This is a genomic window from Pseudomonas sp. KH_024_B2, from assembly GCF_057839965.1.
In genome coordinates this window covers 170,804-228,474 of the sequence record NZ_JBYQPS010000002.1, presented here as the reverse complement: position 1 = coordinate 228,474, position 57,671 = coordinate 170,804, and the positions used below count along the sequence as shown (strand labels likewise).

The following is a 57,671-nucleotide window of genomic DNA, read 5'->3' as shown; positions in this document are numbered from 1 at the left end:
TAGGTTTTTAGTGAGGTAGCTAAGAGAGAACACAGTGATTACGTAAAAGCATGCGGTCGGGGCACACCAGATAACCAATAGTCGCAGGATAGTCCTAGGGTACTGTTTGAAGACATCAAGCCCTGAAACCTTCTCTGTCACTCCTTGGGATTGAGCCTTCTTGAATGCCGGTGTTTCAGTCACGCGCATCCGAATATAGACCCCGACAATTACTAGCAGGAAACTCATCCAGAATGGAATACGCCATCCCCAGCTCTCGAACTCAACGATGCCCATGACAGCGATAAGCCCGAACATCATGCCGTTCGCACAGGCGGAGCTGAACGAAGAACCGATATTGATGAACGATCCATACAGGCCTCGCTTACCTTTCGGGGCGTGCTCCATTGTCATCAACTGCGCACCAGTTGCTTCACCTCCAAGAGCAAAGCCTTGAAGAAAACGCAACGCGACTAAGAAAATAGGCGCGGCAATGCCTATCGTCTGATACGTCGGTAGGCACCCAATCAAAAAGGACGCACCACCCATTAAACAAAGGGTATAGAGCAGAATGTTCTTGCGGCCGATGCGGTCACCCAACATACCAAAACAGATTCCACCCAGCGGTCTAGCGAAGAAGCCAATTCCGAAAGTGATGAAAGCTGCCAAGATCCCCATATTGGGATCCATAGCCGAGAAAAACAATTTAGGGAACACGGTGGCCGCAACGGCTCCGTATGCAGCAAAGTCAATCCACTCCAGGGCCGCTCCAACAGAACTGGCTACCGTAGCGCGAATTGCCATCGACTCCTTTGGCTTTGTTTCAACATGATCCAGCGTCGCTTCCGTCATATTAGACCTCTTATATTTATTGTCGTCCCGATATATCTGCGTATCTCTATAACTGTCTTCGGCTTCCCTGCTTTGTGTTTCCTGTGCCAACTCAACCGATCACTTAGTTTATTTTTAACTCCTCTGTTTTTAGTGAGATCTCCAACAAGGCGCGCCTTGTTAACCAAGGTGACGGTCGGTAACGAGGATCACCTGAGCTCTGGTGAATATTCTTCAAAATTTTCAAGATGATTTTCGCGCCAATATGATCGCCAAGTTCAAAAGGGCCCATTGGATATGCCAAACCTAATTTCACAGCTAAATCGATATCAGCTGGGGTTGCGATCTCTTGTTGGGCGATGTCGCATCCCGTATTAACAATCATGGCGACAATGCGTTGGGCAACGAAACCGGTGGAATCTCTGATGATGGTGACGGGCGATCCGCTAGACCCGAACAATGCGTGCGCCTGTGATCTCGTCGACTCGCGAGTGACAGGAGTCGTCATCAACGTTACTCGTTTGCCAGTCGAGAAGGAGAACAGCGCGTCTATTGCGATAACCCGGGTCGCGTCCAGCCCCTCCTCTACTGCTGCGGTGGTTGCATCAGTGCCGAAGGGAGTGAGAAGGATCAACGACTCGTCATCTGGCTGGTCAGTATCATCAATCATTACACTGGTCTGCTTGATGAGCTCCAATACTCTCTGCGCTGCAGACGGGTGCCGCTTACTTATCCAGACTTTTGCTGGAAGAGCACCGAGCTTCGAGATCTCATTCGAGGTGCTCTGCTTTCCATCGACGTATGTGTAAAAACCATCTCCACTTTTACGCCCGAGTAAACCCCCGGCAAGTCTCGCCTTGGCAATTGGCGATGGACGAAAACGCGGCTCTTCGTAGAATTGGTGATAAATCGCCTCCATTACGGGCTGAGATACATCAAGGCCCGTTAAATCTAGTAACTCGAACGGGCCGAGCTTAAAGCCGGCCTGCTCACGCATTATCGCATCGATCTGTTGGGGCGACGCCACACCCTCACCCAGGACTTTCAAGCCTTCAGTGTTCATCGCACGTCCTGCGTGATTCACGATGAAACCTGGCATATCTTTGGTGCGCACCGGGGTATGCCCAATTTTGTGCGTGAATGAAACAAGCGCGTCCGACACTGCCGGGCTCGTCCGTATCCCTTCGATCACTTCAGCAATTTTCATCAATGGAACAGGATTGAAGAAGTGGAATCCCACAAAGCGCTCGGGATGCGTACACACCTGCGCAATCTCTGTCACTGAAAGTGAAGAGGTGTTCGTCGCTAAAATGCAGATTTCGTCTACAGTTGCCTCAAGCGCCTTGAAGATGCCTTGCTTGACGTCGATTCGCTCCACGACCGCTTCGATGACCAAATCGCAGGGGGCCATGTCCGACAGTTCTCCAACAGCCTTTAAACACCATTTGGCGTTAGCGACCTCGGCTTCTGACATCTTTCCTTTACTTTCAAGTCTGTCGAACATGGCGCAAATCTGTCCGGTGGCGGCGAGCGTTGCCTCCGCATTCGCGTCATAAAGCAGTACTTCGACGCCTGCAGCAGCGGCAATCTGGGCAATACCTCGCCCCATAGCGCCTGCGCCAACGATCCCGATTGTTTGGATTCGATCTACGTTCTGGACTGGCATCGTGTGGACTCCTTCTCTTTTGCGGCTGATCAGATCAACGGCCATGGGCAACGTGGGCCGCGCCCGAAGTGACAAGTTCATTGATGTGGTCAGCATCAAAGCCAAGCTCAGCTAAGAGAGCGTTCGTCTCCCAGCCTTTCGGCTGAGTCGGGGCCCCTGCACTTAGGTAACTGCCGTTGTACTTCACTGTTGACCTGATCCAGGCAGTCTTGCCCTCCGAGGGATGCAGTTCATGATTGATCAAACCAACGGCCTGAAGATGTGGATCTGTTGGCAGCGTTTCGAGGGTGTGACAAGGTTTGGCCGCAATATCTGCTGCCTTGAAATCCGCTAACCATTCGGCAGTGGTTTTTTGAAGCAAAGGCGCTCCACGTATTTCGAACCATTCGTGGACATACGCAGCTCGTCCCGCAACTGTCGCAAAACGCTTGTCATCAATCAGGTCGGCTTTACCCACCGCTGCTAGAAAAGCTCTGACCTGGGAATCAGTATTCACGGTGAAAGAGATCCAGCCGTCAGCGGTCTGCACGGGTTTGTTATAGGGGCTTAAAAGACGCTGATCACCGCCTGGCCCAACCGGTGGATCAAAACTCTGCTGCGCAAGATGCTCTTGCAGTACGAACGCCGACATTGTCTCGAACATTGGGATTTCGAGACTTACACCCTCACCTGTCTGTCGACGCCCATAGAGTGCAGACATGATTGCGCCAGCGGCAATTTCGCCCACGACGTGATCGCAAATCAGCATCGGAACATAGCGAGGAACACCGTCTCTTGCGAGGCTGAGCCCAGTCATCCCGGTAGCTGCCTGTATAACGCTGTCATAGGTGGGCTCCCCTGCGTAGGGGCCATCCGAGCCATACCCTGTGATGAGGCAATAGATCTTGTCGGGATATCTTTGAAGGATTGTTTCCGAATCAATATTCAACTTTTTCAATGCTAGAGGACGCATGTTGGCGATTATCACATCAGCGTTTTTCACCAATGCGTCCATCACCTCGCGGGATCCCTCTGCCTTCAGATTCAGGCAGATATTGCGCTTGCCACGGTTCAGATGCAGATAGGTACCTGAGTGCTGCCCCGTGGGAGAAATGCCTCCCAGACCCCGCATCAGGTCTCCTTCAGGGCTTTCAACCTTGATGATCTCAGCCCCATATTGAGCAAGTCTGGACGAACAGGCTGGCCCGACAACAACGCTGGTTAAGTCGAGTATCCGAATACCATTGAGAGGCTTACTGGTCATTGACATGAACCTCCATCTCTCCGGCCAGCTTTCCGATGTCGTTGAACACCTTCACCATCAGAACCCCATCATGTTCATCGCGGGCAATGGTCAGGCGGCGGCCACTAAACAACGGTGCTAGATAGCGGAGCTTTAGCTTGCTCGGTATGACTCCGAGTTCTTTGTCCAGATATTCCGTAAGGAGGAGCGTGACGAGACCGCCATTGACCACCAGATCTGGAAAGCCTTCGACATTGCGCGCGTATTCACGATCCAGATGGATCTTGTGAGAGTTGAAACCCAGCGCGGAGTACTGAAATAGGAGAGTGTCATCAGGGGTCACGACCTTCTGATGCTCCAAAGAAATTGGCTCACCTGCGCCATTTTCCGTGGGTCGCTGTGCGGCTGGAGGCATTAGAAAAAACGTCTGAAGTTCTCTAACTGCGACTTCTAAGCTTCCTTGGGGGGTTAGCTCGTGCGCTGTCGTAACGATCGCTACTTCTCCGGATCGAGTGGCTTTGCGCTCGATTCCAGCGACGAAACTTTTGCGGGTGACATTGCTACCAATCGGTATCGGTTTGTTGAAAGTCACCTCACGGCCTGACTGCAACAGCCGAGGCAAACCAAGATCTGGTAAGGCGACACCGAGCCCAGGAAAACCATCAGACCGAACACGGGATCGAGGTGTATCAGCTCCCAGCAAGATGAAGTGCCATCCCTGGGGTAATGCCATGCCCTCGCTGAACCCGTCCAGTGGGAGATCAAGCATCGACGCGACTCGCCGAACAGTGCTGAGAGAGCAAGTCTCCAGCCGATCCGAGACTTCTGCCAATTCCTCACGCATGGAGCTTCCTCCTAAACCATGTGCAAATCGAAAGATGCACAGGTGAAATTGTTATTGTGTATTCGAATCCTATCACGGGTTTTTCCGGATTGTCACCGAATACACAAATTAAAAATTTCACCAATGCACTTGCAATTTCATATGCACATCGTTTTATGATGGGCCGTCGGTTAGCCCGGCGCATTAGCAAGAATCTGTCGGGCTTTTTAATCGCCAATCGGCGCATCGAAGGCGTAGGCCCCAGGTATGAGCCCCTTATTTCCAATTACAATTCAAAGGATCAGCCATGAAATTCCATTTCCATCACATGAACCTCTGCTCTGAAAACGTCGGTCGCCTCTCTTCGTTTTACCGCTCCATTTTTGACCTCGACCGTATCGAGGACGAGGAGCACGTGCGCTGCAACACCGACACAGCGCATGGCTATAGCGCGGAAGTAGATTTCGTAACTGACGGAGCTGTTGAGTTTCACTTGGCGACCAAGGACATTGACCTCAGCTTCCGTATGAACCAAGCCATCAATCCTCTGCACAGCGGCCACTTTTGCTTTCGCACAGATGACATCGAGGGCTTCAAGAAGCGCCTCGAGGAGCTGAAAATTCCATATGCGGATTACGGGGTTTGGGCCATGGCAAACTGGTATCAGATCTTCTTGCAAGATCCGGATGGCAATATCATCGAAGTGCACCAGCCAATAGCTAAGTAACACCTCAGCGCTCAAGCACTAAAGGCCCGCCATGCCCATTTCTTCGGAGGAATCGGGGCATGGCGGGCTTTGCTGTTGAATGTATTCGAGCTTCATGGCGTAAGGACGCTGCATGAAGATGCCCCAATTACTGCGGGATAGATCAACTCAATCTGATATTGACCTTCAACATTCACGGCGACCGAGAAAGCGGGAATGGCATGAAACGGTTCGACCTGGTTACTTGAGCTTTCCTGCTTCACCCAACTCGATCAGCGTATCAATCAAACACCTCACCTTCGGTCTCAGATGCGCGGTCTTTGGCCACAGTGCATAGACGGTCAATGGCTCGGGTTCGAGCGCTTCGAGTACGCTGATCAACGCGCCTGTCTCAAGATGTTTGCTAACGACACATAGCGGCATTTGGCACAATCCTAGCCCAGCCATAGCAACGTCGATCATAGCCTGGCCGTCACCAATCTGATGGGTGGCTGGTGGTACGAAGCGTTTAACATCACCGTCTATCATCACTCGCCATCCCAGCGGCTGCCCCCGCCTATGGGTGACAATACAGGCATGATCGTTCACATCCGAGAGGGTCTGCGGCGTACCTCTGGCGCTCAAGTAAGTTGGCGCCGCACAAATGATCAGACGCTGCGAAGTCAGTGGGCGCGCAATCAGCCCCTGGTGATTGCCCGGGTCACCAAAACGAATCACGAGGTCAACGCCCTCTTCCACCGGATCAATCAGATGATCAGTGAACGTGAGCGTATAGGACAATCCTGGGAAGCGCTGACCTATATCCATCATTACCGGCAATATCAAATGTCGCCCCAGCGCGACAGGCATGTCGACCCGCAATTGTCCTGACGGCTCGTGCGCTTTGGACGTCAGGCAATTTTCCACATCCCGGATTTCATCTAACGCTCCGCTGCACGCCGCCAGATAAGCCTCACCATCCGCGGTCAGCGATAATTTGCGAGTAGTACGGTGAAAGAGCATGACCCCCAACCGTTGCTCCAAGCGAGCGATAGCTTTCCCAACTGCGGACTTGGAAACATCCAAGCGTTCAGCCGCTTCGGTAAAACTCACGGAGCGAGCGGTTGTAACGAAAGTGTGGATGCCGGCGAAATTATCACTTGATGACATGGGCGAAGCTCATTGAGGACTGAAAGGCGACAGTTTTGGGATCTAAAGCGTGTTTATCGGAAACTCGGTCTACTTTAGCATTGCCCGCCTTTCGTACCTATCCCCTCAGTTTCTAATTTGTTGAGCCCATGAAATTTATAAAAGATCGCCCAATTTCACTCGCTGTGGCGCTAACTGCCGTTGCCATCGGTTACCACCTTCTCGATATTCATACCGAAAACAAGGCCATGGCAAACGAAACCGTTGGTGTGTTGCGTCCGGAGGTGGACATCGCGTCCCCTGTTTTCGCGCATATCAACGAGTACCAAACCTATTCGGGCAAGCTTGAGGCTATCGATATCGTCAACGTGCGCCCTCTCGTATCAGGTAGCATCACCGGTGTTCATTTTAAAGATGGCGCTCATGTGAGGCGCGGTGATCCACTTTTCACCATCGACACCCGCTTGTACCAGGCTGCAGTAGACCAGGCCAAGGCTGACGTCGCTGGCGCTAGCGCACGAAATTCCTACGCTCAAATAGATGCGGCACGCGCCAAACGCTTGCTGATTCAGAACGCGATTGCCAAACGGGATCTGGACGCAGCACTGCAACTGGAGAAGACCACCTTTGCAGAGCTCAAGGCCGCCGAGGCCCGCCTAATGACCGCAAATGTGAATCTGGACTACTGCCATGTCGTCGCACCTGTGAGTGGTAAGGTTTCTCGCGCAGAATTAACTCTTGGCAATGTGGTGACCGCGGGCGCCAACTCTCCTGTGCTTACGCGTGTCGTCTCGATCTCCCCGATCTACGCGGCGTTTGAAGTTGACGAGCAAACCTACGTCCGTTTTCTTGGGCAACCTCACGATCAGCCGGTGAACGTGGCACTGGGACTTGCCAACGAAAACGTGTTCGGACGTCAAGGTGTGGTGGACTCGATTGACAACCAACTCAATGGTAAATCGGGCACGATCCGGGTGCGGGCTCGCTTCGACAATGCCAATGGTTTGCTGGTGCCGGGCATGTATGCCCACGTGAAGGTAAGTGCGGGTCAACAGCGTCAAGCTCTGTTGATCAACGAGGCCGCAGTCGGCACCGATCAGGATCGAAAATTCGTCATGGTCGTCGACATTGGAGGGCGCGTGCATTACCGCGAGGTCAAGCTGGGCGACCTCTACGATGGAATGCGTATCGTCGACAGCGGGCTTCAGGCTCAGGATCGAATTATCGTCAACGGGATGCAGCGTGTGCGTGCCGACGATGAGGTCATCCCGCGCGAAGTCGCTATGGATACCCGGCCCGGCATCTTGGCCGCGAAGCGTTAAATAACCTAGCTCTCTAACTCTATTTCGCCTCCCGATGCGCCGTTCCAGCGCGTCGCCGCTCCCCTATTGCCGAAGAAAAACCATCGATGAAGTTCTCCCGTTTTTTCATTGATCGCCCCATCTTCGCGGCCGTATTGTCGGTCGTGATTCTGCTGATGGGCATCATTGCTGCGTTCAAGTTGCCAATTGCCGAGTACCCCGAAGTGGTGCCTCCGCAAGTACTCGTCCATGCCGAGTTTCCTGGCGCCAACCCCAAGGTAATCGCAGAGACTGTTGCTGCTCCCCTTGAGGAAAAAATCAACGGCGTTGAAAAAATTCTGTACATGCAGTCGCAGGCAAACAGCGACGGACAGATGACGACCACCGTCACTTTTCAGTTGGGCATGGATCCCAACCTCGCCCAACAGTTAGTGCAGAACCGTGTCTCCCAAGCATTGCCAAGGTTGCCCGAGGCCGTGCAGAAGCTGGGTGTCACCACGATCAAAGCATCAAGCACCATGACTTTGGCTGTTACGCTGTTCTCGCCTATCGACCAGTATGACGTCGACTACCTGCACAACTACGGACTGATTCATATCCGTGATCGACTGGCCCGGATTCAGGGTGTCGGTGATGTGCAACTCAAAGGCGGTGGTGATTACTCCATGCGCGTCTGGCTTGACCCGCGCAAGCTTGCGGAACGTCAAATGTCGGCAACCGACGTAGTGAGCGCGATACAGGCCCAAAACGCTCAAGTATCCGCAGGCATGGTGGGCGCAACGCCTAGTGCCCCTGATGTGAAGATGCAACTGGACATTAACGTCAAGGGGCGTCTTCAGACACCTGAAGAGTTCGAAGCTATTGTCGTCAAAACCAACGCCGACGGCGGCGTTACTTATCTACGCGATGTAGCGCGTGTCGCACTTGGTGCAGCGGATTACACCCAGAGCACGCACCTCAATACAAAGGTTTCGATGACGATCTGGGTCTTCCAGCAGCCTGGCGCGAACGCCCTTCAGATTGCCGATGATGTACGTCGTGAGATGCTGGATATCGGCAAGGATATGCCCAAGGGTGTGAGCTACGGGTTCAACTACGATCCGACCCGATTCGTGTCCGCGAGCATTGAAGCCGTCGTCCATACCTTGCTCGAGGCTATCGCTCTGGTTGTGCTGGTCGTCATTCTGTTCCTTCAGAACTGGCGCGCTTCGCTCATCCCGTTGCTGGCAGTACCGGTCGCCATCGTCGGCACCTTTTCACTGATGCTGGCGTTTGGTTTTTCAATCAACGCGTTGTCGTTGTTCGGTATGGTTCTCGCCATCGGTATCGTCGTCGACGATGCCTGCGCATTCCACGCCATCCGGCCACCCAGTCCACCAACATCCGGCCACCCGTTCCACGCTCATCCGGCCAGGCAGTCGGAGCGCAGCGACGCAGGTTTGCATTGTTAGTCTGAAGTCCCTGTCGTCGTCAATTTCGTTGCGCGTCTGCGCATCGATTCGCCCTTCAGTTCGATCCGATAAGCGTTGTGCACCAGCCGGTCGAGGATCGCGTCGCCCAAGGTCGGATCGCCGATCAGTGCATGCCATTTGTCCACGGGCATCTGGCTGGTGACCAGCGTCGAGCGGTTGCCGTAGCGGTCGTCCAATAGCTCAAGCATGTCGCGCCGTTGCGGTGCGGTAAACGGCGCCAGGCCCCAGTCGTCCAGGATCAGCAAGTCGGTCTTGGCATAGCCCGCCATCAGTTTCGCGAATCGACCGTCTCCGTGGGCCAGGCCCAGTTCCTCCATCAGGCGCGGCAGACGCAAGTAGCGCACGCTGTAGCCGTCACGGCAGGCCTTGTGGGCCAGCGCGCAGGCGAGCCAGGTTTTGCCTACACCGGTCGGGCCGCCGATGATCAGGTTCAAGCCATCGCGCAGCCATTGGCCGCTGCCCAGTTGCAGGATCAGGGACTTGTCCAGGCCGCGTGGGCTGCGGTAATCGATGTCTTCCAGGCAAGCGTTGTGGCGCAGTCGTGCCAGTTTCAGCCGGCTGCTCAGACGCGTGTTTTCACGTTCGGTCAGCTCGCGGTCGATCATCAGGCCGAGGCGTTCGTCGAAGCTCAGATCATTGATATCGGGCGTGGCGTGTTGCTCGCTCAGCGCCTTGATCATGCCGTGCAGGCGCAGGGTTTGCAGCTTGTCGAGTGTCGGATTGGGCAGCATTTTGGTGCTCCTTTTTCAGGTCAGTGGTAGTAGCCAGGGCCGCGCAGGTTGATGTGTTCGTCGGGCAGTAGCGGCAGGTTTTGCTGGGACAGCGGTAGCTTTTCCAGCCCTTGGCGCAGGATCGATTCAAGGCTTTTGTAGCTGCACGCGCCCAGTGCCAGCGCTCGCTGGCAAGCGGCTTCCAGCCGCTCTTCGCCGTGCTGCTTGCTCAGGCGCAGGATGCCCAGGCAGGCGCGGAAGCCGTGCTGAGGATGGATTCGGCGCTCAAGGATGTAGGCGATAACGCCAGCGGTGTTAGGCCCGGTCTGCTCGGCCCAGCGGATCAGCCGTTGCGGTGTCCATTCGGCGTGCTCCCGGTGGCTCTTGGGCATGTGCTCGGTTTGGGTGGTGTGGCGGCCTTTGTGCAGCGAGCGCAGGTGACTGGCCACCCGCTGGTTGGCGTGGAAGCACTCGACGGTCTTAGCGGTTAGCCGCACTTCGAGTTGGTGCTTCACCAACTGGTACGGCACCGAGTAGTAATGGCCCTCGACCTCGACGTGGTAGTCGATGTGCACCCGCACCTTTTTCCATTCGGCGTAGATGTACGGATGTTCTGGTAGCGGTTGCAGTGCGGGTTGGTCGATGGTCTCAAAGGCCGAGCGGCGTGAGCCGGGCAGCTTCTTGAAGGGCTTTTGATTGAGGCGTTCGAGCAGCAGGCTGATTGCCGTGTTGAGTTCGCCCAGCGAGAAGAACTGGCGGTTGCGCAGCGCGGCGAGGATCCAGCGCTCGACGACTTGCACGCCGACTTCGACCTTGGCTTTGTCCTTGGGTTTGCGCGAGCGAGCAGGTAATACGGCGATGCCGTAATGCTCGGCGAGATCGCGGTAACTGGGGTTGATGTCGGGCTCGTAGCGATGCGCCTTGGTGACGCCGCTGCGCAGATTATCGGGCACCAGGATCTGCGATGTGCCACCGAAAAAAGCAAAACAGCGGGCGTGCGAGCCCAGCCAGTCAGGCAGCTTCTGCGACCAGGTGGCCTCGGCAAAGGTGTAGCTGGACGCGCCGAGAACGGCGACGAAGATCTGCGTTTGGCGGATCTCGCCGGTTCGCCGATCAATGACCGGTACGGTCTGGCCGGCGTAATCGACGAACAGCTTTTCGCCGGCACGGTGCTCCTGGCGCATGACCACGTCGACCTTGGCGGCCCAGAGGCGGTAGTGCTCGCAGAACCAGCTGTATTGGAAGCCTTGCGGGTGGGCGAGTCGGTATTCCTGCCAAAGCAGGGCCAGAGTTACGCCGGGGCGGCGTAACTCCCCGTGTACATGAGCCCAGTCTGGCACCGGCCTTTGATCGCTGGGAACGGTGGGCGGCGGCGGAAAAAGATGCCGTTGTAACTCGGCGTCAGTCAGCGCAGAGGGCCAGGTCAGGCCGCTGGCAGCAAAGCGATTGAGGTACTCACCGACGCTGGCTCGGCCTACTTGCAAGCTGCCAGCGACCTGGCGGGCAGATAGGCCGACCTCGAATTTGAGACGTAGCACTTCTCGAATTTTACGCATGGATAAACGCTCCACGACGACCTCTCTGCTTCGATAAAAGAGGTCGATGGTAGTGAATAATCCTGCGTTGCTGCCTGCCTTAAGGGTGGCCGGATGAGCGTGGAATGGGTGGCCGGATCATCGTGGAATCAGTGGCCGGATGTTTATGGAATAGGTGGCCGGATGGCCGTGGAATCCGCAATGCCATCGTGGTCGTAGAAAACGTCGAGCGAAATCTGGAACACGGGTTAAGTCCCAGAGAAGCGACGTATAAGGCAATGGATGAGGTCAGTGGCCCGATCATTGCCATCGGACTTACCCTCGTTGCTGTATTCGTGCCCTTAGCGTTCATGTCGGGTCTGACTGGTCAGTTCTATCAACAGTTCGCGATGACGATTGCAATCTCGACGATCATTTCGGCCTTCAACTCTCTAACGCTCTCGCCCGCGTTGTCCGCTCTGCTGTTGCGCAGTCCTCACGCGCCTAAAGACCGACTGACCCGAGGCATGGACTTCGTGTTCGGCCTTTTTTTCAAAGCGTTCAATCGGCTCTTTCAGCGCGGATCAGATGCCTATGGCAGCGGTGTAGCCCGTACCCTGAAGCACAAGGGCGCAATGATGTTTTTGTATGCTTTGCTGCTCGGCCTGGCTGTCATGATGGGGAACATCGTACCGGGTGGATTTGTTCCTGCGCAGGATAAACAATACCTGATCGCCGTGGCTCAACTACCGAATGGCGCTACATTGGCGCGCTCGGACGAGGTCTCTCAGGAGATGGGGCGGGTGGCGCTTACGGAACCAGGAGTAGGTTTCACAGTTGCGCATGCGGGGCTTTCGATCAACGGCTTCACCTCATCGTCCAGCTCGGTAGTACTGTTTCTGCCTCTCACCGCTTTTGAAGAGCGTTACGGCAATGGCAACGACCTCAGTGCGGATACGATCGCAAAGTCGTTGAACCAAAAGTTTGCTCAGATCAAAGACGCCAAAATTTCGGTGTTCTCACCGCCTCCAGTGCTGGGGCTTGGCACACTGGGTGGCTTCAAGCTTCAACTGGAAGACCGTGGCGCGCTGGGCTATCAGGCATTGCATGATGCCACGGAGGCATTCATTGCAGCCGCGGCCAAGGCTCCTGAGCTGGGCCCGTTGTTCAGTAGCTACGACATCAACATTCCACAGCTGGACGTAGAAGTCGACAGGGTGAAAGCCCAGCAACTGGGTGTGCCCATTGATGAGGTCTTCAGCACTCTACAGATTTATCTGGGCTCCCTGTACGTCAATGACATCAACCGTTTCGGTCGGGTCTACCAGGTACGTGTACAGGCTGACGCCCATTACCGCGCATTCTCCCAGGACATTGGCCAGTTAAAAGCCCGCAGCCGTACCGGGGAAATGGTGCCATTAGATAGTCTTCTGCGTGTCAAGCCGACCTATGGCCCAGAAATGGTCGTACGTTACAACGGCTTTACCGCCGCAGATCTGAACGGTGGCCCGGCACCCGGTTATTCCAACAACCAGGCTCAGGCTGCCATCGAGCGCATCGCCAAAGAGACCCTGCCTGCAGGAATCAAGTTCGAATGGACTGACCTCGCGTATCAGCAACAATTGGCTGGTAACGCAGCGATGATGGTTTTCCCTATCTGCGTGTTGCTAGTGTTCCTGGTGCTCGCGGCTCAATACGAGAGCCTTACATTGCCGCTGGCAGTGATCATGATTGTACCCATGAGCCTGCTGTCTGCACTTTTGGGTGTATGGCTGACCCACGGCGATAACAACATCTTCACCCAGATAGGTCTCGTGGTGCTGGTGGGGCTATCGGCCAAGAACGCCATTTTGATTGTGGAGTTTGCCCGGGAGCTTGAGATGCAAGGACGAAGCATCGCGGATGCCGCCATTGAGGCCAGCCGTTTGCGTCTGCGACCAATTCTGATGACTTCAATGGCCTTCATTATGGGTGTCGTGCCAATGGTAGTCGCCACTGGCGCCGGCTCCGAGATGCGTCATGCCATCGGTGTCAGTGTATTTTTCGGGATGTTAGGAGTCACAATTTTCGCCTTGCTACTCACCCCGCTTTTCTATGTTTTGCTGCGTAAGCTATCCGGCGGTAAGCCGCTGCGCGCCGAACATCATCAGACTGCCGATATTGAGGCCTGACCGCACATGAACTTAAACATTCCCAAGTTTTGGGCGGGCATGTCGCTAAACATCTTAGCCCTGCTCTCACTGTCAGCTTGCCAATCAATGGCACCCGACTACACAGTTCCAACCGACACGTCAGCGGCACAGTTCAAAGAGCAAAACCTGACGCCTGAGCAAGGTTGGAAAACCGCACAGCCCGCCGACCAATTCCCGCGTGGTCAGTGGTGGGAAGTCTTTGGCGACACAACGCTTAACGACCTGGAAACGCGCGCTCTCAATGCAAACCAAGGCTTGAAAGAGGCCATGGCCAGGGTTCAGGAAGCACGGGCTTATCATCAAGGAGTAGAAGCTCGTCGCCTTCCAAGCATCGACACAGGCTTTGGCCCGTCGCGGGAACGAAGCTCACGCTCTTCGACCAATGATGCGCAACCGGCAACGACCTACTGGCGGGCGCAACTAAACGCCGGCTATGAAGCCGATCTGTTTGGCCGGGTCAGCGATGCAATCAAGGCTGCCGGTGCCGAATCTGAACAAAGCGCTGCGCTATACCAATCAGTGCTGCTGGCTCTTCAAGCGGATGTGGCAGTTAATTACTACCAACTACGCAGCCTTGATGCACAGATAAAGGTCTACGAAGACACACTCAAGCTACGTCGGAGTGCGCTTGCATATGCCCGTAGTCGTGCGGAGAACGGACAGGACAGCCAACTGGATTTGATGCGCGCGCAAACTGAACTCTCCACCACCTTGGCTGATTCGTTAGCTTTAGCGCGAGCGCGGGCTGCGAGCGAGCACAGCTTGGCTGTGTTGCTGGGGCAGGCACCAGTGACGTTCAATTTCTCTGCAAACCCGATTCAACCGCTCAAGCTACAAATACCTGTCGGCGTGCCGTCGGCACTGCTGGAGCGCCGGCCAGACATCGCGGCAGCGGAGCGTGCAATGGCGGCAGCCAATGCTCGTATTGGAATCGCTAAGGCGGCATTTTTTCCTTCACTTACGATCACTGGAACGGCTGGTTTTGAGGGCAACACTCTTGGCGAGCTGTTTCAAGGCTCAAGCACGGCTTTCTTGCTTGGGCCACTCACGGGGACGATGCTGCATTTACCGATATTTGACGGAGGCAAGCGCAAGGCAGACCTCACAAACGCGCAAGCCGCCTACGAGGAACAGGTCGCCCACTATCGTCAAACTGTGCTCAATGCATTACGTGAAGTGGAGGACAACTTGGCAAGCGTTCGCCTACTGCAGCAGCAAACACGGGCGCAGATTTTAGCCACTGATTCCTCAAGGGGTGCCAGCCGTATTACCCAGGCGCAGTATCAGGAAGGCGCAAGGGACTACTTGAGCGTATTGGAGGCTGATCGCAGCACTTTGCAAGCTGAACGAAGTCTCGCCAGTCTGTATGGCGAACAGTCTATGGCCACCGTACGACTGATACGTGCGTTGGGCGGCGGCTGGGAGCATCCAGCCATCAGACCTATTACACGTTAATCCCCGGGTTGCTGTTCCAGACATAGAGCGCGTCAGTATGCGCTCTATGCAGCGTCCGTCCGCAGGCAACAGTGACCTCTGCTGGATCGCGGTTTCAGCTCCCCTCCACAGCTGATTTTTTTGGGATAAAAAAAGACCCGCGCGTGGGCGGGCCAAAAAAATCACCAAAGGGTTGATGAATTGGAGATACACCAATAAGTGCGAGAACCGCGCCTTAGGTATTCATCGCCGCCACCATACCTGCATTTTGAGTTTCTACATCATTGATTTCATTGATAATTGGAATCAGAAATAGGACTTATCCCAGTAGTGCTTTCAATAGTATTTATCGTCCCGCTGCAACGGGTGGGAACACCTAAATACATAATCACCCCTGCCAATAACCCGGATTCAACTGTGGTTATCACGACGTTTGCAGCCTCCTGCCGTCACTAAAATCAAGAACACTGCTTTTGGGAGTATCCGATGCTCAACCCTAAACAAATCGCGATCGCGTGCGCGCTGATTTCGACAAGCACACCCTATGCGTTCGCCAGCGATCAATCTGAAGCTAAAGGATTCGTTGAAGACAGCGACCTGAATCTGTTGTTGCGGAACGCCTATTTCAATCGCGATTACAAAAACCACACCAATGATGCCAAGGTATGGGGCCAAGGGTTCATTGGTACATTTCAGTCTGGATTCACCCAAGGAACCGTCGGTGTGGGTGTCGACGTATATGGCTTGTTGGGTGTCAAGCTCGACAGCGGTCGCGGTCGCAATTACACGGCTTTTTTTGATGCTGACAGCGATGGCCATCCAGTCGATGACCTTTCGGAGGCCGGCGCAGCACTGAAACTTCGTGTCTCCAATACCGTGTTGCGCTATGGCAATCAGTTCCCGTCAATGCCGGTGCTAGCGTATGACGACTCGCGACTATTGCCTCAAGCCTTTACCGGCACGCTGGTCACCAGCAAGGAAATCGAAGGTTTGGAATTGAACGCCGGACGGTTCACCGCAGATAGCCCGATGGGCGACCCGGCACGCGATCCGAATCATCTGAAAAGTATCGACGTAATTGGTGCTACCTATAGCGTGACCGACGCCTTGAGTGTGGCGGCGTACCACTCCGACGTGAAAGACACCTACAAGAAGTATTACGGCAACCTGAACTATACGGTGCCGTTGTCCGATTCCCAGGCGCTGAACCTCGACTTCAATATCTACCGTACCGACTATGCCAACGGCTCTCAGGCGGCATTGGATTTTGGTGGCGACGGTGTCAACGACACGAACACCATCTGGAGCTTGGCGGCGAAATACAGCGTCGGCTTCCACTCCTTTATCGTCGCCCATCAGCGTAACAGTGGGGATGCAGGTTATGCCTACGACTATGGCGACGGAGGTAGCGCCATTTATGTCGCCAACTCCTACTACTCCGACTTCAACCTGAAAGACGAAGAGTCTTGGCAACTCAGCTACGAGCTGGATTTTGCAGGTTTCGGTGTGCCCGGGCTCACCTACAAAACCGCCTATGTGCGCGGTAGCAACATCGATGCAGGAGGTGAACAGGACGGTACAGAGCGTGAGTTCTTCAACCAGGTCAAATACGTGGTTCAGGAAGGTACACTCAAGGATCTGTCATTCAAATTGCGAAACTCGATCTACCGGGCAGACCGCGATGTCGGCCCTAATTTGAACGAAGTCAGGGCCATCATTGAATACCCTCTAAACATCCTTTGAACCAGTGCGTCGCGTCCAGCGGCGCACCTCGATGTCCATCGAGGTGCCGAGTTAATGCTGAAACCAAGTTCGTATGGCCGGAGGACTTTTCAATGGATCTTAATATGGCACAAAAAATTCATTGTTTTCAGCCCGGATTTTGGTTTTCTTGACTAACTGCTGAGCGACGGATTTGCCTGATACATTGTTGTCAAATGATTAGTCTGATTTCTGCAACGAATTTTGAATTAAATTGGCAACTGGCAACATTGCAGGGCCTGTGAACAGTTTCACCATGTTCATTACATCCGAACCTACGCTACTCAAAATCCCATCCCATGCTTCACTTAGAGATATCAGCGCAAGCTCATACGCTTCAAGGCCTTCATCCGATAACTGGAATACAACCAATCGCCTGTCTGGGCGATCACGACGGCGCTGAACATACCCACACCTCTCGAACTTCTCCATCACTAAAGATGCCTTGGTCGGCGCGATGTTCAAATACTTACTGCACATACTTGCGGAATTGATAGCGCCATTTGCTAAGCCATCAAGAGCCCGAAACTCCAAGTCGGTCATACTATGTCCAGATAAGACCTTCTCCAACCATTCCGCCATAGCTTTATTTACGCCTTCAAGGACATTGAATGCGGTGATAAAGTGCGTTCCCACTCAAACCTCCCAACAATTTTCCCTAGCTAGACTCAATAGCGAGCTTCGGGCTATCACAGATGAAAATGTGGTGTGTAATGATTTCAATCAACAAAAGCCTGAGAACTGTAACAGCCTGCTTGTAAATTGATCATACCTAAAATCAATACACACTATTCACGCTTTGAATGGTTGATACACTTCTAATTTGTTGACCAGAGATCACTTAAAGCCTATAAATACCGACAGTTTCTATTGCTGAATTGAGACCTGAGTATTCCGTACGAGCATCTATGACCACGAAGACTAATCAGACAAAACCTGTCAAAGCGCGCAGCCGATCCTCTATCGGTGCAGTGCGCAGTCCTCAGAGCACAGAGGCCATTCTTGAAGCTGCTGCAGCAATCCTTGAAGAGCGCGGCTATCAAGCATTCACAATGGATGCGCTGGTGGAGCGAGCTGGTTCCAGCAAACCTACTATCTACCGTTGGTGGAAGAGTAAGAGTGCACTGCTTAGAGATGTGTACGAGCGCACTGCCCTAACCTTTGTGACTCAACCAAACACCGGTGATTTGGAAAAGGATCTGATCGTTCACCTGCGTTCGCTTTGGCATTGGTGGCGTACATCAAGCGCAGGCGAGACATTGCGCAGCTTGATTACCGAAATCCAGCATGAGTCAACAGCTCTTGAGGAGTTCAGGAGAGAATTTCTTCCACGTCGCGAGCGTACGTTGCGAAAGATCTTTGCTCGAGCGGTAGAGTCGGGAGAAATCCACGAGGGCGTTGACGTCGACACCGCAGTCTCGATGCTCACCGGCATGTCCTGGCTTCACCTTGTCACAGCAGATCTTGAAAACCTAGACGACATCGATAACGCCGTTGGCATCATCGTGAATGGTTTAAGACCAAGATAAAGCACGACTTATAGCCGCTTCCGCGGCTTTTTTATGAGCTTAACGACACTCGTAGTGTTTATTAGCATCCCAAGCCGAAGCCCTCTCCCTTACTTATTTTCATCACATGCTTCAGAGAAATTTAATGAGAAGTTCACCGATTCAGGGCGTGAATGACAGACAGCCCATCACAACGCTTAGGAGGAGCGCATTGTTAGCAATTGCGCTTGTGATGCTCTCTGGATGCTCGTTCAGTGATCTGAAACCTCAGGCGGAGATGTTGCAGCCATCCGAGGTCAACGACACGCTAGCTAACAGTGGAATCAAGCTCTCCGAGGCTGCTTGGCCAACCGTCAATTGGTGGAGCAGTTTCAAAGATCCACAACTTGATACGTTGATAAACGAAGCCCTCAACAACAGTCCCACACTCCGAGCCGCTTCAGCGCGTGTCCACCAAGCAAGCGCGCTGGAAGCAATACAGGGCGCTCAGTTGCTACCTGATGTGAGTGCAGCCATGAGCGTCACTCGAGAACGGTTCAGCTCCAATGGCACGACGCCCGCACCGGCCAAAGGTACATGGCAAAACGTGCACCAAGGGACGTTGAATGTCGGTTACGAATTGGATTTTTGGGGTAAGAACCGGTCGTCAGTAGAGGCAGCAGTGGGTAGGCGGCGGGCATTGGAGGTCGATGAGCGCGCAGCCTCTCTCATACTCTCCTCCTCCATCGTACAAACTTATATCGGCTTACAAAATGTCTATGAACAGATCGACGTTGCCCAAGCCCTGCTCAATCAGCAAGAACAAATTGAGGATCTCACCAAAAAGCGTTTCGCCGCCGAGCTTGGTACTGAAATAGATATCAAACAGTCACAGGCATCGCTACCTGCCAGTAGAGCAAATATCGCAGCGCTCAAAGAGTCCATCGAACTCAATCAAAACAAACTCGCCTCGCTGTTGGGTAAAGGGCCTGACCGTGGACGCACGATCACACGACCGAAACTGCAGGCAAGTGACACCATTGTGATGCCGTCGAACATCCCAGCTGAACTGATTGGCCATCGCCCGGATGTGGTGGCTCAACGCTGGCGAGTCGAGGCCTCAGGCCATGAGATTGAAGTTGCTAAGGCACGTTTCTACCCGAATGTGAACCTGACTGCGTTCATAGGATTGCAGAGCCTGGCTTTCGATACGTTCAACGATCACAGCAGCCGTATTTTAGGAATCGCTCCGGCGATAAGTCTGCCTATTTTCGAAGGAGGCCGCTTGCGCGGCAACTTGGACGCGCAAGATGCGGCATACGATCTGGCTGTAGAAAACTACAACCAGACGGTTGTGGATGCTCTTCGAGATATAGCCGACCAATTGTCGTCGCTTCGCTGGTTGAAGGAGCGGATGGCTCAGCAGAACGAAGCCGTGGCAACTGCAGTTGCCGCAGCAGATCTTGTCAATAAGCGCTACGCCGCTGGCCTTGCGACCTATCTACAAGTACTGGCTACGCAGAATGCAACGCTTGCTGAAAAACGCCAACTGGTCGACTTGCAGTCCAGAGCGATTTCCTTACAAGCCAACCTTAGCAGGGCTTTGGGTGGTGGGTACCGCCCGGAAATGTCCGTAACCGCCATTACAAACTCTACCGTAGCTAATAAATCATGACTTCAAACACGCTCCCCTCTTCTGAAACCGCACCACGAACAGCGCGCTACTTACCGCGATTTTTTTTGATTCTTGCCATCGCATTCATATTGGTTGCTCTGGGGGGCTGGTACCTGGTTAGGCTTGGAACAGAAACCACTGACGATGCCTACGTCGATGGCAATATCGTTCAGGTCACTTCACAGGTCAGCGGCACGGTGACAGTCATCAGTGTCGACAATACGGATCACGTTGATGCTAATTCACCTCTTGTCACACTGAATGCAGTAGACGCGGAGATCCAATATGAGCGCGCGAAATCCAACCTAGCGAGGGCTGTTCGCTTGGCGCGAACGCAGTATTACCAGGTGCAACAACTGGAGGCTGAGGTCAACCAACGTCAGAACGATGTGCGCAAGGCTCAGGACGATGTCCGCCGCCGCAATCAACTTGCCTCCAGTGGCGCAGTCTCTCGTGAAGAGATCAGCCATGCTGAAGAGGCTCTCAAGAATGCCGTCGCAAGCCTGGATGGAACTCGACATGCCTTGGCTGTTCGCCTTGCCATGGTAGACAACACAACGCTTCGTACCCACCCAGATGTTCTTGTTGCAGCAAGCAATCTACGTGACGCCTACATCTCAATGCACCGCACCCAGATCTACTCCCCCACTTCTGGCTTGGTGACCAAACGCAACGTTCAAGTTGGGCAGCGGATCAGCCCGGGCGTAGCACTGATGTCGGTTGTACCCGTAGACCAAGTTTGGGTGAACGCTAATTTCAAAGAGTCGCAACTCCAAAATTTGCGTATTGGACAACCAGTCCACCTGAGTGCGGATGCGTACAGTCGCAATGTGGACTTCCACGGAACCATCGTCGGACTGGATGCTGGCACCGGCAGCGCGTTTTCGTTGATGCCAGCACAAAACGCAACAGGCAACTGGATCAAAGTCACGCAACGCGTGCCTGTTCGAATCGCTCTCAGACCAGATGAGGTAGCGCGAAACCCATTGCGTCTTGGCCTCTCAATGCGTGTCTCGGTGGACACCACTGATACCAGCGGGCCGGTGCTCAATACGCAGACGCCAAAGCAGGCAGCTTACAGCACCGATATCTTTGATAACGAGCTTAGAGACGCCAACGGTATCGTCGAAGCAGTGATCATTGCCAATTCGGACAGTGCTGGCTCCACACACGTTAAATTGTAAAGGTGGCCGACCATGTACAGAAAAAACGCCGCCCTGTTACTAACTGTTGCACTGCTCTGCGCCCTGGAGTATCTGCAGGCAGGCATGATCGCATTTGCCTCTGCGCCGATCCGAGGAGAAATCGACGCGAGTCCTGAAGAGTTCACGCATGTCGCCGCGCTGTACGCGTGCATAGCCGTCGTGGTCATTTCCAAGCAACGCTGGCTGGTCGAGCGGTTAGGATGGCGTAACTTCATGCTGGGCTCTATCAGCATTTACGTATTGGGTGCATTCGTGTGTGGCGTGGGGAGCGACCTGAGTACCTTCACTGTCGGTCGCGTGATCATGGCATTGGGCGGTGCATCGTTCATGACATCCGCGCGTTTGATGGTCAATCTGCTTCCGGCCGGCCCGGGGCGTTTTGTCGGGGTCAAGGTGTTTGCCACCGGGCTTGCTGGTGGGACAGCTTCCGCCCCATTCATTTCATCACTGGTGGTGGTTGAAGATACGTGGCATGCCATTTTCTGGGTATTGGCCGGAGGTGCTGTTATCGCAGCTTTTCTGTGCACCCGTTTTCTACCCAATACCCTCGCTCCGGAAGATGAGAGGACGCCGTCGAGCCCAGCAAATATTCTGTTATTATCCGTTAGCAGTTTCTTCCTTCTCTACGTCCTGCAACGCTCTTACTATGACTTTTACAATGAGTCATTCATTCTCATCGCATTTGCTTTACTGGCTGCACTGGGCGTGTACACCTTCTTCCATGCCGAACACGGCAAACGAGCGCCGTTTCTCAAGGTTAAAGACCTTATGCAGCATCGTTACATGTTGGGGGTGGCCCTCTTCTGCTTCACGTACATACTGCTTGGGAGCAATAACTACATCCTGCCGTTTTTTCTGCAGACGGGGTTGGGGTACTCGTGGGACACAATCGGTACTTTTCAGGCCTTTGGACTGGTGGGTGCACTGATAACATGGGGCATCATGGCCGCCGTCATTCCAAAATTCCCCGCTCCGAAGAAATTCTTTGTAGCTGGGTTTGCAGCACTGATCGGCTTCGGCTGGTTGTTCTCATCTCTCTCGCCCAGCGCCAACATGTGGTCAAACATCCTCCCAGCACTCGTCCTCAACGGCTGCTTTGTGATGCTGGTGCTTGCAACCGCCGCCATGCAGACATTTCGTGACGTGACCCATAACGACACCCTGTTCGCACACGCCTACCAGATTAAAAGCATGATGGGACAAATTGCGATGGCAATGGGTACGACAATCGCCACCCTCTTTCTGCAATGGCGCACTACCACCCAGTACAACAATTTGAACGGGCATTTCAGTTCTGCTGATCCACTTTACTTGGAACAAATTCAAGATTTAACACATGCCTTGGCTCCCCAGGTCGGTGAAAGCCACGCAGGTCAAATGGCTGTTTCGATGCTCGCACAAAACCTGCATCAGCAATCGACCCTGGTCGCGAGCATGGAGTATTTTTGGGCAGTAATTGCTGTCGCAAGCCTGGCGTTGGTCGTTTCGATGACACAAAAGGCGTTCAAATAGACCAAAAAAATCGGGACGGTAGGCATGGTGAGATAAATAAACCTCATCATGCCTACCTGGTTATCCAGACTTTTTCCTTCGAGCAGCGCCAAAAAATCACAAAAAAAATGCATTTGGCAGTGCGAAAATAAAGGTAGCCATAAGCCTGATATGAGCGCTGCCAAGTGCCTATTTGAATCAGAGAGGGGTCGTGAGTTTAATCCAGAAGGCCTCTCCTTCGGGGCGGTTGCGGACATCGCTTTCCTTTTGCCACTTGGCGGTTACAAACCAACCGGCTTGGTTAGCATATTTAATCGACGGGCCAATCGCGACGGCGCGCCCTTTTCTGTCCTCCAGCTCTTGCCCGTCCTGATTATCATTTGTGGTTTGGTGATACACGTAGCCACCGACTCCTACCACCCAACCATTACCCAGCCCCCACCCAAAAGAGTAGTCAGCATGTAATTCCTGACCTGAACGATAATCCGTGGCTGGGTTACGAGCGTTGAAGTCATACATCACTTTAAGGTCACCGTTGAGACCCGAAGGATCAACGTATGTAAACGCCGCTATCGGCTCGATCGCCCAGTAGTTACGACCAAGGTTCGCCAGATCGTCGCGATCGTATTTCCCCGTAGGTGCGAACACATCAAACGCATATATGGCGTGAAATTTATCGCTGTAGTGATAGCCCAGCGCCGGGCCAAAAATAATATCTCCCACACCCGTCTTTCGCTGGTGCTCATCAGCAACATCTACCCTGAGATCAATCAGTGGGACGTTCATATGGAAAGCTAACGCACCGCTGAGCAGTTTCTGTTCGGTAACCCAGATTAGCCTGGGAGCGATCACATCCGCACTCAGATGAAAGTCATCAATTGCTTGCTTTCCTCGATTGTCAAGAAGCCGGTCAGCGCGATAACTCTCTGCAAAGACCTGCCCATAGATGCCGGGTGGCGGCATAGCGCCGGTCATGTAGTTCTCCGCACCCATTGGATACGACGAACCTCCACCCTCAGTGGCCTGCACGACAGGTAAGGCAGCGGTCAATGCCGCCCCGACGATCACGCGTTGGGCATTCCTAAAAAAATCAGCTGAAACATCGGCTTTTTTATTATTCATTTTCTCGACCATGAGTTATTTGACTGCGCATGCCAACTCGACTTCGTTTAGTTAGAGCGAAGCGCACGAATTTTTAGGGGAATTTTGAATTGAGTTGCGGAAGTAATTGGTTACGTTCAAAGCAGTCCTGAGCAGGACAGGTGATTTGCGCGAATAGTTCGGCTCTGTTGTCTTTGTTATAGAACCGGGGTACCGCACTGTGGTACCCCAATAATGACGAGCCGTAAGCAGTGTTATGAGAAAACTGCCGCTGGAGGATCAATCGATCGTGCGCATTTAAATCATAAGATTTGATTGAGCACTCGGCTGAACTTCAGAAAGGATAAGGCTGGTCGGATGGCTCTACAGTGACCCATTTGACCTCGGTGAACTCATCGATTACAGCACTGCCATCGAACCGGCCGTAACCACTGTTTTTCATGCCACCATAAGGAGCTTGAGGTTCGTTCTGAACAGTCGCACCGTTGATGTGAACGCAGCCAGCATCCAGTCGACTGGCGAGTTCGAGTGCGCGACTGACATCACGACTGAAAATCGAGGAAGACAGACCGTAGGCGGTATCGTTAGCGACCTGCAGAGCCTGTTCTGCTCCTCTTACCCGAACGACTGTTGTCACCGGCCCAAAGGTCTCTTCGTCATAGATCTCCATCGAAGATGTCACCTTATCGACCAGCGTGGCACTCATGAGGGCGCTCGTGCCCAAGCCGCCGGCTACTATTTCTGCGCCCTTGCCTACAGCATCGTCCAACATCTGGTTGATCCGCTGAAGCGATCCTTGGGAAATCATTGGCCCGATGACGCATGAAGGTGAAGCCGAAGGTTGACCTGATTCCAGCCCACGCACTCGCTCAGCGAACTTCTCAACGAACGCATCAGCAACAGCTTCGTCGACAACGAACCGTTCTGTCGACATGCATATTTGCCCCTGATAGAGAAAGGCGCCGAAGACTGCGGCGTTTACAGCACCATCCAGATCCGCATCATCAAGCACTACAAACGGTGCCTTGCCACCCAATTCCAGCAAGCATCGCTTGAGATGCTTAGCACTTGTTTGGGCAATCATTCGGCCAACTTTGGTTGATCCGGTGAAATTGACCCGGCGAACCGTATCGTGGGCAATCAGTGCGTCGGTTACGGCTGCGGCATCCCCAGGCGCCGAGATGATGAAGTTGAGCACACCTGGTGGAAAGCCAGCCTCATAGAAAGCTTCAGCGAGCAGCTGGTGAGTGCGAGGACTGTTTTCTGAGCCTTTGAATATAACGGTGTTGCCACATGCCAATGGATATGCGATCGCACGAGCACCAAGGATGACTGGCCCATTCCAGGGCACGATGCTCAGCACCGTGCCGATTGGTTGTCTCAGTGTCATCGACAGGGTGTTGGGTTTATCAGTTGGAATGGTTTCACCCTTGATTTGGGTGGTGAGCGCTGCTGCTTCTCGCAGGAGATTGGCTGAGGCCCCGACGTTAAACTGCGCCCATAGTTGCGAGGCTCCAATTTCCTCTGCCATGACGCTGCAGAATTCTTCCATCTTACTCATCAGGACATCAGCGGCGGCCAAGAGCAGACGTCGGCGCTCAGTTGGGCCTACCTTCGACCAAGATTTGAAAGCCTGCTGAGATGAGTCGGCAGCGCGAACGGCATCCTCGACGGAACAAGCTGCGCCCACCGTGATAACTCGGGAGTTGATCGGATCGACTCGGTTGTAGGTCTTACCGTCAAGAGCATCTTGTTTGACGTTATCGATTACCAGTTGAACATTCATCTGTCGTACCTTGATTGAATCGAAAGAGTTGTCAGGCTTGATCTGCCGAAGTCGGCATGCGCAAGATCGGCTTGATCGTCACGCCCCGTTCGCTGTCCGCCATAGCTTCATTGACTTGGTCGAAGGAATAGAAACGGCAGAGCTTGTCGAATGGAAAACGCCCCTGCATGTACAGGTCAACGAGAGTCGGGATAAACGCATTGGCGACGACGTCACCCTGGACGATGCCCATGATCCGCTTACCAGGAATCATCACGTCGTTTATGTTGAACGCGACCTCTGTCCCGACCTTGGTTGCACCAACGATGCCGCACGTGCCAAGCGTGGTCACTGCATCAATTGCTTGTCGAAGTACTTCAGCGCGACCAGAACATTCAAGGCTGTAATTGACGCCGCCACCGGTGATTTCGTGAATACGTTTGACCGGGTCTTCTTCACGGCTATTGATCACATGCGTCGCCCCCAGCTCAAGCGCCAACTCCAAACGACTAGGTGTGACATCCACCGCAATGATCGTAGTAGCGCCGGCAACCTTCGCGGCCATGACCGAGGCTAGACCCACTGCTCCGGCTCCAAAAGCCGCAAAACTGGCGCCTGCCTCAACCTTTAAAGCTTTAAGGACAGAGCCCGCACCAGTCTGTATGCCGCATCCCAACGGGCCTAGTAATTCGAGCGGCGCGTCCTTTGAAACCTTTACTACGTTGCGCTCGTTAGCGACTGCATAAGTTGAAAACGACGACTGGCCGAAAAAATGATCGTGAATCGGTGAGGCATCATCGCAACTGCAGGTAGAGGTACTGCCATCAATACGTCCGCCACCGAAGTTCAGCGGATGCATGTGGGAGCAATGTGCGGGATGCCCAGTTTCGCAAGGCAGGCATAAGCCGCACGACATATAGGTCATCACTACGTGATCACCTGGGGCAACAGTTGTAACTGCATAACCTACCGACTCAACTATTCCAGCACCTTCATGCCCGAGGATGATGGGCAGTGGTGTTGGAAAAAGCTGATCGCGCACTACCATGTCGGTATGGCAGACACCCGTTGCTACAATCCTTACTCGAACTTCAGTGGGTCTTGGAGCTCCGAGCTTTGCACTCTCGATTTTCAGTTTTTCACCAGTCTGGCGTAAAACAGCTACCTTCACATCGATGGCTTCAACGTCGCTTTGGGACATGTTTGTCTCCTCTTAAGACCAGATTTCCGATACTCGATTTCGGTTCGAATTTCCTATCAGGCCTCTTGCAGAGCTCGTGGCCGCTTGCTGCGTTGCTCTGACTGTGGATTAGCAGCTGGACGCATTTCGAAATTGAACTCCATCTCTGCGAAGCGCCCTGCTACACCTCGCGCTTGGGACTGCTGCGCATCGTCGATGAAATGAACCTCACCCACCAATCCCTCACGGGTTGCGTACGCAAAGTCATCCCATAGGTACGCATCATTGGAAAGGTTAATCTGGGTGGTCAGATGATCGAAACCAGGCGCGGAAATGAAAAAGTGGATGTGGGCAGGTCTTTGACCGTGACGACCCAGTAGGTCGAGACACTCTTGTGTCGGGCCCGACGGGTCACAGCCGTAACCTGAGGGCACGATGCTCTGTGCTTGATATCGACCGTTCGCATCGGTCACGATTCGGCGGCGAAGGTTGTACTCTGACTGAGTTTTGTCGAAGTGGGAGTAATTGCCTTTTGTGTCCGCCTGCCAAAGATCAACAAGGGCTCCGGCGATCGGTTTTCCGTCCATACCGATAACACGCCCACTGAGAAACAATGTTGTAGCCTGGCCGTTCTCAGAGCCATCATCCATGCGAGCAAATCCCTCGCTCAAAGGCGCTCCGGCTACATACAACGGCCCTTCGATAGTGCGAGGAGTGCCGCCAACCCTGCCGACACTTTCTTCTTTAGCATCGTGCAGTAGGTCAAGAAAGTGCTCTACTCCTAATCCTGCAACCAGAAGTCCCGCTTCGTTCTTCGCCCCCAAACGATTGAGGTATTCAACGCCGGCCCAGAATTCGTCGTCGCTGATTTCCAGCTCTTCAATGAGCTTCACGCTTTCTTGGAGGATACGCAGCACTATCTGTTTGTGCCGCGCGCTGCCATGGGTGTTGCCGAGACCTGACGCATCGCGAAGGAAGGATTGAATATCACTGGCATGGGAAATGGTTACGGTCATGATTGGGCCTTTTCTTATAGGATTGAAGTCATTCGTTTCGGACGTGCTTGATCAGCTGACCTTTCTTTGTGCTGCTTCTGTCCAGCCAAGTTGGGCGCGTGACGCCTCCAGATCGGCTTGCATGTCGTGATTCCAAAGCCAGTCGAAACGGCTAGCTAGCGTGCTGGAAAGTAAGGGTTCGTTTGCAGCTACTTCAGGGTCGCGCAATTCATACAGCTCGCCCGCCTCCCAAGAGGTGCGTTGGACTCGACAGGCTCGAGGTCTACGAATAGCGTCATATACGCTGAGAATTTTGCTGGCTTCGGTTTCACAAGCACGAGGGTCGCCCAATAGGCGTGCAAGCAACCATGCATCTTCCAGGCCCTGACCTGCACCTGCACCTTGGTGAGGAAGCATCGCGTGAGCGGCATCCCCGATCAGTGCGACGCGGCCGTGGACATAACCAGGTAACTCAGCAAGATCGTGCAATGCCCATAAGGTCGGAGCCGGGATGCATTCAAGAAGAATCCGCGCAGCGTCCCCCCAATCTGAGAATGCATCGAGCATCTCTGCCTGGGTTGTAGGTTTTACCCACGGCGCGTCTGCGGGCCAGGTTGGATTGGGCTTGCTGCGATCAGAAACGAATGCAACTACGTTGATCAGCCTCCCCTGCTTAACGGGGAAAGTCAGAATATGGGTATCAAGCCCCAGATACATTTGAGGTACGTTGACCAGGTGCTCATCAACACCTTGTGCACGATAGGCAGCGCGCAGTTTTTCGCTATCAATCATGCCTCGGTAAGCGCTGGTGCCACTGAAGCGAGGGGCCACAAGCGGCGCGCCAATACCCTTTAGAACGTGGTCACGAATAGATGATTTAATGCCGTCAGCAGCAATGAGCACATCACACTCGTGATGCGTGCCGTCTGTAAACGTGACTTTTGTGCGTTGTCCCAGTTGTTCGACGCTGACAGCTCGTTTATTAAACTGAGCAATGCCGGCGGGCAGCTGTTGCGCAAGGACATCCAGGAAGTCAGCTCGGTGTACCGACGACTGACCTACACCTTCGGCAATGCTTGACCCAAGATAGCCAGCATCTTCACCGCGTCGCCATTCGAACCAAATATCTTGCCAAGGCTCCTGCGTACGGTCAGCGATCTGATGATATGCAGGGCCGATTCCAAGCCCCTCAATAGCACGGACAGCGTTGGCTCCAAAGGAAACACCAGCACCCACCTCTCCGAATGCAGGAGCAGATTCAAATAGCTGCACACTCAGGTGGCTGTGACGACACAGATCCAGTGCCAACGCCACACCGGCAATTCCTCCACCGACAATACCGACTTGCAAAGCAGATTTCAGACTGTTCATGGGACAAAACCTTATGTTGTTTTTGTGTATGCCCCAATAATGGGATGATGCCCACTATTGATAAATAGCCCAGACCCAATAGACTGTATCACCAGTCTGAATACAGGCGGCAACCTTAGCCTCAACGAGAAAGCAGTCATGCATTTACGAGAAATTGACCTCAATTTGCTGGTGGTCTTTCATCAATTGCTCATCGACGGCAGTGTCTCCCAAGCGGCCGATAACTTAGGGCTAACGCAGCCTGCAGTGAGCAACGCACTAAAGCGTCTTCGCACAACGCTTAAAGACGATCTTTTTGTGCGAACAAGTAATGGAATGGAGCCGACGCCGTATGCAGAGCAGCTCGCTGATCCGGTGTCTCAAGCGATTGGAACGCTTGTCGGAGCACTAAATAGAAGCGACGATTTTGACCCCGCAACCAGCCACAGACGCTTCATGGTTGCAATGACCGATATCGGCGAAATCTATTTCATGCCCCGCCTGATAGCCGCTTTGCTTGAGCAAGCGCCCGGTATATCGGTAGTAACAATCCGCAATCATGCCGGCCTTTCACAAAGCTTGGCTGAAGGAGAGATCGACTTGGCGGTCGGGCTTTTGCCTGGTCTGCAAGCAGGCTTTTATCAGCGACGCCTGTTCCACCATCGATATGTCTGCTTGTGCCGCAAAGATCACCCCCTGACTTTGCAACCGATGAGCCTGGAAAGTTTTTGTGAGTACGGGCACGTAAGGATTGCCGCAGCTAATACTGGGCATGGTGAGATAGATGCATATATGCAGCGAGCAGGATTGAATCGAGACATCAAGCTAGAGGTGCCGCACTTTGTCGCTGTGGGCTACATTCTTCAAAACACTGATCTGATCGCGACGGTGCCAGAACGTTTCGCAGCCAGTTGCGCTGCCCCCTTCGGTCTAACCACAATGCCTGTGCCAATTCCACTGCCGGAAATCGCCATCAATCTGTTCTGGCATGCGAGATATAACCGCGACCCAGCAAACAAGTGGTTTCGACAGTTGATGTTCGATCTCTTTAGCGACTGACAAATGGAGATGCGGCGAATGCTAATCGCCGCCTCACCGCTCCTATTCTTGAGGGCGTTTCAATACGAGTCAGCAAGAACGGTTGTACCCCGTACAGCAGCTACGCCGCCAATGCCCAATGCCATGACGGCATGCGTTATTTGTTTTGAGTTTTTTCCACGCCGGCGCCAAATGCCGTCGTGGCGAAGTCCAAAAAGGTACGCAGTTTTGGCGTAATTCGACGATCAGGTGCATACAGCACATGCAGTGCACGACTTGGAACCGGATAGTCTGGTAACAGTGGCACTAATGTACCTTGCTGCAGTGATTCAAAGACGAGTTCAATCGGTTGGAGCATGACACCCAGCCCTGCCACTGCCGCGCAAAGCAATGGCTCTCCATGATCAGCCATGTATCGGCCGCTGACAGGAACAGCAACCCTGCCCTCTGGCCCGTCGAACGTCCAATGCGTACGCAATTCAGTATGCGAGAAACCCAAACATTCATGATTCTGAAGATCCCATGGAGTTCTGAGCGCGGGTTTGTTTTTCAGGTAGGAAGGTGCGGCGCACAATATGAGCCTATAGGGTGCCAGCGGGCGAGCGATCAAGCCGCTGTCGGAGAGCTGTCCCACCCTAAATACTACGTCGAATCCCTCGTCGATAAGGTCAACAGCTCGATTCGCTAATGTCAGCTCAACGCTGATCATCGGATTCGCTTGCATGAACTCAGGAAGTCGAGGCGCCAATGACTGCATCCCGAAACTGACAGGGGCATTAATTCTTAAGCGCCCACTCGGCAGGGATTGGGTTTCAGCAGCCAGGTTTTCAGCCGTTTCCACCTCTGTCAGTATGACTTTACAGCGCTCGTAAAACTCCCGCCCGAAATCAGTCAGACTCTGGCGCCTCGTGGTTCTGTTTAGCAGCCGTACACCCAGACGCTGCTCCAAATGATTTACATGCTTGCCGATTAGTTGAGCAGACATCTGCATGGCGTCGCCCGCAGCACTGAACGAACCCATTTCGACCGCTTTCACGAACGCCGCCATACTGCTCAGTCGATCCATTAACTATGTTCCGTTTCGAATGTAGCGTCATTTTGAGTATTTATCTCATGGCGTTTCAACTCTTATCTTTCATCAATAAACTCCACACCTGCAGGTGCTTTGTCTTGGATTACCCACTGAACGACCAAACGCTCCTTACCTTGCTTGGCGAGGACTTCTACTTCCCACACGAAATCATCGGTCAGGCCTGCAAGGTTTCTGATTTTGATGGGCTTAAAGTGAGCAGCTTTTCCACCAGTGACAATGTCAACCTCTGCTATTGGGAGGCCGGTGCCGGCAGACCACTGATTTTCATCCCCGGCTGGTCGGCAAATGGCGCCATGTATTTTCATCTGATGCACATCTTGAGCAAGCACTATCACGTGTACGTTCTTGATGTTCGCAATCAGGGACTGTCGCAGCGGGTGAAATTTGGTAACCGGATTTCACGCTACGCCCAAGATGTAAAGGAGCTAGCTGATCATCTTGAGCTGGACGAAGCGGATTATTGTGGTTGGTCTATGGGGGCATCCGTAATGTGGGCCTTTATCGACCTGTTCGGAACGACAGGCATTCGTACGCTAAGCATCATTGACCAAGCTCCATCGATTTACTGCCATGCGGACTGGACAGAGCAGGAACGGCTTGAGTCAGGGGCGTTTACGACATCGCCAGAGAGAATGATTGCTTCATACGTCAATATGTCCCCGACAAACACGCTGATTTCTGCCAGCAGAGTCGTAGAGCGCGCAATGGCTCTGGATTCCCCCTACTTCCATAACGTGATAAGCCTCGTTCAGTCGGTGGTCGAGGATGACATGGCATTTACAGGCTTGGTTCTTTTTGATCACGCGACCAATGATTGGCGAGACGTCATCCAATCAAAAATAGACGTGCCAACAGCTATTTTTACTGGGGATTACAGTGATTGGCTAGAAAGTCAACACTGGATGAATGCAGTAATCAATGATTCGGTGCTGCATGTCTACTCCAAGGCCGATCAGGGTGACCACTTTCTGGCGTTCAAAAATCCCCTGAAGTTTGCCTCCGATCTACACGCTTTCCTCGAGCGGACTTGAGACTCGGCACGTTGGCGCTCTGCTTTCTCAGACGGCTGATACTCACTTTCGATCAACCGGCTTTTTTATCTGGAAGGTGCTCATCATTCCTCCCATTTTGGCTGAGCAAAATGTTCCGCTAGGAAATTGATGAGCACCCGCACCTTAGGGGCAAGATGTTTTCGGGTTGGGTATACAGCATAGATACCTAGTTCGACCGACTGATACTCAGTCAGAATTTCTACCAGATCCCCGCGGCGAAGATCTTCGGCCACCATGAAGCTTGGCTGTAAAGAGATACCTCCGCCCGCTATTGCTATGCTGCGGCAGGTATCGCCATTGTTGCAGCGCAATACCGAGCGAGTGATGACACTTTCGTTGCCATTCGGCCCTTTGAATTGCCACTCGTTCCTACTAGCAAAGTTCGTGTACGCGATAACTCCGTGGGCTGTTAGATCGGCGAGTGCGGTCAACGGCTCGTACTTATCGAGATAGGACGGCGCTGCACATAGGCACATTCGAGTACTCGCCAGGCGACGCCCAATTAGGGAGGAGTTCTCCAGTCGTGCGATGCGTACTGCAGCGTCAAACCCCTCCTCTACAAGATCCACGATCCGGTCATTCAAGCTGATATCCAACTCCACCTTAGGATAAGCCTTCATGAAGTCTGACCAGACGGGGGCAAGGTGCAATACACCGAAGCTCACTGGGGCGTTGACGCGAAGCACCCCGCTAGGTTCTGGCGCGGCAGAAGAAACAGATTCTTCAGCTGCATCCATCATTACCAATACTTCGCGGGCTTGGTCATAGAACTGACGCCCTTCCTCCGTTAGGGACAACCGTCGCGTTGTACGGTGCAGTAGGCGCACGCCGAGCCGATCTTCCAAACCGCTTACGTATCTGGAGATGGCCGCTTTCGACATCTCCAGTGAATCTGCCGCGCCGATAAAACTTCCCCTGTCCACGACGGTGCAAAACACCTGCATTTCAAGTGCTCGATCCATAACTGTCTCACTTAAAGGAACTATATGTTTCATTAGGCCTTATTTATCTCATTTTTGACACCTATAGAATGAGCCCATCAAGGAAACTCAACCGAATGAGGTAGCTATGAAAATCACAGTAATTGGTACCGGCAATATGGGTTCGGGTTTTGCCAAACAACTTTCGGCTGCTGGCCACAGTGTTCGCGTCACCGGTCGCGACATCCTCAAAGCAGAAGCTTTGGCCGACCAGTATCCAAATGTCAGCGCACACGGAGCGGCTGAAGCGCTTGCAGACAGCGAGGTTGTTGTCATTGCTACCGGTTACGTAGATGCCGTGCCTGCGCTGCAAAGCCTAGGAGATCTGGGCGGCAAGATAGTGATCGATATCACCAACCCGCTCAGCGCTGACTACATGTCCTTGACGATGGGCCATGACACCAGTGCTGCGGAAGAAATCGCTAAGGCGTTGCCGCAGGTTCACATTGTCAAAGCGTTCAACACCTTGTTTGCACAGGTTCTGGTAGATGGCCCGAAATTCGAGAATGAACAACGTGGAAGCGTTTTTGTAGCCGCAGACAACGAGCGCGCCAAACAGACTGCGGTATCACTCGCACAGAGTATGGGCTGGAACACCGTAGATGCTGGCGGATTGGTCAATGCGCGCTACCTCGAGCCATTGGCTGGTCTAAATATCTATCTCGGGTATGGCGCAGGTTTGGGCACGTCTATAGCCCCCTTCTGGCTGAACAAGTAATTTTCATCGGAGCATTCACCATGGCCACCTCATTCCCACTGTTGTTCGTATCACATGGTGCTCCAATGTTCGCAATAGAGCCCGGCTTGGCTGGTCAGCGGCTGGCCGAGCTCGGTCGCGAACTGCCGAAACCTGATGCCATCGTCATCCTGTCTCCACACTGGATGACGCGCGGCGAAGTCAGCGTGACAGCGAGCACCGCGCCTAAAACTATTCACGATTTTGGAGGCTTTCCCGAGGCGCTGTACAAATTGCAGTATCCAGCACCGGGCGCACCTGTACTGGCAGAACATATCGTCAATATGCTGCAGACGGCTGGCTGGAAGTCTCGGCTCGACCCTAATAGAGGTCTTGATCATGGCGCTTGGGTACCGCTTTTGTATCTGGCACCCACTGCGGACATCCCGGTTGTTCAGGTATCGATGCCTTCGACTCTCGATACGCGTCAAGCCTGGAAGCTGGGGGAAGCGCTGAAGCCTTTGCGCGACATGAATGTCCTCATAGTGGCTTCGGGAAGCCTTACACATAACTTGTATGAGTTCCGAGGTAATGCCACCCATGGGGCAGAATACGTAAAGAATTTCGCTTCCTGGACGGCCCAAGCACTCAAGGCTGGGAACATAGAACATCTGTTGGATTACCAGCAGCACGCGCCGTCAGCTGAACGAGCCCATCCGACCGATGAGCATTTTTTACCTCTTTTCATTGCTCTAGGTGCAGCCGGCGCAGCTTACAAAACGCGCGTGCTTGATGGCGGCGTGACCTATGGCGTGCTAGCAATGGACAGTTACCTTTTTACCTCGGCAGATAGTCGTGGGCTAGAGAACGATCAACCCATCCAAGGTGTTGCTTAACATGTTGAACCAAAATAGTTTTTCTGATCCGGCACGGGAGCCAGAGTCAGGCATTTTCTTCCGAAAAGCTTGCAGTTCCTCAAGTCCAAAAGCCCGCTTGTTACTGCTGCACGGGGTAGGTTCTAACGAAGCCAATCTGGCGTCTTTGGCTGCATCGCTGCCTGACGACTTGGAAGTTTTTTTGCTGCGTGGCCCTTTGCAGGTTGGCCCTCAGGGATTCGCCTGGTACCAAGTCAACTTCACCAGCAACGGCCCATCGTTCAATCAGGATCAAGCCGAGTCGAGTAGACAACAATTGATTCGTTTCATCGAGGCGCTGCCGAAGCTACCTACGGTGATCGCTGGATTCAGTCAGGGCGGAATTATGAGCTCAAGTGTCGGCGTAACCGAGCCAGAATTGGTATATGGGTTCGCACTCTTGAGCGGACGGATGCTGCGTGAGATCGACTCCCGAATCGCTGCACCAGAACGCCTGAAATCAGTATCCGCATTCATTGCCCACGGTCAGAAGGACAATGTTTTGCCGATCGACTGGGCACATGAGGCAGACGCCTGGCTGAAGCGTATTGGAGTCGCCCACGAAACGCACTTTTACAACATGGCCCACGAAATCATAGCGGAAGAGTTGGCTGACTTTTCGCGCTGGCTAACCAAAACGCTGTCACTTTCTAACTAAACAAAAAGGAAATCTCGCAATGATTGATTCACGTACCGCGCCTTATGCTGCATTTGCTATGCGACTGGCGCTAGGCATTATGTTCTTGGCTCACGGTCTGACTAAGCTGTTTGTGTTCACCCCTGCAGGCACTGCCGGCTTTTTCGAGTCTATTGGGTTTCCTGGCTTCCTCGCCTACCCTGTCATTGCGTTCGAAGTCGTCGGCGGTCTGTTTTTAGTTTTTGGGGTCTACGCCCGCTGGATTGCAGCTATCGCAGTTGTTCAATTGTTCGTCGCTTCGACAGTGCACTTCGGCAACGGCTGGAGCTTCACTAATGCAAACGGCGGATGGGAATATCCAATCTTCCTTTGCGTAACCGCGCTGGTTGTTGCATTGCTGGGTGATGGAGCGTTCGCAGCAAAGTCCTCGGTAAAGGCTTAAAGCTGAAGCCCCAAAAATGCCGAAGCCTGGTGCGTTATCCAGGCTTCGGCACTTTGCATAAACGGTCATCTTGAGGATCTGCGCCTCTTCGTCCCTGTTGATCCCGACTGCCAATTTGAAACCTCTCATAATGCCAATGCGTTGGATGGCTTCGGGTACACCGACGCCGATGTAAAACTACATTTCGTACGACACGAAGCCTACTCAAACCGCCGCCTCAGATGCTCGCCTCCCCCCTCGGCTTGTCGGCTAGCGAAAAAAAAGCCTGGCCACTCGTTCTGCATGCCTCGGTCACCGAATACGACGATCTCGGCGGCGGCCTGTTCCGGACGATCAGATTTGCCCATTGCCCTCGCCCAACATTGCATCCATAGGAGCTGCGGTCACCGGGAGTTTGTATACATCGGTCGATGAGTGCCGCCGGATCTGTCATGCGAACTTTGGAACATGCATCTCTGCAACACCGACAGTTCAAGCCACTACCCTTTCCATTGAAAGCTAGCGACCGCAGATTCCTTCAATACCTCAGCATGAATATTCAATACCCACGCCCGGGTACGCTCCATGATCGAACCTCAAAACAAGAATAAAGACTGAGGAGATAGGCATGACATCCCCCAAAATTCCCAATCTGGTCACCTCTGACGGCCCCAGCGCAGAGCTATTCCAGCCGGGTCGGATTGGCAGCATGCAATTGCGAAATCGCTTCGTACAGGCGCCGATTTTTACCCAGTTCGCCAGCACCTTTGGCGAGGTTGACGATAAGCTGATCGAGTACCATCGGGCCCGAGCCCGTGGCGGAGTTGGACTTATCATTACCGAGAACACTTCTATCGATTGGGAGGTGGGACGTACGGTCGGGCATCCAATCCGAATTGACCACGACAGGTTCATTGGTGGTCTGAGCAATCTGACTGATGCTGTCCATGGCGAAGGCGCGAAAATCGCCGTGCAGTTGCACCATACCGGCCGCCAGAACTCCCAAGGCAATACGGAACGAAACGAGCCGCCGCTCGCGCCGACGGCAGGTATCACCAGCGCTTTTGGCACCCCGCCACGAGCGATCGAGGAACATGAAATCCCGGGGTTGATCGACAAATACGTTCAAGGTGCCCGACGTGCAGTGGCCGCCGGTTTTGATGCGGTAGAACTACACGGTGCTCACGGCTATTTGCTAGGCCAATTCCTCTCCCCATATACCAACAAACGTACCGACCAATGGGGCGGATCGCTGGAGAATCGTGCCCGCTTCGCCCTCGAAGTGGTACGTGGAGTTCGAAAGCAAATCGGCCCAGATTTTCCTCTCTTGTACCGCCTTAGCGTTACCGAGCCTTACGAAGGCGGCCTTTCATTGGAGGATGGTTTGGCATTCTGCGAGATGCTTGAGCCATACGTCGACGCACTGGATGTGAGTGCGGGGAACTACGACACGGCAATGATATTGCTACCGATGGGGGCACCTGGATCATTGGTTAACTACGCCAAAGCAGTCAAAAAACGGGTGTCCATCCCTGTCATCGGTGTTGGGAGACTCACCTGGCTCTTTGAAGAGATGGCTGAAGCGGTATCTAACGGTGAGCTCGACTTTGTTGCTTTGGGTCGCTCGGGACTTGCCGATCCCGACACGGTTGCAAAAACCCGCCGCGGAGAACCGCAAAGTGTTCGCCGTTGTCTCGCCGTCAATGAGTGTATATCGCGTTGGATGTTCAACGGTAAGGGTACTCAGTGCGTGATAAATCCCGCCCTTGGTCAAGAACGCCGGGCAGAGCAGGCTCGCCGACTCGCCTCTAGAAAGCATCGTGTCCTGGTGGTTGGCGCAGGGCCTTCCGGATGCGAAGCCGCGGTACTGGCCGCAGAACGAGGACACACTGTACTATTGATTGAGCGTCACGACCGCATTGGTGGTCAGCTCCATGCTTGGGCCGCCGCGAGCCCTCTTCACATGGAAGTGACGAACATGATCAGGTTCTACGAGAGTGAGCTTGAGCGAGTGGGGGTTTCCGTCCAACTCAATACCGAAGTAGATGAAATCGACCTGACCTCGTGGGATACCGTCCTCCTCGCCACTGGCACTGTACCCCAGGAGCAGGGCCTAGACGTAGTAGACATGCTGGCTAATCAACAGCTTCCCGAAGCGGCCGAGATCACCGTTTTCGGTGAAACTGAGAGCGCAATGTTCGCTGCCCTTTGGCTAGCTGAAAACGGAAAAAAAGTGAGCCTAGTCTCCCCAGCGCAGGATGTTGGTGTCGACACAAATGACATGCAACGTGGACACCTAACCGAGCTGCTGAAAGCTCAAGGTGTATCGATGAAGACATCTGGTGTTCAACCCGTTGACGGAACAATCGTGATGGCGACGACCCGAATTGCCTCTACCGTCAAATCAGAGCTTGTAAATGATCATAGTGTTCAAAGCATCGGCACCAGAGCCCATGGAGGGCGGATGTATGAAGCCACTCAGTCCGGTTTCTGGGCTGCATCCAAAATCGGAGAAGCACTATGAACGTACGCGCGATCGAACACGTTGGTATCACCGTTCCCGACATGGAGCAAGCTACCCGATTTTTCGTAGAGGCCTTTGGGGCTGAGAAGCTCTACGACATGCTTGATGAGCCTTTGGGAGGCCCAGAAGTCGAAGCGGGCCTTGGTATTGCGCCAGGTGCTGTGATCAACGTAATTCGCATGCTTAGGCTCGGTAATGGCCCCAACCTTGAACTGTTCACTTATTCTGGTGTAAAGCAGGCGCAGCCCGTCGTACCTAGCGACTTTGGTATCCAGCACATTTGCATCTATGTTGACGACATTGATGCCGCGGCTGATCGTCTGGAGAAAGCTGGAGGCATTCTGCTTAGTCGACCAGGTGTCCTACCGGGCGGGGATGCCGGAAACGGAAACCGATATGTGTACACCCGGACGCCTTGGGGGAGCACGATTGAACTGGTGACCTACCCCTCGGCGCAGGCCTATGAGCGCAAAACAGACTTACGTCGGTGGCGCCCCCAACCAACTGGGCCTGAGGACTTCAAAACCCAAGCTGAGTAAGGGCGTATAGATGTTCACGCAACGGCTTGCCAGCCGATCGGTAGGATTTCCTCCGATCGATGGCGAGCCGGTTTTGCGTGTGAGCATTAAGAATGTGATAATTTCATGTGGCGTGATAACGAAATATCGTTAGCACCAGATGCTTTCAATTGCTGCAAAAAACTCCACTACAAATACAAAGAAGGGAGTTGTGATGAGCGCCAACCTTTTAACGCCAGAAAATATGCTGGACGTAATTCCTGGAAAAGTCACGATAAGCGGAACCGTAGACACGGCGCACAGTGGTGGCATGTCGCTCCGAGGGTATCGCTTTGACAAAACTGAAGTCAGCATCCCTTGCATGCGGGATTACGAGTTGGTGAGATGGAAAACAGGGACATCCAACCTTGGTTTTCATGATGGCGAGAAATGGCAGAAGTGGTCGGTCGGAAGCGACGATGTAACCATCTTGACGCGTGGTGAATCTTCAAGATGGTACTGGATGAATGACATCGAGGTCAGTCACATATATATCGCAGGAAATGATGGGGAAAGTTGCTAACGAAGTTTTTCAGAAGGATATTGAGGGCGTTTTTGTAGATCATTTCCCCATTGTCAATGACGCGAAACTCTCCAAACTCTTGGCTGCTTACGAGATGGAGTGCCTGAGTGAAGAGCCAGGCAGTAGCATCTTTACACAGACACTCGAAATCCAGATATGCATCCATTTGATTCGGCAGTATGTGCGATGCGATATCAAAGACAGTGATCAGGTGTCTCGCTTATCAAGGTTGAAGCAAAGCCAGCTTCAGGATTATATTGATACACACCTCTCCTGCCCTATTTCAGTCAAAGACATGGCGATGATCGTCGATCTTAGCCCTTCATATTTTGTTCGTGTATTTGGCTCGGCGTTTGGAGTTTCGCCACACCAGTATGTCCAAGCGCGCCGTCTAAAAAAAGCTGAACAGCTCCTTTCGACATTGCGCGATGTCCCATTGAAAGCTGTCGCAATGGACTGCGGATTTTCGGATCAAAGTCACATGACAAGGTTGTTTCAAGAAAAGTTAGCTATGACGCCAAAGCAGTATCGGGAAAAAAACACATCAAAGCTGTTTAGTTATTCGACCGTGCAGTAAAAGATGGGGAAAAGAGCCCTCCATGCCCCTTCTTCTCGCTCCATACACAAGAAATAGGGCCGACCGGCCCTTGCCTCTAGGATGAGCACGCTCTGCAAGCTTCACACACTACTGCCAGTGTTCACAGAGTTTTACCAGCTCATCTACGACATACCTAATTTTAGGCCGTAAATGAGAAACCTTCGGCCAAACGGCATGCACCTCGACTTGCTCAGGCTCATATGATTCCAGCACCTCGACCAGCCGCCCGGCCTCAATATCCTCCCTGAAGAGACAGCGTGGCATCTGGCATAAGCCTACACCCGCAACTGCAGCCAGAATCATTGCCTCGCCGTCTCCTATCTGATGGCTTGTGGGCGGCGCATAACGCACGCTTTCAGCGCCCCGTTTAACTCGCCAGGACAACGGCTGCCCCCGCCTGTAACCAACGATACAGTGATGGTCTTTCAATTCGTCCAGCGTTTCTGGCGTGCCGAATCGAGCGAGATAGGCTGGCGCTGCACAGATGGCCCAGCTTTGCCGTGCCAATCGGCGCGCAACTAACCCACTGGTGTCTTTAAGCTCTCCAAAGCGCACCAACAAGTCAATGCCCTCTTCTATTGGATCTACCAGGTTATCGGAAAACGTGATGTTGAGCTGCAAAGCGGGATATTTATTGGCGATTTCAAATAGTAATGGGGCGACAACTCGACGACCGAATGCCACTGGCATATCCACCCTCAAGCGGCCCGACGGTTCTCGACTGCCAGGGCCTAACCCGCTTTCTGCTGTTCCAATATCGTCAAGAGCTGAGGAGCAGGCCTCGTAATAAGCGTCTCCGTCAGCCGTCAACGAAATCCGGCGCGTCGTCCGATGGAAAAGCTGAGCCCCCAATCGCTCCTCTAGGCGAGCAATAGATTTTCCTACCGCTGATTTGGAAACACCGAGTCGATCAGCCGCTTCGGTAAAAGTGCTTGAACGGGCCGCCACTACAAATGTGATGACGCCTTGTAAAGAGTCGGCGGGAATCATTCTCGAAAATCTCAAGTAGATATAATGTCTACCCAGATTATAGTTTTAGTTCGTTTATCACCACATGAATCTACATTAGCATTCGCATATCGGTTGGAGCTTGCGGGGGTACGAAGCCGTCCCCCTCCTCATTAGGTGCCTCCGGCCGCCGATGAAGACAGTCACGCGCCAAGGTACTCCTACGCCGAAAATCATTCATTCAGAGGATTACATCATGCCCGTTGTACGCGTTAGCTGGTTCGAAGGTAAAGAGCACGCTCAAAAGGCTACTGTTGCGGCAGAGATCACTGAGAGCATCGTCAAAAACACCGGCACACCCGCCGAATACATCTACGTCATTTTTGACGATGTCGCGCCCTCGGATTGGGCAGGTGCTGGCAAATTGTTCGGTGAAGCTCCAGAAAAAGCCTAAATGTGACACCAAAACGAGTGCATCGGCGTTGCTAGCGATGCACCCTCTCAATGGGCTCAACAATGCCCTCGATGGATTACGCATCTATGCACCAGTTCATATCCTGTCTCTTCACCCTGGCCGTTAAACCTGAAGAATTTCAGGAATTCAAAGCACTGATCTCGAAAATCGTCGCAGCGACTAGAGAAGAACCAGGCACTCTAGTTTATGAGTACAGCGTCAATGAGGACGCCAACACCGTCCACATTCTTGAGCGCTATAACGCAGACGCTGTTGTAAGCCATGTCGATTTAACGTTTGCACCGTTCGGAGAGCGCTTTCTCCAGCTTTGTCAAGTTACCGGCCTGGTCGTATACGGCACACCAGATGCAGAAATTCGCAAGCGACTCGACCCGTTTGGCGCAGTTTATATGACACCTTTCGACGGCTTCAGTCGTTAACTGCATCGCTACGTACTTAGAGATAAACATGTCCACTATTATTGAAATCATCAAATCGCGTATTTCTGCTAACAACTACGACTCCGAGCGCACATTGAGCGACCAGGAGATTTCAAATCTGACCGACCTCGCGACTCACGCACCTTCGGCATTCAATCTTCAGAACTGGCGTTTCATCGCAGTGCGTAGCTCCGAAGCCAAAGCACGGCTGTTGCCGCTTGCTTATAGCCAGCAGAAAGTGATGGATGCCGCAGTGACGTTCATTGTCTGCGGGACACTGAACCCGCATGAGTCGCTGCCGTCTTCGTTGAAGCCAACACTGGACAAAGGGATTATTGATGAGGCGATTTACGACATGTGGGTTGGTGCAGCGAACGGGATGTACAAGGACAATCCTCAATTGCAGCGAGACGAAGCTATCCGTTCCGGCTCTTTGGCCGCTATGACATTGATGCTGGCGGCAAAAGGTCAAGGTTTGGCCTCAACGCCCATGATAGGTTTTGACGCTGCAGCCGTATCTGAAGCATTCAATCTGGCTGCGAGTGAAGTACCAGTAATGCTTGTCACCGTAGGCTATCCAGGGACAGCTAACTGGCCTCAAAAACCACGCAAAGCCGTCCATGACGTTCTCGAGCTTGTTTGAGTGCAAACACACAGGTCAAGCCTACGGATTTGTTCAATAGCCGTCACGGCAGCTTAGTTGCAGGTTGTCGTGGCCTATTGCAGTTCATTGGCGTGCCAGTCGGGATCATTGCATCAGATTGATCATGCGGTTCGCGCCCGCCTCTCCTCGCGTCGCCAAGGCCGTCCATGTACCTTGGCAAATCAGCAGTGCGATACGCCTTGCCGCTCTGATACATGCCCTGGCGGAGTTCAGCACCGAGTCTGGGAGTGCCTTCCATACCAATTACGTGCTTTATTCGGTATCAAAGCATGATGCGGGGATTGCCTAGGATCTGCTGGCATCTTTCAGACAGCTTGGCGACTTCATAGGCGTGACAGTTTTCGGCATGATGCTAGCCAGCTCCGATGCTGCGATCTTCACTGATGGTATGTCTAGGTTGATATTGCTGTCGGCTGGCGGTGCTGCATCGGTTTGAATATCTACGTCGCTCGCAAATCGCCGAAGACTGATAGCTAGAAGCGGTCGCCGCTAAGCCAGACCGCCTCTACCGTTTTGGATTCGAATGCATCGATCATTCAAGAAAGATTGTCGGGTCGGTTAGACAATATCATCTACTACACCACCGTCGACCCGGAGCGCCGCGCCTGTTGTTGCAGAGGCTTGAGGCGAACATACGTAGACGATCATATTGGCCACCTCATCGACGGTGGCTGCACGCTGGATAATCGAGCTGGGTCGATGCTCCATCACGAAATCCTTGACGACTGACTCCAATGCTTTGCCCGTGCGCGCCACCTCTTCCTGCATCATCTGCGCAACGCCATCGGACAGCGTTGGCCCGGGCAATACACTGTTTACCGTCACGCCACTGCCCGCTACTCGCTTGGCCAGACCGCGCGCCAATGCCAGTTGTGCCGTTTTGGAAACGCCGTAATGAATCATGTCGGCAGGTATGTTTCGTGCCGACTCAGACGCGATAAATACTACGCGCCCCCAGCCTTTTTCAACCATGGAAGGAAGCAGAGCGCGGCTCAGCCGTACGCCTGACATAACGTTGGTTTGCCAATAGTCATCCCAAACGTCATCGCTGGTGTCGAAAAAATCTTGAGGGCCGTAGATACCTGCGTTATTGACCAAGATGTCCACGGACTTCACTTCGCTCAGAACAGTCTCAACTCCCCCTTTTGTGCTTAGGTCTGCTGCTACGCCACTGACCATCGCTTCAGGCACTTCAGTTAATAACCGCAAAAGGGCCGCCTTCACCGATTCTTCGCTGCGACCATTGATGACAACATGAGCACCCGCCTGCGCCAGTCCTTTCGCGGTGGCAAAGCCGATTCCACCAGTAGACGCAGTCACAAGAGCTCGCTTTGTATCCAGCTGAATGTTCATTCATTTCTCCATCGAAAGAAGGGTATTCATCACCACTTCTTGTAGGCGCCCTTAGCATAAGCAAGGACAAACATGAACTCTAATCAACTGACAGTTTCGGATAAATGCCTGGTTTGGCGCATGACTTACAACAGGTCGTTTCGAAAGCTCGACCCAGTCGAAAGCCGAGCGGTTCAACTAGAGGCGCAGTTTGATCGACGGCTGCAAGCGTGGGTCATACATACGATCCCTTTCCAGGCATTTTGATACCGTAATGGTTCACTCGTCGGTACAGGGTCGCACGAGAGATTCCCAGCTCCTGAGCCGCCAACAAAGGCTTCCATCGATTGCGTACCAAAGCGTCGAATAAAATCTGTCGCTCAGGGTCACCACTAGAGGTCTCCTGAGCAAGAGAAGGGATGGCTACACCTGGTAATTCAGGTAGATCAGCTGCCCCTATGAGCGTCTCATCGGCGATAGCACAGGCATACTTCAAAACATGATGGAGCTGGCGTACGTTTCCGGGCCAATCGTAGTTGAGCAGCATTTCTAGCGCTGCATCGCTAAGACTGTAATTAACCCCTGCATGCTCCGACTCTTCATCCAGTAATTTGGTAATAATGGACAGCTTATCGCTCCTTTCGCGCAATGGAGGAAGGTCGAACCGCGCTCCATTCAAACGAAAGTAAAGGTCTTCGCGAAACGTACCGGCAGCCACCAATTTTGAAAGGTCACGATGGCTTGCGCAGACGATTTGAATGTCTACAGACTCCCTGCGCGCCGAGCCTAGCGGCGCAATCTCGCCTTCGCTCAGGACTCTTAGTAATCGAGTCTGCAGTGAAAGTGGCATGTCGCCAATTTCATCAAGGAACACTGTCCCACCGTCAGCCTGCTGCAGCAGACCACGTACTCCCTTGCTAGACGCTCCAGTGAACGCTCCCGCGCTGTATCCGAAGAGTTCACTTTCTATCAAGCCCTCAGGTATAGCGGCGCAATTGATGGCCACAAAGGGTTTGTCTCTTCGAACACCTGCATCGTGTAATTGGCGGGCAAAATAGTCCTTCCCGACTCCAGTTTCACCTTGGATGAGTACTGGAAGTCCTCGATCCTTAACCCGAACAGCTCGGCTCAGCGCATGGGCTAAGCGCTGATCGATATCCTGGCGGTTTGGCACACTCACAGTCATTGGACGGCGAGGTGCTTTCAATCGCACATATAGGTCGAGGAAAGGGATGTGGTGCAAGCTATCGTCGGTCGATGAGGGGAGCCGTACCGATGGAAAGGCTTCCGATATAGTTTGGGGAAGCTTTCCATGTCGTCGAACAAGGAGTCGTTTAGCCGCTGGGTTGAGTGCTCGAAGCACACCATCACTGTCCCAAGCAAAAAGAAACTCGGGCTGGCTGTCTACATACCCGACAAGAGCATGCGCTCTCAGAACCCAAAGATCCTGAGTGCTGTACATGAAAAATGCGTTTTCAATTTCTTTGGCACTTTGGATCACCATCTGACGGATCAGATGCTGGCTGCGGCGGTCATCCGGTGTGCCCATCGCTGAAACATCAATCACTGCTATCAGCTCGCCGGTGGGTGAAAAAATGGGTGCCGCCGAGCAGGTGATGCCAATGAATGCTGCTCGAAAGTGCTCATTCTTGTGAACAGTCACTGGTTCCTGATTTATCAGTACAGAGCACACTCCGGTGGTGCCCTCCTCACTTTCCGACCAACATGTACCAAGATCCATGCCCGAGCGCCGATATTCCCCTCGAATGCTGGACTCCACACGCATGTCGATGGTGCATCCCTGTGTGTCGGTCAACATTACGCAATAGTCGGCATCGCTGACACGGCCATGGAGCCTCGACATTTCATCGCCCGCAATCAGCAAAAACTCGTCCACTTGTTGGCGCTGCTGAGTTAACTGGAATGACTCAAGGATGCGTGGCCCCTGCAATGATCCAGGATCCAGATGATAGTTCTGCATCGATCGTCGCCACGAGTCAACGATGACGAAGGGTACGGGCAAGCTGGGCGCCCGATCGGCAGTACGCAAAACTCGACTCACATGGTCGACATGAGCCTTTGAGTAGCTAGAGGGCATGAAGGCCTCCGCGGGTAAATTATAATTTTTGTGTGGTCTCATTAAAAGCTGATACTGGTGCTGCGACAAGCCTTATCCATTTTGGCCATAGTGCTGAGACATAACATCTCAAGTTTCGCAGAGCCTCTCAGACTCCTATGAACATTATGTCTCCATACGGAAGTTATGAAAGAGCCAGTGCGCCACCAAAAAACTATACAAAACAATATGTTAAGCATTAACCAAAAACTTGGCATCCGCCTTGCTCTCTTCATCTCAGCGTCCCACACAAGGTGAACGCATCTCAAACAACAAGAAGAGGCAACACATGAGCCATACGACTTCTCTCGATTTTTCTCTGGCCGGTAAAATCGCTTTGGTGACTGGGGCCGGTCGTGGCATCGGCCAAGGCATTGCATTGAGCCTGGCTAACGCTGGTGCTGATGTTGCGGTAGCTGACTATGACATCGGCATTGCAGAAGAAGCCGCGGCCAAAATTCAAGCGCTTGGGCGCCGTGCAATCTCGTTGCAGGTCGATGTGGCCAATCCTGAAAGCGTGACTGAGATGATGTCTCAGGTTAAGGCGCAACTGGGACGTCTGGATGTGGCGGTTAACAATGCTGGGGTTGTCAGTATCGGCAGCGTCGCGGAGTTGGCCGTACGCGACTGGGATCGCATCATGAATATCAACGCCCGCGGTGTTTTCCTATGCTGCCAGGCGGAGGTGCGCCTGATGCTTGAGCAACAGGCCGGCCGCATCATTAACATTGCCTCAATCGCTGGCAAAGTCGGGTTCCCTGATCTCGCCCACTACAGCGCCTCAAAGTTCGCCGTCATCGGCTTCACCAATGCGTTCGCCAAAGAGGTTGCTCGCAACGGTATCACGGTCAATGCCCTGTGCCCCGGCGTGGTCGGCACAGGCATGTGGCGGGGTGAACAGGGTTTGTCCGCGCGGTGGAGCAATCCTGGTGAGACCGAAGAGCAATCTTGGGAACGTCACCAGTCAACCCTGCTTCCGCAGGGAGAAGCTCAGACAGTTGAAGACATGGGGCAGCTGGCGGTTTACCTCGCGTGTGCGCCTCACGTAACCGGGCAGGCCATCGCTGTAGATGGCGGTTTCTCTCTGTAGAGCAACCCCACGCAGAGTGCAGATGATGGTTGCAACCATCATCTGCTAAAGCACCCAAACACCTCTTTCGTAAAACGCATTTTTCTCGTCCTTCAATCGAGATAAAGGGCATCTGCTTGCCTGAATTTCCTGCCAGCTCGTTTAGAGCACCAGGAATCGAGGCAACCTATCAGGAGACAATAATGACAACTTCCGTTCTCGCAAAACGCTCCCTTGGAAGCGATACCATCCACTACGATGCGATCATCATCGGTGCAGGTTTCGGCGGGATATATATGCTGAAAAAGCTGCGTGATGAATTGGGTCTAAAAGTGCGAGCTTTCGATAAGGCCGCCGGCGTGGGGGGGACATGGTATTGGAATCGTTACCCAGGCGCGCTCTCGGATAGCGAGTCATTTGTCTACTGTTTCTCATGGGATCGCGAACTGTGCCAGGAGTGGAATATCACCACTCGCTACCTTACCCAGCCGCAGATTCTCTCGTACATGAACCATGTCGTCGACCGACATGATTTGGGCAAAGACATCCAGCTCGAGACTGCTATTTCCTCGGCAGAATTTGATGAGGAAACCAGCCGTTGGCTGGTAAGTACCGACGACGGCCATCACTACAGCACCAAGTACCTCGTAACTGCGCTTGGCCTGCTTTCGGCCACTAACATCCCTAAAATTAAAGGCCTCGACCAGTTCCAAGGAAAGAAGTATCACACCGCAAACTGGCCAGAAGATGCCGCTCTTGAAGGCAAGCGTGTAGGGGTTATCGGCACGGGCTCCACAGGCTGCCAAGTGATTACCGCAATCGCGCCCACAGTCGGGCACCTCACTGTTTTTCAGCGATCGGCACAGTACACCGTGCCTGTTGGAAATGGCCCGCTGAGCCGTGAGGCGATCGATGGCGTCAAACGTAATTACGATGCTATCTGGAAGCAGGTCAGAGATTCGCGCTTGGCCATGGGCTTTGAAGAAAGCGCCTTGCCAACCATGAGCGTTTCTGCCGAAGAGCGTGAGAAAATCTTCCAGAGCGCTTGGGACATCGGTGGCGGGTTCCGCTTCATGTTTGAGACATTCGGCGATATTGCTGTCGACGAACAAGCCAACATTGCAGCTCAAGACTTCGTTCGCTCCAAAATCGCGGAGATCGTCAAGGATCCCGAAACAGCGCGCAAGCTCCAGCCACGCGAGCTCTATGCAAAGCGTCCCCTGTGTGACAGCGGTTACTATGCAACCTTCAATCGTGAAAACGTCTCGCTGGTGGATGTCAAAGCCAATCCCATTGATGAGATTACCAGCAAAGGCATTCGTACCGCTGATGGTGTTGATCATGAGCTAGATGTGCTGATTTTTGCCACGGGCTTCGATGCCGTCGACGGCAACTACAAGCGTATCGACATCCGTGGCCGTGACGGCCAAAGCATTAAGGATCATTGGAAAGACGGCCCATCTAGTTATCTGGCGGTGGCCACTTCCAACTTCCCGAACATGTTCATGATTCTCGGCCCAAATGGCCCTTTCACCAATCTTCCTCCAACCATCGAAACGGAAGTGGAGTGGGTTTCAGATCTGATCGGATTCATGGAAGAAAACGAGCTGGAGTGCGTAGAGCCAGTCGAGGGCAAGGAACAGGAATGGAGCGAGATCTGCAGCGAGATCGCCAACCAGACGTTGTTCGCCAAGACCGACTCCTGGATTTTCGGAGCGAACATTCCGGGTAAACCCAACTCCGTTTATTTCTACATGGGTGGGCTCGGGGCCTTCAGGGAAATCCTAGACTCCGTGAAGCGTGAAGACTATCGCGGCTTCAAATTCAAACCCGTTAAAGCATCTAACCAATACGCACAGCAAGGCCGTCACTGACCATCAAAGGTAATCAGGTACTGGCCTGCATGGTCAGTACGCTGATCCGATAGGTTTTTGTGCCTGTAGAAAATTGGAGATTAAGTAGTGGAACTCAAAAATCCGGAACTGTTTCGGGAGCACGCTTACATCGATGGTGAATGGTGTCATGCGGACAGTGGCAACAACATCACTGTCGTTAACCCATCCACCAGCGCCATCATCGGACAGGTTCCTAAAATGGGCCGCGTTGAAACGCGTCGCGCTGTCGAGGCGGCTGAACGCGCGCTGCCTGCATGGCGTGAACTTTCGGCGAAGGAGCGCTCTGCAAAGCTGCGTCGGTGGTATGAACTGATCATCGAAAACCAGCTCGATTTAGCTCGGATAATGACGCTTGAACAAGGAAAACCTCTGACTGAAGCTCAAGGCGAGATTGTTTTCGGTGCTTCGTATATCGAGTGGTATGCGGAAGAAGCCAAGCGTATCTACGGCGACATCATTCCGGGGCAGACCGATCGCCGACTGATGGTTCTTAAGCAACCGATTGGCGTTTGCGCAGCAATCACTCCGTGGAACTTCCCGTCCGCGATGATCACCCGCAAAGCTGGCCCAGCACTTGCCGCTGGCTGCACAATGGTAATCAAGCCGGCCTCTCAAACCCCCTTCTCGGCGCTTGCACTGGTGGCACTCGCTGAGCGCGCAGGCATACCTCGTGGTGTCTTGTCCGTGGTTACCGGGGCTGCCGCTGAGATCGCGGAAGAACTGACAAGTAATTCTGCTGTACGCAAGATTTCGTTCACCGGCTCGACGGAAATTGGTCGTGAGCTTATGGCCAAGTGTGCGTACGACATTAAGAAGGTGTCACTTGAACTCGGAGGCAATGCCCCTTTTATCGTGTTTGAAGATGCCGACCTGGATGCCGCGGTACAGGGGGCTATCGCTTCCAAGTTCCGCAACGCGGGCCAAACGTGCGTTTGCACCAACCGACTGTATGTCCATGACTCGGTTTACGAGGCTTTCGTTGGAAAACTCGCTGCCGCAGTGAATGACTTGAAAATCGGCGACGGTTTCGGCGACGGCGTTGTACTTGGCCCGATGATCGACGGCAACGCAGTCGCGAAGGTGCAGGAGCACATCGACGATGCGCTAGAAAAAGGTGCTCGCGTCGTAACAGGGGGAGGCTCGCATCAGCTGGGCGGAAACTTCTTCAAACCTACTGTTCTGGTAGATGTCCCGGACAGCGCACGAGTTTCGAAAGAGGAAACTTTCGGCCCTCTGGCGCCAGTGTTCCGCTTCTTCGAAGACGCTGATGTCATCCGTCGAGCAAATGATACGGAATTCGGCCTCGCAGCCTACTTCTATTCATCGAGTCTAAGTCGCGCCTTCCGTGTGGGTGAGGACTTGGAGTACGGAATAGTTGGCGTCAACACCGGAATCATCAGCTCCGAAGCAGCTCCCTTTGGAGGTATCAAAGCATCCGGTATCGGCCGCGAGGGCTCAAAATACGGTATCGAGGACTATCTGGAGATCAAGTATCTCTGCCTGGCGGGCATTTAGACGTCCGAACCGCTACAGCGCACATGCCTCATCTGGCTATACGACCAGATGAAGCATCTGCTTCAAATACCTGAATCAAATGACCTCTCCTAAAGCAACTGCGCGCCGGCGTTGCAGCTGTTCGGGCAGAGAGTGCTGTGTCGTGAAAATCATAAAAATAAGGGCTCACCGACATGAACATGAAATGGCAACTGCCTTTTGGCATGGGAATTTTTGCATGCATCATCAACTCGGCTACCGCATCCCAATGGGCAACGGGAGATTGGGGTGGTACGAGAAATCAGCTCCTCGACAAGGGGTACGACTTCACTCTTGATTACACCGGTGAGGCAGCATCCAACCTGCATGGTGGCTATAACCACGACAATACGGCACGTTACACCGCACAATGGGCGCTCGGTACGCACCTGGATCTGCAGAAGATATTTGGCTGGAATGCTGCTGATTTCAAATTGACCATTACCGAGCGAAACGGTAACAACTTGTCTAATGATCGCATTAGTGATCCTCGCACCGGCCAGCTGAGTTCGGTGCAGGAGGTTTGGGGGCGTGGCCAAACTTGGCGGCTCACTCAGATGTGGTATCGCCAGAAGTTTTTTGACAACGCATTGGACGTAAAAATTGGACGCATGGGGATCCAGGAAGACTTCAACAGCTTTCCTTGTGACTTCCAGAGTCTTTCGTTCTGTAGCTCTCCAATTGGCAACGTGGTCGGAGATATCTGGTACAGCTGGCCTGTGAGTCAGTGGGGCCTACGGCTTAAGTACAACGTGTATCCTGATGTGGCACTCCAGGTTGGTGCATTCGAGCAAAATCCGTCCTACCTGGAGACCGGAAACGGCTTCAAGCTAAGCGGAAGTGGATCCCAAGGAATGCTATTGCCAGTAGAGGCAGTATGGAGTCCAGAGTTTGGTAGCGAGAAGTTGGCAGGAGAGTATCGTCTCGGTTATTACTACAGTTCTGCGAGTGCAAATGATGTGTACGAAGATACCAATGGAAACCCTCAGGGCCTAACCGGACAACCCTTTAAATCACGTGGCAGCAAGCATGGCTGGTGGGTAATAGCCCAACAGCAGTTGACCCATCGCAACGGCGATCCAACCCGTGGCCTCTCGATATTTGCCAGCCTGACGTTCCCTGATCAAGCGACGAGTCCCATCGACAGTTATCAGCAGATAGGTGTCGTATACAAAGGCCCTTTCGATGTCCGGCCTGAGGACGACATCGGGCTCGGTTTTGCGCGGATCCATGTCAACGATGATGTTTCCAAACGACAGAACCAACTCAACACGGTAAGCGGCATCACCAGTTACGATGATCCCAATTTCGTCCCCATCCAGCGCACTGAGTACAACATGGAGTTGTACTACGGCGTTCATGTTACCGATTGGGTGACCATCCGCCCGAACCTTCAATATGTTCGTCACCCAGGTGGCGTATATGAGGTCGATAACGCCTTCGTCGCAGGTTTGAAGATTCAGGCCTCATTCTGATTTGACCTTAAAAACGCTTATCCCTCGGATGAATGCCCCTCAGGCTTACGATCCCGTGTGCCTGAGGATATTCAAGAAAAAAGGACTGCTATGAACAATGCTGAATCCCCACCATCTTGGTTCACGGGGCGCTTTTTGGCGCTCGCGATCTTTACAGTGCTTCTCGGGTTAAGCGGCGTCGTACTTGCTCTAGGAGGCATACGCCTGATTAGCCTAGGAGGATCCTGGTACTACTTACTGGTAGGGGTTGGCATGTGTGCATCTGCCGCTCTTTACCTACGACGCAGCTCTTCGGCTTCGTATCTCCTTGGCTTCATATTTTTGGCCACAGTCATCTGGTCTTTGTGGGAAGCAGGCTTGCAGTTTTGGCCACTGGTACCTCGACTGGCGCCATTCTTAGTTATCGGTCTGCTGGCGGCGCTGGCACACCCATTGGTCAGCCATGGCAGACTGGTCAAAACCAGTCGAATCCTGGCTGGTGTCTTCGCTCTCGGCCTCATCTGGGGTGGCTACAGGCTTTTTACTCCCCAAGGAACCGTTGATGCTACCGACACCTCGGTTGATCCTGTAGCAACCGCGGCTGAGCCCGAACCAGGCGAGGCATGGCAGTACTATGGACGGACGCCACGCGGCACGCGCTTTGCTCCAGCCACCCAGATCAACCGTGAAAACGTAGATAAGCTGAAAGTAGCCTGGACGTTCCACACTGGCGATCCTGCCAACAAGTTTTCCGAGAATCAGAACACACCTATCCAGGTCGGCGACACTCTCTTTCTGTGTACTCCAATGAACAAAATCTTCGCTTTGGATGCTGACACGGGTAAAGAAAAATGGAGCTTCGATCCAAAACCTGCAGATACTCAAACTTGGAATCGCTGCCGAGGTATCGCGTATTACGATGCCGCCGCAGTGGCCACCCCCCTCACCTCCCCATCATCTACGGTTGTTTCTAAGGCCAAGAATTCCAAAGAGGTCATCGGGCACGTAGATGCAATCTGTACGCGCAGAGTCGTGCTGACCACTATTGACGCTCGGCTCATGCAGGTCGATGCCGATACTGGTAAGTCCTGTGAAGACTTCGGAACAGGGGGAACAGTAGATCTCAAAGTCGGCATGGGTGAGATCAAAAAGGCTTACTACTTTCCCACCTCGACGCCTACAGTTGTCCAGGATCTAATCATTGTGGGCGGCTGGGTGTTTGATGGTCGTGCTGTAGATGAGCCTTCTGGGGTTCTTCGTGCCTTTAACGCAAACAATGGCCAATTGGTATGGGCGTGGGATTTGGGTAATCCCATGATCATTAAGCTTCCACCTGAGGGCGAGACCTATACACGCGGCACACCGAATGTCTGGTCGACCCCTTCGTTTGACGAAACGCTGGGGCTGATTTACGTGCCGACCGGTAACCAGGAACCAGACTTTTGGGGGGCACATCGCACGCCAGCTGCTGAAGAATTTTCGTCTTCTGTAGTGGCCCTAGAGCTGGCGACCGGACGAGTTCGCTGGAAATTCCAAACTGCCCATCATGACCTTTGGGATTATGACGTCCCGTCGCAGCCTGCCCTGTACGACCTTCCTGATGGTGCCGGTGGGAAAATCCCAGCGTTGGTTCAGCTGACAAAGCGGGGGCAAATCTTCGTTTTGGATCGTCGCAATGGTAAGCCACTAACAAAAGTCGAGGAGTTGCCTGTCCCCCAAGAACACCAACAGGGTGACTGGGTGAGCAAGACCCAACCCTACTCCACCGGAATGCCGTCAATTGGTAACGAATCGTTGAGTGAGAGGCGCATGTGGGGTGCCACCTTTTTTGATCAACTGGCCTGTCGGATAGCATTTCGTAAATTGCGCTACGAGGGTGAGTTCACTGCCCCGACTACTACTGCTAGCCTGCTATATCCAGGCTACTACGGAGGCATGAACTGGGGCAGCGCTTCCATCAATGAAGACAAAGGCTATCTTTTCGTCAACGACATCCGCATGCCACAAGTTGTAAAACTGATCCCTCGTGAACAAGTAGACCCAGCTCACCTGGTACCGGGACATGGTGTTGGCAGCATGTATCCAATGGAAGGAACGCCCTATGTTGTCGACCATTCATCGCTGAATTCTCCGCTAGGAATTCCTTGCAACGAGCCGCCATGGGGAACCTTCTCCGTGATTGACCTGAAGACCCAAAAACTTGTGTGGCAACGTCCGGCCGGGACAATTGCAGATACGGTGGTCAACGACGTCAAGGCCCGTCTCCCTATCCCTTTGGGAATGCCTACATTGGGAGGAGCGGTGAATACGGCTTCCGGTCTGGTCTTCTATGCTGCGACTCAGGATTACTTCCTGAGAGCCATGGACATCAAAACGGGTAAGGAACTTTGGAAGGGGCGTCTGCCTGTTGGCGCACAGGCTACTCCTATGACCTACGTTTCACCCAAGACCAATCGACAGTTTGTGGTTATCTCCGCGGGCGGTTCACGTAACTCACCCGACCGAGGAGACTATGTCATCGCCTACGCCCTTCCTGCGGGCGATTGAAGGCACGCTGAAATGGTGCTCGCTTCACCTTTTGCAAGTGGGCACCTTACGTAACATGTTTAACTCAAGCACGTAATTTCCCTACCCAAGGTCTTTACGTGCCTATGCTATCCAAATCCATCCTGTGAGATGTGGTGATCTCACTCCACGACCTCATGTGACAACTTCACCCCCCCTTTGCTCAGTGTGTAATGGAATTTGCGCGCATCGCGTCCGCGTACCTCATAGTCGTTCCACTTATGTGATTGCTATCCATGAGCGCCAGCTGAAGACCCCCTGCATAAGCTAGGCGGGTACCCGTCGATACGGCAGTAGTTGCCCGATCTCACTTGCTCGCTGCGTTAGCAGTCGCGTCAGCATATCGTTAAGATACGCTAACCGCTGACTCCCTCTGGAACACTAAAGGATCTAGGATGACCAAAGCTAATGGTGTGGACGTCGAAGCGTACATTAAGGGTGAGATGGTTCTGCACTTTAGTCATATTACGTTGACCCAAAGGCGCACCGATGACCCCATGGTTTTTTTCGGGCCTGGGCAAGTACATCTTGATAAGGGGCAGCTAAAGTACGTGGTCTACCATACCTCCACTTCTGATGAGGCGAATCGGCATATGGCGATGAGTTTTTCAGGACAGGCGGGAGAGCTGGTAAAAGAGCATTCCCTTTTCGATTTTGAGGGCGTGGATGTTGCGGGGAAAATATGGGCTGCCAAGGGAGTGGATACCTCGGGAGGCGACTACCGTTCTGATTTTTGTGTGGTCGGGGGGACTATTGAGTTTCTCAGCTCTCGGCACGCATGCTCCGGAAGCCGCCAGAGCACTCTTCACCAAGTGTATTTTGACGACCCTCACTTCCCTTCTCCTCGGTTGTCGATAGCACCTAGCTTGGAGTTCGTATGCGGCGAATCCACCGTCACCATCACCAAAGATGAGTCTGGATGCGATGTAACTGTGCTGAATGGCGAGCTCAGCGACGGGTTCGCAAAGGCAGTCGAGAAGGCATTGAATGTGCTTAGTGGCGTTCGTCTACAACTGGGGGTCGCTGAAAAAGTTTGGGAGGGCCATTCCACTGTCGAGCTCTACTCAAGGGATATTGAGCTAAGGATGGTCTGAAGTAGTTGTGTATTTCTGGCTGACTTCAGCCCCTGCCGATTTTAAAAGCGGCAAATCGATCAAAAACGCTCAGATCACCCGCTTATTTCTGTGTTTTTAGCCGCCGCGAGCACCTCGCGGCAGCCATTTCCCACATTACAGGCGCACCTCTCCTGCATTCGCCAGTAAATGTCGGCGCGCCATCCACAGGTTCGACAGCGCGAACAGCGTCACCAGTTGCGCCGTGTTCTTCGCCAGACCACGGAAGCGCACCTTCACATAACCGAACTGGCGCTTGATCACCCGGAACGGATGCTCGACCTTGGCTCGTACCTGAGCCTTGGCCTTCTCAATCTTGCGCGCGGCTTTGTACAAAGCACTGCGCTTATCAAGCTTCTTGTAAGTACTACGGCGGGCGGCGATCTGCCAGATGACCTCCCGGCCTTCATGTTCAGGGCGTTTCTCGACGCCGGTGTAACCCGCGTCGGCACCGACCATGTTCTCATCGCCGTGCAGCAGCTTATCGACCTGGGTGACATCGGCCACGTTGGCCGCCGTGCCCACCACGCTGTGCACCAAGCCCGACTCATCATCGACACCGATGTGCGCCTTCATGCCGAAGTAGTACTGGTTACCCTTCTTGGTCTGATGCATTTCCGGGTCGCGCTTACCGTCCTTGTTCTTGGTCGAACTCGGCGCATTGATCAGCGTGGCATCGACGATCGTGCCTTGGCGCAGCGACAGCCCTCGGTCGCCCAGATAGCCATTGATGACAGCCAAGATGCCGGCGGCTAGTTCGTGCTTCTCCAGCAAACGACGGAAGTTGAGGATGGTGGTTTCATCGGGGATACGCTCCAAGCTCAGCCCCGCGAACTGGCGCAGGATGGTGGTCTCGTACAGCGCCTCTTCCATCGCTGGATCGCTGTAACCGAACCAGTTTTGCATCAGGTGCACGCGCAGCATCGCCATCAGCGGATAGGCCGGACGACCGCCTTCACCCTTGGGATAATGCGGCTCGATCAAGGCAATCAAACCCTTCCACGGCACCACCCGATCCATCTCGATCAGGAACAACTCTTTGCGGGTTTGTTTGCGCTTACCGGCGTACTCGGCGTCAGCGAAGGTCATCTGCTTCATGGGGAAACTCAGCGGGTGGAATCCGGGTATTTTGCCAAAATCTGGAAGTCTTCTTCAGAGTTTCCCTAAGTAACCAACAGCTCTTTCCCCCTGTTGAAATCCCCTTCAGATGCGCGTCTGATTTTTTTGGAGCAATTTTTAACCTGCTTGTTGGTTTTTTTGAGCAGGACGGAGCGGTCTTCTACGACAACTGGAACAAGCTAAACAGGGCATGGCAAGCGGGCTTGGAGTCGACCGCCCTGAACGTGAGCGTGTGTATAGAAGGCGTGCTCAAAGCATATTTTGAGGCGCTTGGCACTGATGGCGATTTCGCCGAGCTGTCCAAGCGCGCTGTACCCGCAGTCATGCGCCTGGATATAGATGAACGTGTAAAAAGCCTGCTTCGCTCCTGCCTTGGCGGCTCCGGTAACTTCAAGCCTAAGACAGCACTTCGTGCCCTTACACAGTCCGGCGAAATTAGCCCTGAGCTTGCGGGTAAGTGGAACAAGCTCAGAAGTGAAACAGCACACGCAGTGGTTGCCAGTGAAGCTCGGGAGGACTGGCAAAGAATGGTGGATCTGACGTTTGCCAACATCAAACTGTTCTACGAAATCCTTTTCTCGATCGTGGGCTACACAGGCGAACGAATCGACTACGAAAGTCGTGGCTTTCCATCTAGGTTGCCTTCGTCAAGGATTTGCGAGATGGATCAAGCCGAGGAGTGATTGCTGCACTGCGAACGGGATGCAGGATGCAGGATACGGGGTGCTGAACTGCTACCCGATGTCGACTTTTTAGAGATGCTGTACCGCGCTTGTAATCTGACAAACGCGGCACATCTTCCGCTTAGGATTGAATCTCTTTAATCATATTGCGTGCGATGATCACCTGCTGAATTTGGGTCGTACCCTCATACAGGCGGAACAAGCGCACATCTCGATAGAATCGCTCGATGGCGTACTCACTGACATAGCCCGCGCCGCCATGGATCTGCACGCAACGATCCGCTAC

The 57,671-nt window shown here is 53.3% G+C and carries 48 protein-coding genes and 2 pseudogenes (2 of these 50 running past the window's edge); 30 read left to right on the top strand and 20 right to left on the bottom strand.

Annotation, left to right across the window (positions count from 1 at the left end):
• The 4 genes from AC3I0A_RS28320 to AC3I0A_RS28305 form a co-directional block, all read right to left on the bottom strand.
• Positions 1 to 831, bottom strand: the 5' portion of a protein-coding gene (locus AC3I0A_RS28320) for an MFS transporter (protein ID WP_489378809.1). 483 nt of this gene lie to the left of the window's left edge; 831 of the gene's 1,314 nt are visible here — the first part of the coding sequence; the start codon lies at positions 829 to 831; its stop codon lies beyond the left edge, outside the window.
• A gap of 103 nt (positions 832 to 934) precedes the next feature.
• A complete protein-coding gene (locus AC3I0A_RS28315) occupies positions 935 to 2,476 on the bottom strand; it encodes a 3-hydroxyacyl-CoA dehydrogenase (protein WP_489378808.1) in 1,542 nt (513 codons plus the stop codon).
• A 34-nt stretch (positions 2,477 to 2,510) separates the two neighbouring features.
• The gene (locus AC3I0A_RS28310; RefSeq protein WP_489378807.1) at positions 2,511 to 3,719 is read right to left on the bottom strand and encodes a CaiB/BaiF CoA transferase family protein; all 1,209 of its coding nucleotides are present in this window, start codon (positions 3,717 to 3,719) and stop codon (positions 2,511 to 2,513) included.
• Positions 3,709 to 4,542 (bottom strand): HTD2 family dehydratase, encoded by an 834-nt coding sequence (locus AC3I0A_RS28305; protein ID WP_489378805.1) that lies wholly within the window; start codon positions 4,540 to 4,542, stop codon positions 3,709 to 3,711. The genes AC3I0A_RS28310 and AC3I0A_RS28305 overlap by 11 nt, the downstream gene beginning before the upstream one ends.
• A gap of 286 nt (positions 4,543 to 4,828) precedes the next feature.
• Here AC3I0A_RS28305 and AC3I0A_RS28300 point away from each other — a divergent pair, with 286 nt between their 5' ends.
• Positions 4,829 to 5,248 (top strand): VOC family protein, encoded by a 420-nt coding sequence (locus AC3I0A_RS28300; protein ID WP_053160570.1) that lies wholly within the window; start codon positions 4,829 to 4,831, stop codon positions 5,246 to 5,248.
• A 219-nt stretch (positions 5,249 to 5,467) separates the two neighbouring features.
• Here AC3I0A_RS28300 and AC3I0A_RS28295 read toward each other — a convergent pair whose 3' ends face one another.
• Positions 5,468 to 6,376, bottom strand: coding sequence for a LysR family transcriptional regulator (locus AC3I0A_RS28295; protein ID WP_053160568.1), 909 nt, complete (start codon positions 6,374 to 6,376; stop codon positions 5,468 to 5,470).
• Between the two features lie 128 nt (positions 6,377 to 6,504).
• Here AC3I0A_RS28295 and AC3I0A_RS28290 point away from each other — a divergent pair, with 128 nt between their 5' ends.
• The gene (locus AC3I0A_RS28290; RefSeq protein ID WP_053160566.1) at positions 6,505 to 7,677 is read left to right on the top strand and encodes an efflux RND transporter periplasmic adaptor subunit; all 1,173 of its coding nucleotides are present in this window, start codon (positions 6,505 to 6,507) and stop codon (positions 7,675 to 7,677) included.
• Between the two features lie 86 nt (positions 7,678 to 7,763).
• Positions 7,764 to 8,999: pseudogene (locus AC3I0A_RS28285) on the top strand (efflux RND transporter permease subunit); the annotation flags it as partial.
• A 104-nt stretch (positions 9,000 to 9,103) separates the two neighbouring features.
• On the opposite strand, the gene istB reads toward AC3I0A_RS28285, so the two are convergent.
• Complete coding sequence (gene istB, locus AC3I0A_RS28280; protein WP_011077977.1) at positions 9,104 to 9,859, bottom strand: IS21-like element ISPre4 family helper ATPase IstB; 756 nt, start codon at positions 9,857 to 9,859, stop codon at positions 9,104 to 9,106.
• Between the two features lie 20 nt (positions 9,860 to 9,879).
• Positions 9,880 to 11,394 carry an IS21-like element ISPre4 family transposase gene (gene istA / locus AC3I0A_RS28275; protein ID WP_041771204.1) on the bottom strand — a complete coding sequence of 505 codons (1,515 nt, stop codon included), beginning with the start codon at positions 11,392 to 11,394 and terminating at the stop codon, positions 9,880 to 9,882.
• Between the two features lie 173 nt (positions 11,395 to 11,567).
• Here istA and AC3I0A_RS28270 point away from each other — a divergent pair.
• The 3 genes and pseudogenes from AC3I0A_RS28270 to AC3I0A_RS28260 all read left to right on the top strand — a co-directional run.
• Positions 11,568 to 13,523 (top strand): annotated as a pseudogene (locus AC3I0A_RS28270) (efflux RND transporter permease subunit); the annotation flags it as partial.
• A gap of 6 nt (positions 13,524 to 13,529) precedes the next feature.
• Positions 13,530 to 14,999 (top strand): efflux transporter outer membrane subunit, encoded by a 1,470-nt coding sequence (locus AC3I0A_RS28265; RefSeq protein ID WP_489378803.1) that lies wholly within the window; start codon positions 13,530 to 13,532, stop codon positions 14,997 to 14,999.
• Positions 15,000 to 15,464: 465 nt separating this feature from the next.
• Positions 15,465 to 16,721, top strand: a complete 1,257-nt coding sequence (locus AC3I0A_RS28260) for an OprD family porin (RefSeq protein ID WP_053160560.1) — start codon at positions 15,465 to 15,467, stop codon at positions 16,719 to 16,721.
• Between the two features lie 198 nt (positions 16,722 to 16,919).
• Here the strand turns inward: AC3I0A_RS28260 and AC3I0A_RS28255 are convergent, their stop codons facing one another.
• On the bottom strand, positions 16,920 to 17,375 hold the full coding sequence (locus tag AC3I0A_RS28255; RefSeq protein WP_489378802.1) for a MarR family winged helix-turn-helix transcriptional regulator: 456 nt from the start codon (positions 17,373 to 17,375) through the stop codon (positions 16,920 to 16,922).
• A 272-nt stretch (positions 17,376 to 17,647) separates the two neighbouring features.
• Between AC3I0A_RS28255 and AC3I0A_RS28250 the strand changes: the two genes are divergently transcribed.
• The 4 genes from AC3I0A_RS28250 (at position 17,648) to AC3I0A_RS28235 (ending at position 22,618) form a co-directional block, all read left to right on the top strand.
• The gene (locus AC3I0A_RS28250) at positions 17,648 to 18,268 is read left to right on the top strand and encodes a TetR/AcrR family transcriptional regulator (protein WP_053160556.1); all 621 of its coding nucleotides are present in this window, start codon (positions 17,648 to 17,650) and stop codon (positions 18,266 to 18,268) included.
• Positions 18,269 to 18,392: 124 nt separating this feature from the next.
• The gene (locus AC3I0A_RS28245) at positions 18,393 to 19,901 is read left to right on the top strand and encodes an efflux transporter outer membrane subunit (RefSeq protein WP_489378801.1); all 1,509 of its coding nucleotides are present in this window, start codon (positions 18,393 to 18,395) and stop codon (positions 19,899 to 19,901) included.
• Complete coding sequence (locus AC3I0A_RS28240; protein WP_489378799.1) at positions 19,898 to 21,085, top strand: EmrA/EmrK family multidrug efflux transporter periplasmic adaptor subunit; 1,188 nt, start codon at positions 19,898 to 19,900, stop codon at positions 21,083 to 21,085. Before AC3I0A_RS28245 ends, AC3I0A_RS28240 begins: the two co-directional genes overlap by 4 nt.
• Positions 21,086 to 21,097: 12 nt before the next feature.
• On the top strand, positions 21,098 to 22,618 hold the full coding sequence (locus AC3I0A_RS28235) for an MFS transporter (RefSeq protein WP_489378797.1): 1,521 nt from the start codon (positions 21,098 to 21,100) through the stop codon (positions 22,616 to 22,618).
• Positions 22,619 to 22,795: 177 nt separating this feature from the next.
• On the opposite strand, the gene AC3I0A_RS28230 is transcribed toward AC3I0A_RS28235, so the two are convergent.
• From AC3I0A_RS28230 to salA, 5 genes are all read right to left on the bottom strand, one after another.
• Complete coding sequence (locus AC3I0A_RS28230; protein ID WP_489378795.1) at positions 22,796 to 23,719, bottom strand: SphA family protein; 924 nt, start codon at positions 23,717 to 23,719, stop codon at positions 22,796 to 22,798.
• Positions 23,720 to 24,032: 313 nt separating this feature from the next.
• Positions 24,033 to 25,484, bottom strand: coding sequence for an aldehyde dehydrogenase (locus tag AC3I0A_RS28225; protein WP_053160548.1), 1,452 nt, complete (start codon positions 25,482 to 25,484; stop codon positions 24,033 to 24,035).
• Positions 25,485 to 25,515: 31 nt separating this feature from the next.
• The gene (locus AC3I0A_RS28220) at positions 25,516 to 26,664 is read right to left on the bottom strand and encodes an NAD(P)-dependent alcohol dehydrogenase (protein WP_489378794.1); all 1,149 of its coding nucleotides are present in this window, start codon (positions 26,662 to 26,664) and stop codon (positions 25,516 to 25,518) included.
• A gap of 56 nt (positions 26,665 to 26,720) precedes the next feature.
• Positions 26,721 to 27,659, bottom strand: coding sequence for a catechol 1,2-dioxygenase (gene catA / locus AC3I0A_RS28215; protein WP_489378793.1), 939 nt, complete (start codon positions 27,657 to 27,659; stop codon positions 26,721 to 26,723).
• Positions 27,660 to 27,710: 51 nt separating this feature from the next.
• Positions 27,711 to 29,009: a salicylate 1-monooxygenase gene (gene salA, locus AC3I0A_RS28210; RefSeq protein WP_053160544.1), complete on the bottom strand. Its 1,299-nt coding sequence runs from the start codon at positions 29,007 to 29,009 to the stop codon at positions 27,711 to 27,713.
• Positions 29,010 to 29,147: 138 nt separating this feature from the next.
• Here salA and AC3I0A_RS28205 point away from each other — a divergent pair, with 138 nt between their 5' ends.
• Positions 29,148 to 30,047, top strand: coding sequence for a LysR family transcriptional regulator (locus AC3I0A_RS28205; RefSeq protein ID WP_053160542.1), 900 nt, complete (start codon positions 29,148 to 29,150; stop codon positions 30,045 to 30,047).
• 136 nt (positions 30,048 to 30,183) lie between these two features.
• Here AC3I0A_RS28205 and AC3I0A_RS28200 read toward each other — a convergent pair whose 3' ends face one another.
• On the bottom strand, positions 30,184 to 31,092 hold the full coding sequence (locus tag AC3I0A_RS28200; RefSeq protein WP_053160540.1) for a LysR family transcriptional regulator: 909 nt from the start codon (positions 31,090 to 31,092) through the stop codon (positions 30,184 to 30,186).
• Positions 31,093 to 31,196: 104 nt separating this feature from the next.
• Between AC3I0A_RS28200 and AC3I0A_RS28195 the strand changes: the two genes are divergently transcribed.
• Positions 31,197 to 32,150 (top strand): alpha/beta fold hydrolase, encoded by a 954-nt coding sequence (locus tag AC3I0A_RS28195; RefSeq protein WP_053160634.1) that lies wholly within the window; start codon positions 31,197 to 31,199, stop codon positions 32,148 to 32,150.
• An 83-nt stretch (positions 32,151 to 32,233) separates the two neighbouring features.
• Here the strand turns inward: AC3I0A_RS28195 and AC3I0A_RS28190 are convergent, their stop codons facing one another.
• On the bottom strand, positions 32,234 to 33,133 hold the full coding sequence (locus AC3I0A_RS28190; RefSeq protein ID WP_053160539.1) for a LysR family transcriptional regulator: 900 nt from the start codon (positions 33,131 to 33,133) through the stop codon (positions 32,234 to 32,236).
• Positions 33,134 to 33,239: 106 nt separating this feature from the next.
• Here AC3I0A_RS28190 and AC3I0A_RS28185 point away from each other — a divergent pair, with 106 nt between their 5' ends.
• From AC3I0A_RS28185 to AC3I0A_RS28150, 8 genes are all read left to right on the top strand, one after another.
• Complete coding sequence (locus AC3I0A_RS28185) at positions 33,240 to 33,869, top strand: NADPH-dependent F420 reductase (protein WP_489378791.1); 630 nt, start codon at positions 33,240 to 33,242, stop codon at positions 33,867 to 33,869.
• Positions 33,870 to 33,889: 20 nt separating this feature from the next.
• Positions 33,890 to 34,723 carry a DODA-type extradiol aromatic ring-opening family dioxygenase gene (locus AC3I0A_RS28180; RefSeq protein WP_053160535.1) on the top strand — a complete coding sequence of 278 codons (834 nt, stop codon included), beginning with the start codon at positions 33,890 to 33,892 and terminating at the stop codon, positions 34,721 to 34,723.
• A 1-nt stretch (position 34,724) separates the two neighbouring features.
• Positions 34,725 to 35,399 carry an alpha/beta hydrolase gene (locus tag AC3I0A_RS28175; protein WP_053160533.1) on the top strand — a complete coding sequence of 225 codons (675 nt, stop codon included), beginning with the start codon at positions 34,725 to 34,727 and terminating at the stop codon, positions 35,397 to 35,399.
• 19 nt (positions 35,400 to 35,418) lie between these two features.
• Positions 35,419 to 35,820, top strand: coding sequence for a DoxX family protein (locus AC3I0A_RS28170; protein ID WP_053160531.1), 402 nt, complete (start codon positions 35,419 to 35,421; stop codon positions 35,818 to 35,820).
• Between the two features lie 607 nt (positions 35,821 to 36,427).
• Positions 36,428 to 38,323 (top strand): oxidoreductase, encoded by a 1,896-nt coding sequence (locus AC3I0A_RS28165; RefSeq protein ID WP_489378789.1) that lies wholly within the window; start codon positions 36,428 to 36,430, stop codon positions 38,321 to 38,323.
• The gene (locus AC3I0A_RS28160) at positions 38,320 to 38,862 is read left to right on the top strand and encodes a VOC family protein (RefSeq protein ID WP_489378787.1); all 543 of its coding nucleotides are present in this window, start codon (positions 38,320 to 38,322) and stop codon (positions 38,860 to 38,862) included. Before AC3I0A_RS28165 ends, AC3I0A_RS28160 begins: the two co-directional genes overlap by 4 nt.
• Before the next feature lie 193 nt (positions 38,863 to 39,055).
• Complete coding sequence (locus tag AC3I0A_RS28155; RefSeq protein ID WP_489378785.1) at positions 39,056 to 39,403, top strand: hypothetical protein; 348 nt, start codon at positions 39,056 to 39,058, stop codon at positions 39,401 to 39,403.
• Complete coding sequence (locus AC3I0A_RS28150) at positions 39,387 to 39,980, top strand: helix-turn-helix domain-containing protein (protein WP_489378784.1); 594 nt, start codon at positions 39,387 to 39,389, stop codon at positions 39,978 to 39,980. Before AC3I0A_RS28155 ends, AC3I0A_RS28150 begins: the two co-directional genes overlap by 17 nt.
• Positions 39,981 to 40,088: 108 nt before the next feature.
• Here AC3I0A_RS28150 and AC3I0A_RS28145 read toward each other — a convergent pair whose 3' ends face one another.
• Positions 40,089 to 40,991, bottom strand: coding sequence for a LysR family transcriptional regulator (locus tag AC3I0A_RS28145; protein WP_489378783.1), 903 nt, complete (start codon positions 40,989 to 40,991; stop codon positions 40,089 to 40,091).
• A gap of 214 nt (positions 40,992 to 41,205) precedes the next feature.
• Here AC3I0A_RS28145 and AC3I0A_RS28140 point away from each other — a divergent pair, with 214 nt between their 5' ends.
• The 3 genes from AC3I0A_RS28140 to AC3I0A_RS28130 all read left to right on the top strand — a co-directional run bounded on the left by AC3I0A_RS28140 (position 41,206) and on the right by AC3I0A_RS28130 (position 42,486).
• Positions 41,206 to 41,403 (top strand): tautomerase family protein, encoded by a 198-nt coding sequence (locus tag AC3I0A_RS28140; protein WP_053160521.1) that lies wholly within the window; start codon positions 41,206 to 41,208, stop codon positions 41,401 to 41,403.
• An 86-nt stretch (positions 41,404 to 41,489) separates the two neighbouring features.
• Positions 41,490 to 41,843: a putative quinol monooxygenase gene (locus tag AC3I0A_RS28135; RefSeq protein ID WP_053160519.1), complete on the top strand. Its 354-nt coding sequence runs from the start codon at positions 41,490 to 41,492 to the stop codon at positions 41,841 to 41,843.
• Positions 41,844 to 41,871: 28 nt separating this feature from the next.
• Complete coding sequence (locus tag AC3I0A_RS28130) at positions 41,872 to 42,486, top strand: nitroreductase family protein (protein ID WP_053160517.1); 615 nt, start codon at positions 41,872 to 41,874, stop codon at positions 42,484 to 42,486.
• 579 nt (positions 42,487 to 43,065) lie between these two features.
• Here AC3I0A_RS28130 and AC3I0A_RS28125 read toward each other — a convergent pair.
• Together AC3I0A_RS28125 and AC3I0A_RS28120 are read right to left on the bottom strand one after the other, a co-directional pair.
• A complete protein-coding gene (locus AC3I0A_RS28125) occupies positions 43,066 to 43,860 on the bottom strand; it encodes an SDR family NAD(P)-dependent oxidoreductase (protein WP_053160515.1) in 795 nt (264 codons plus the stop codon).
• A gap of 214 nt (positions 43,861 to 44,074) precedes the next feature.
• Positions 44,075 to 45,937, bottom strand: coding sequence for a sigma-54-dependent Fis family transcriptional regulator (locus AC3I0A_RS28120; protein ID WP_053160513.1), 1,863 nt, complete (start codon positions 45,935 to 45,937; stop codon positions 44,075 to 44,077).
• Between the two features lie 307 nt (positions 45,938 to 46,244).
• On the opposite strand from AC3I0A_RS28120, the gene AC3I0A_RS28115 reads away from it, so the two are divergent.
• The 6 genes from AC3I0A_RS28115 to AC3I0A_RS28090 all read left to right on the top strand — a co-directional run bounded on the left by AC3I0A_RS28115 (position 46,245) and on the right by AC3I0A_RS28090 (position 55,565).
• Complete coding sequence (locus AC3I0A_RS28115; RefSeq protein WP_053160512.1) at positions 46,245 to 47,045, top strand: SDR family NAD(P)-dependent oxidoreductase; 801 nt, start codon at positions 46,245 to 46,247, stop codon at positions 47,043 to 47,045.
• Between the two features lie 182 nt (positions 47,046 to 47,227).
• Positions 47,228 to 48,898: a flavin-containing monooxygenase gene (locus tag AC3I0A_RS28110; RefSeq protein ID WP_489378782.1), complete on the top strand. Its 1,671-nt coding sequence runs from the start codon at positions 47,228 to 47,230 to the stop codon at positions 48,896 to 48,898.
• A gap of 87 nt (positions 48,899 to 48,985) precedes the next feature.
• Positions 48,986 to 50,434 (top strand): NADP-dependent succinate-semialdehyde dehydrogenase, encoded by a 1,449-nt coding sequence (gene gabD / locus AC3I0A_RS28105; protein ID WP_489378780.1) that lies wholly within the window; start codon positions 48,986 to 48,988, stop codon positions 50,432 to 50,434.
• 203 nt (positions 50,435 to 50,637) lie between these two features.
• Positions 50,638 to 51,927 carry a carbohydrate porin gene (locus AC3I0A_RS28100; protein WP_489378829.1) on the top strand — a complete coding sequence of 430 codons (1,290 nt, stop codon included), beginning with the start codon at positions 50,638 to 50,640 and terminating at the stop codon, positions 51,925 to 51,927.
• A gap of 90 nt (positions 51,928 to 52,017) precedes the next feature.
• On the top strand, positions 52,018 to 54,453 hold the full coding sequence (locus tag AC3I0A_RS28095; protein ID WP_489378779.1) for a membrane-bound PQQ-dependent dehydrogenase, glucose/quinate/shikimate family: 2,436 nt from the start codon (positions 52,018 to 52,020) through the stop codon (positions 54,451 to 54,453).
• A 413-nt stretch (positions 54,454 to 54,866) separates the two neighbouring features.
• On the top strand, positions 54,867 to 55,565 hold the full coding sequence (locus AC3I0A_RS28090) for a hypothetical protein (protein ID WP_489378777.1): 699 nt from the start codon (positions 54,867 to 54,869) through the stop codon (positions 55,563 to 55,565).
• 135 nt (positions 55,566 to 55,700) lie between these two features.
• On the opposite strand, the gene AC3I0A_RS28085 is transcribed toward AC3I0A_RS28090, so the two are convergent.
• Positions 55,701 to 56,681 (bottom strand): IS5-like element ISPre1 family transposase, encoded by a 981-nt coding sequence (locus AC3I0A_RS28085; protein ID WP_011077862.1) that lies wholly within the window; start codon positions 56,679 to 56,681, stop codon positions 55,701 to 55,703.
• A 224-nt stretch (positions 56,682 to 56,905) separates the two neighbouring features.
• Here AC3I0A_RS28085 and AC3I0A_RS28080 point away from each other — a divergent pair, with 224 nt between their 5' ends.
• Entirely contained in the window at positions 56,906 to 57,385 is a 480-nt protein-coding gene (locus AC3I0A_RS28080; RefSeq protein ID WP_489378776.1) for a hypothetical protein, read from the top strand.
• A gap of 121 nt (positions 57,386 to 57,506) precedes the next feature.
• Here AC3I0A_RS28080 and AC3I0A_RS28075 read toward each other — a convergent pair whose 3' ends face one another.
• A protein-coding gene (locus tag AC3I0A_RS28075; RefSeq protein ID WP_053160499.1) for an acyl-CoA dehydrogenase family protein crosses the window boundary here: on the bottom strand, positions 57,507 to 57,671 show its end. It continues 990 nt past the right edge of the window; only the last 165 of its 1,155 coding nucleotides appear in the window; its start codon lies beyond the right edge, outside the window; its stop codon occupies positions 57,507 to 57,509.

Bases quoted from the DNA above. Each gene is read 5' to 3' on its own strand.
- AC3I0A_RS28155 (WP_489378785.1), top strand. From the start codon at position 39,056: ATGAGCGCCAACCTTTTAACGCCAGAAAATATGCTGGACGTAATTCCT.
- AC3I0A_RS28240 (WP_489378799.1), top strand. From the start codon at position 19,898: ATGACTTCAAACACGCTCCCCTCTTCTGAAACCGCACCACGAACAGCG.
- AC3I0A_RS28120 (WP_053160513.1), bottom strand. From the start codon at position 45,937: ATGCCCTCTAGCTACTCAAAGGCTCATGTCGACCATGTGAGTCGAGTT.
- AC3I0A_RS28295 (WP_053160568.1), bottom strand. From the start codon at position 6,376: ATGTCATCAAGTGATAATTTCGCCGGCATCCACACTTTCGTTACAACC.
- AC3I0A_RS28225 (WP_053160548.1), bottom strand. From the start codon at position 25,484: ATGAATGTTCAACTGGTAATCGATAACGTCAAACAAGATGCTCTTGAC.
- AC3I0A_RS28130 (WP_053160517.1), top strand. From the start codon at position 41,872: ATGTCCACTATTATTGAAATCATCAAATCGCGTATTTCTGCTAACAAC.
- istB (WP_011077977.1), bottom strand. From the start codon at position 9,859: ATGCTGCCCAATCCGACACTCGACAAGCTGCAAACCCTGCGCCTGCAC.
- AC3I0A_RS28200 (WP_053160540.1), bottom strand. From the start codon at position 31,092: ATGGATCGACTGAGCAGTATGGCGGCGTTCGTGAAAGCGGTCGAAATG.
- AC3I0A_RS28170 (WP_053160531.1), top strand. From the start codon at position 35,419: ATGATTGATTCACGTACCGCGCCTTATGCTGCATTTGCTATGCGACTG.
- AC3I0A_RS28260 (WP_053160560.1), top strand. From the start codon at position 15,465: ATGCTCAACCCTAAACAAATCGCGATCGCGTGCGCGCTGATTTCGACA.
- AC3I0A_RS28265 (WP_489378803.1), top strand. From the start codon at position 13,530: ATGAACTTAAACATTCCCAAGTTTTGGGCGGGCATGTCGCTAAACATC.
- AC3I0A_RS28135 (WP_053160519.1), top strand. From the start codon at position 41,490: ATGCACCAGTTCATATCCTGTCTCTTCACCCTGGCCGTTAAACCTGAA.
- AC3I0A_RS28125 (WP_053160515.1), bottom strand. From the start codon at position 43,860: ATGAACATTCAGCTGGATACAAAGCGAGCTCTTGTGACTGCGTCTACT.
- AC3I0A_RS28250 (WP_053160556.1), top strand. From the start codon at position 17,648: ATGACCACGAAGACTAATCAGACAAAACCTGTCAAAGCGCGCAGCCGA.
- AC3I0A_RS28205 (WP_053160542.1), top strand. From the start codon at position 29,148: ATGCATTTACGAGAAATTGACCTCAATTTGCTGGTGGTCTTTCATCAA.
- AC3I0A_RS28100 (WP_489378829.1), top strand. From the start codon at position 50,638: ATGGGAATTTTTGCATGCATCATCAACTCGGCTACCGCATCCCAATGG.
- AC3I0A_RS28185 (WP_489378791.1), top strand. From the start codon at position 33,240: ATGAAAATCACAGTAATTGGTACCGGCAATATGGGTTCGGGTTTTGCC.
- AC3I0A_RS28090 (WP_489378777.1), top strand. From the start codon at position 54,867: ATGACCAAAGCTAATGGTGTGGACGTCGAAGCGTACATTAAGGGTGAG.
- AC3I0A_RS28165 (WP_489378789.1), top strand. From the start codon at position 36,428: ATGACATCCCCCAAAATTCCCAATCTGGTCACCTCTGACGGCCCCAGC.
- salA (WP_053160544.1), bottom strand. From the start codon at position 29,009: ATGAACAGTCTGAAATCTGCTTTGCAAGTCGGTATTGTCGGTGGAGGA.
- AC3I0A_RS28110 (WP_489378782.1), top strand. From the start codon at position 47,228: ATGACAACTTCCGTTCTCGCAAAACGCTCCCTTGGAAGCGATACCATC.
- AC3I0A_RS28140 (WP_053160521.1), top strand. From the start codon at position 41,206: ATGCCCGTTGTACGCGTTAGCTGGTTCGAAGGTAAAGAGCACGCTCAA.
- AC3I0A_RS28310 (WP_489378807.1), bottom strand. From the start codon at position 3,719: ATGACCAGTAAGCCTCTCAATGGTATTCGGATACTCGACTTAACCAGC.
- AC3I0A_RS28150 (WP_489378784.1), top strand. From the start codon at position 39,387: ATGGGGAAAGTTGCTAACGAAGTTTTTCAGAAGGATATTGAGGGCGTT.
- AC3I0A_RS28305 (WP_489378805.1), bottom strand. From the start codon at position 4,542: ATGCGTGAGGAATTGGCAGAAGTCTCGGATCGGCTGGAGACTTGCTCT.
- AC3I0A_RS28160 (WP_489378787.1), top strand. From the start codon at position 38,320: ATGAACGTACGCGCGATCGAACACGTTGGTATCACCGTTCCCGACATG.
- catA (WP_489378793.1), bottom strand. From the start codon at position 27,659: ATGACCGTAACCATTTCCCATGCCAGTGATATTCAATCCTTCCTTCGC.
- AC3I0A_RS28230 (WP_489378795.1), bottom strand. From the start codon at position 23,719: ATGAATAATAAAAAAGCCGATGTTTCAGCTGATTTTTTTAGGAATGCC.
- AC3I0A_RS28175 (WP_053160533.1), top strand. From the start codon at position 34,725: ATGTTGAACCAAAATAGTTTTTCTGATCCGGCACGGGAGCCAGAGTCA.
- istA (WP_041771204.1), bottom strand. From the start codon at position 11,394: ATGCGTAAAATTCGAGAAGTGCTACGTCTCAAATTCGAGGTCGGCCTA.
- AC3I0A_RS28085 (WP_011077862.1), bottom strand. From the start codon at position 56,681: ATGAAGCAGATGACCTTCGCTGACGCCGAGTACGCCGGTAAGCGCAAA.
- AC3I0A_RS28245 (WP_489378801.1), top strand. From the start codon at position 18,393: ATGAGAAGTTCACCGATTCAGGGCGTGAATGACAGACAGCCCATCACA.
- AC3I0A_RS28315 (WP_489378808.1), bottom strand. From the start codon at position 2,476: ATGCCAGTCCAGAACGTAGATCGAATCCAAACAATCGGGATCGTTGGC.
- AC3I0A_RS28095 (WP_489378779.1), top strand. From the start codon at position 52,018: ATGAACAATGCTGAATCCCCACCATCTTGGTTCACGGGGCGCTTTTTG.
- AC3I0A_RS28290 (WP_053160566.1), top strand. From the start codon at position 6,505: ATGAAATTTATAAAAGATCGCCCAATTTCACTCGCTGTGGCGCTAACT.
- AC3I0A_RS28180 (WP_053160535.1), top strand. From the start codon at position 33,890: ATGGCCACCTCATTCCCACTGTTGTTCGTATCACATGGTGCTCCAATG.
- AC3I0A_RS28300 (WP_053160570.1), top strand. From the start codon at position 4,829: ATGAAATTCCATTTCCATCACATGAACCTCTGCTCTGAAAACGTCGGT.
- AC3I0A_RS28115 (WP_053160512.1), top strand. From the start codon at position 46,245: ATGAGCCATACGACTTCTCTCGATTTTTCTCTGGCCGGTAAAATCGCT.
- AC3I0A_RS28145 (WP_489378783.1), bottom strand. From the start codon at position 40,991: ATGATTCCCGCCGACTCTTTACAAGGCGTCATCACATTTGTAGTGGCG.
- AC3I0A_RS28190 (WP_053160539.1), bottom strand. From the start codon at position 33,133: ATGGATCGAGCACTTGAAATGCAGGTGTTTTGCACCGTCGTGGACAGG.
- AC3I0A_RS28220 (WP_489378794.1), bottom strand. From the start codon at position 26,664: ATGTCCCAAAGCGACGTTGAAGCCATCGATGTGAAGGTAGCTGTTTTA.
- AC3I0A_RS28235 (WP_489378797.1), top strand. From the start codon at position 21,098: ATGTACAGAAAAAACGCCGCCCTGTTACTAACTGTTGCACTGCTCTGC.